Annotated in this window: 39 protein-coding genes, 2 tRNA genes and 1 other RNA gene (2 of these 42 running past the window's edge); 1 reads left to right on the top strand and 41 read right to left on the bottom strand. The window is 52.4% G+C overall.

What is annotated here, in order from left to right; genetic code table 11:
* The 39 genes from ACFWUL_RS05820 to ACFWUL_RS06010 form a co-directional block, all read right to left on the bottom strand.
* Positions 1-1,263: the 5' portion of a restriction endonuclease FokI C-terminal domain-containing protein gene (locus tag ACFWUL_RS05820; RefSeq protein WP_416178089.1), read on the bottom strand. 390 nt of this gene lie to the left of the window's left edge; 1,263 of the gene's 1,653 nt are visible here — the first part of the coding sequence; its start codon is at positions 1,261-1,263; its stop codon lies off the left edge, out of view.
* A 31-nt stretch (positions 1,264-1,294) separates the two neighbouring features.
* The gene (locus ACFWUL_RS05825; RefSeq protein ID WP_416178090.1) at positions 1,295-2,359 is read right to left on the bottom strand and encodes a DNA cytosine methyltransferase; all 1,065 of its coding nucleotides are present in this window, start codon (positions 2,357-2,359) and stop codon (positions 1,295-1,297) included.
* Between the two features lie 171 nt (positions 2,360-2,530).
* The gene (locus ACFWUL_RS05830) at positions 2,531-4,543 is read right to left on the bottom strand and encodes a DNA/RNA helicase domain-containing protein (RefSeq protein ID WP_416178091.1); all 2,013 of its coding nucleotides are present in this window, start codon (positions 4,541-4,543) and stop codon (positions 2,531-2,533) included.
* A 351-nt stretch (positions 4,544-4,894) separates the two neighbouring features.
* Positions 4,895-6,169 carry a DNA polymerase gene (locus ACFWUL_RS05835; protein WP_416178092.1) on the bottom strand — a complete coding sequence of 425 codons (1,275 nt, stop codon included), beginning with the start codon at positions 6,167-6,169 and terminating at the stop codon, positions 4,895-4,897.
* Between the two features lie 160 nt (positions 6,170-6,329).
* Positions 6,330-7,376: a hypothetical protein gene (locus tag ACFWUL_RS05840; protein ID WP_416178093.1), complete on the bottom strand. Its 1,047-nt coding sequence runs from the start codon at positions 7,374-7,376 to the stop codon at positions 6,330-6,332.
* Positions 7,377-8,441: 1,065 nt separating this feature from the next.
* On the bottom strand, positions 8,442-8,609 hold the full coding sequence (locus ACFWUL_RS05845) for a hypothetical protein (RefSeq protein WP_297041640.1): 168 nt from the start codon (positions 8,607-8,609) through the stop codon (positions 8,442-8,444).
* A gap of 463 nt (positions 8,610-9,072) precedes the next feature.
* Complete coding sequence (locus tag ACFWUL_RS05850; protein ID WP_416178094.1) at positions 9,073-9,300, bottom strand: DUF1659 domain-containing protein; 228 nt, start codon at positions 9,298-9,300, stop codon at positions 9,073-9,075.
* A gap of 14 nt (positions 9,301-9,314) precedes the next feature.
* Positions 9,315-9,521 (bottom strand): DUF2922 domain-containing protein, encoded by a 207-nt coding sequence (locus tag ACFWUL_RS05855; RefSeq protein WP_416178095.1) that lies wholly within the window; start codon positions 9,519-9,521, stop codon positions 9,315-9,317.
* A 123-nt stretch (positions 9,522-9,644) separates the two neighbouring features.
* Entirely contained in the window at positions 9,645-10,250 is a 606-nt protein-coding gene (locus ACFWUL_RS05860) for an RNA polymerase sigma factor (protein ID WP_416178096.1), read from the bottom strand.
* Between the two features lie 3,084 nt (positions 10,251-13,334).
* On the bottom strand, positions 13,335-14,912 hold the full coding sequence (locus ACFWUL_RS05865) for an IS1182 family transposase (RefSeq protein WP_297020808.1): 1,578 nt from the start codon (positions 14,910-14,912) through the stop codon (positions 13,335-13,337).
* Between the two features lie 549 nt (positions 14,913-15,461).
* The gene (locus ACFWUL_RS05870) at positions 15,462-15,740 is read right to left on the bottom strand and encodes a DUF4160 domain-containing protein (protein ID WP_297021427.1); all 279 of its coding nucleotides are present in this window, start codon (positions 15,738-15,740) and stop codon (positions 15,462-15,464) included.
* A 3-nt stretch (positions 15,741-15,743) separates the two neighbouring features.
* Entirely contained in the window at positions 15,744-15,965 is a 222-nt protein-coding gene (locus ACFWUL_RS05875; RefSeq protein ID WP_297021429.1) for a hypothetical protein, read from the bottom strand.
* On the bottom strand, positions 15,958-16,212 hold the full coding sequence (locus tag ACFWUL_RS05880) for a hypothetical protein (protein WP_416178097.1): 255 nt from the start codon (positions 16,210-16,212) through the stop codon (positions 15,958-15,960). The genes ACFWUL_RS05875 and ACFWUL_RS05880 overlap by 8 nt, the downstream gene beginning before the upstream one ends.
* Positions 16,213-17,205: 993 nt before the next feature.
* Entirely contained in the window at positions 17,206-17,484 is a 279-nt protein-coding gene (locus ACFWUL_RS05885) for a DUF4160 domain-containing protein (RefSeq protein WP_297021427.1), read from the bottom strand.
* A gap of 3 nt (positions 17,485-17,487) precedes the next feature.
* Positions 17,488-17,709, bottom strand: coding sequence for a hypothetical protein (locus ACFWUL_RS05890; protein WP_297021429.1), 222 nt, complete (start codon positions 17,707-17,709; stop codon positions 17,488-17,490).
* On the bottom strand, positions 17,702-17,956 hold the full coding sequence (locus ACFWUL_RS05895) for a hypothetical protein (RefSeq protein WP_416178097.1): 255 nt from the start codon (positions 17,954-17,956) through the stop codon (positions 17,702-17,704). The genes ACFWUL_RS05890 and ACFWUL_RS05895 overlap by 8 nt, the downstream gene beginning before the upstream one ends.
* A 1,228-nt stretch (positions 17,957-19,184) precedes the next feature.
* An RNA gene (gene rnpB, locus ACFWUL_RS05900) (RNase P RNA component class A) lies at positions 19,185-19,530 on the bottom strand.
* 332 nt (positions 19,531-19,862) lie between these two features.
* On the bottom strand, positions 19,863-20,909 hold the full coding sequence (locus tag ACFWUL_RS05905) for a Nif3-like dinuclear metal center hexameric protein (RefSeq protein ID WP_416178098.1): 1,047 nt from the start codon (positions 20,907-20,909) through the stop codon (positions 19,863-19,865).
* Positions 20,906-21,589, bottom strand: coding sequence for a tRNA (adenine(22)-N(1))-methyltransferase (locus ACFWUL_RS05910; RefSeq protein ID WP_416178099.1), 684 nt, complete (start codon positions 21,587-21,589; stop codon positions 20,906-20,908). The genes ACFWUL_RS05905 and ACFWUL_RS05910 overlap by 4 nt, the downstream gene beginning before the upstream one ends.
* A 55-nt stretch (positions 21,590-21,644) precedes the next feature.
* A tRNA-Ile gene (locus tag ACFWUL_RS05915) sits at positions 21,645-21,721 on the bottom strand.
* Between the two features lie 2,288 nt (positions 21,722-24,009).
* On the bottom strand, positions 24,010-25,140 hold the full coding sequence (rpoD, locus tag ACFWUL_RS05920; protein ID WP_416176694.1) for an RNA polymerase sigma factor RpoD: 1,131 nt from the start codon (positions 25,138-25,140) through the stop codon (positions 24,010-24,012).
* Between the two features lie 112 nt (positions 25,141-25,252).
* Entirely contained in the window at positions 25,253-27,049 is a 1,797-nt protein-coding gene (gene dnaG, locus ACFWUL_RS05925) for a DNA primase (RefSeq protein ID WP_416176695.1), read from the bottom strand.
* Positions 27,050-28,011: 962 nt separating this feature from the next.
* On the bottom strand, positions 28,012-28,740 hold the full coding sequence (locus tag ACFWUL_RS05930) for an ATP-grasp domain-containing protein (RefSeq protein ID WP_297023364.1): 729 nt from the start codon (positions 28,738-28,740) through the stop codon (positions 28,012-28,014).
* A gap of 1,358 nt (positions 28,741-30,098) precedes the next feature.
* Positions 30,099-30,896, bottom strand: a complete 798-nt coding sequence (locus ACFWUL_RS05935; protein WP_416176696.1) for an undecaprenyl-diphosphate phosphatase — start codon at positions 30,894-30,896, stop codon at positions 30,099-30,101.
* Between the two features lie 21 nt (positions 30,897-30,917).
* Complete coding sequence (locus ACFWUL_RS05940) at positions 30,918-32,042, bottom strand: hypothetical protein (protein ID WP_416176697.1); 1,125 nt, start codon at positions 32,040-32,042, stop codon at positions 30,918-30,920.
* 2,728 nt (positions 32,043-34,770) lie between these two features.
* Positions 34,771-36,231 carry a glutamate--tRNA ligase gene (gltX, locus tag ACFWUL_RS05945; RefSeq protein ID WP_416176698.1) on the bottom strand — a complete coding sequence of 487 codons (1,461 nt, stop codon included), beginning with the start codon at positions 36,229-36,231 and terminating at the stop codon, positions 34,771-34,773.
* Positions 36,231-37,397, bottom strand: coding sequence for a 2-C-methyl-D-erythritol 4-phosphate cytidylyltransferase (gene ispD, locus ACFWUL_RS05950; protein ID WP_416176699.1), 1,167 nt, complete (start codon positions 37,395-37,397; stop codon positions 36,231-36,233). Before ispD ends, gltX begins: the two co-directional genes overlap by 1 nt.
* Positions 37,387-38,451, bottom strand: a complete 1,065-nt coding sequence (locus ACFWUL_RS05955; RefSeq protein WP_307743124.1) for a PIN/TRAM domain-containing protein — start codon at positions 38,449-38,451, stop codon at positions 37,387-37,389. Before ACFWUL_RS05955 ends, ispD begins: the two co-directional genes overlap by 11 nt.
* 1,690 nt (positions 38,452-40,141) lie before the next feature.
* Positions 40,142-40,513 carry a hypothetical protein gene (locus ACFWUL_RS05960; protein ID WP_297041833.1) on the bottom strand — a complete coding sequence of 124 codons (372 nt, stop codon included), beginning with the start codon at positions 40,511-40,513 and terminating at the stop codon, positions 40,142-40,144.
* A gap of 396 nt (positions 40,514-40,909) precedes the next feature.
* Entirely contained in the window at positions 40,910-42,511 is a 1,602-nt protein-coding gene (locus tag ACFWUL_RS05965) for a DAK2 domain-containing protein (RefSeq protein ID WP_416176700.1), read from the bottom strand.
* Between the two features lie 14 nt (positions 42,512-42,525).
* Positions 42,526-42,999, bottom strand: coding sequence for a DegV family protein (locus ACFWUL_RS05970; RefSeq protein WP_416176701.1), 474 nt, complete (start codon positions 42,997-42,999; stop codon positions 42,526-42,528).
* Positions 42,962-43,360, bottom strand: coding sequence for a DegV family protein (locus ACFWUL_RS05975; RefSeq protein ID WP_416176702.1), 399 nt, complete (start codon positions 43,358-43,360; stop codon positions 42,962-42,964). Before ACFWUL_RS05975 ends, ACFWUL_RS05970 begins: the two co-directional genes overlap by 38 nt.
* Before the next feature lie 19 nt (positions 43,361-43,379).
* Complete coding sequence (locus ACFWUL_RS05980; RefSeq protein WP_297021961.1) at positions 43,380-43,772, bottom strand: hypothetical protein; 393 nt, start codon at positions 43,770-43,772, stop codon at positions 43,380-43,382.
* A 1,510-nt stretch (positions 43,773-45,282) separates the two neighbouring features.
* Positions 45,283-47,637 (bottom strand): endonuclease MutS2, encoded by a 2,355-nt coding sequence (locus ACFWUL_RS05985; RefSeq protein ID WP_416176703.1) that lies wholly within the window; start codon positions 47,635-47,637, stop codon positions 45,283-45,285.
* Positions 47,637-50,051 (bottom strand): DUF3656 domain-containing U32 family peptidase, encoded by a 2,415-nt coding sequence (locus tag ACFWUL_RS05990; protein WP_416176704.1) that lies wholly within the window; start codon positions 50,049-50,051, stop codon positions 47,637-47,639. Before ACFWUL_RS05990 ends, ACFWUL_RS05985 begins: the two co-directional genes overlap by 1 nt.
* Positions 50,052-51,789: 1,738 nt before the next feature.
* Positions 51,790-52,293 carry a cob(I)yrinic acid a,c-diamide adenosyltransferase gene (locus ACFWUL_RS05995; protein WP_297022587.1) on the bottom strand — a complete coding sequence of 168 codons (504 nt, stop codon included), beginning with the start codon at positions 52,291-52,293 and terminating at the stop codon, positions 51,790-51,792.
* A gap of 10 nt (positions 52,294-52,303) precedes the next feature.
* Entirely contained in the window at positions 52,304-52,723 is a 420-nt protein-coding gene (gene ndk / locus ACFWUL_RS06000; protein WP_296096527.1) for a nucleoside-diphosphate kinase, read from the bottom strand.
* Between the two features lie 18 nt (positions 52,724-52,741).
* A complete protein-coding gene (gene htpX / locus ACFWUL_RS06005; RefSeq protein ID WP_416176705.1) occupies positions 52,742-53,602 on the bottom strand; it encodes a zinc metalloprotease HtpX in 861 nt (286 codons plus the stop codon).
* Between the two features lie 55 nt (positions 53,603-53,657).
* Positions 53,658-53,734 (bottom strand) — tRNA-Pro (locus ACFWUL_RS06010).
* 111 nt (positions 53,735-53,845) lie between these two features.
* Between ACFWUL_RS06010 and ACFWUL_RS06015 the strand changes: the two genes are divergently transcribed.
* Entirely contained in the window at positions 53,846-55,336 is a 1,491-nt protein-coding gene (locus ACFWUL_RS06015) for an ISNCY family transposase (protein WP_416176706.1), read from the top strand.
* Positions 55,337-55,720: 384 nt separating this feature from the next.
* Here ACFWUL_RS06015 and ACFWUL_RS06020 read toward each other — a convergent pair whose 3' ends face one another.
* Both ACFWUL_RS06020 and ACFWUL_RS06025 read right to left on the bottom strand, forming a co-directional pair.
* Positions 55,721-56,593: an NAD(+)/NADH kinase gene (locus ACFWUL_RS06020; protein WP_416176707.1), complete on the bottom strand. Its 873-nt coding sequence runs from the start codon at positions 56,591-56,593 to the stop codon at positions 55,721-55,723.
* A 278-nt stretch (positions 56,594-56,871) separates the two neighbouring features.
* Positions 56,872-57,671, bottom strand: partial view of a TlyA family RNA methyltransferase gene (locus ACFWUL_RS06025; RefSeq protein ID WP_416176708.1) — the 3' portion only. 49 nt of this gene lie beyond the right edge of the window; the window shows 800 of its 849 coding nt (coding positions 50-849); the start codon falls outside the window, past its right edge; the stop codon is at positions 56,872-56,874.

Below are 57,671 nucleotides of genomic sequence, written 5' to 3' on the forward strand. Positions count from 1 at the left end.
GCTGTATGCCTTGTTATCGATAATAGACTGATACCCTTCTGAATCAGAAATAAGAAGGATATCTGGTGCCGATTTGCTACCTGTCTGCCCAAGATGAATGGCATTGTAGCCAAAGACATCCCGGAAAAGATCTGTTGTTGCTTTTTCGAAATCAACAGCCTCTTCTGTTCCCTTGAAAGCCATTTCGAAATAGGATGCCAGGAATGCGCCGATAGAACCATGGGGATAGTTCTTTTGGATAGTGTCTTCAACTAAGTTATCAACAATCCCTGTATCATCAGAGATTTCCTGAATCAAAGAAGTTGTTACCCCTATAATCGGCCTCTTCATGGCGATTCGTATATAGGCTTGCTTAATCTTCATCTCAGCAATGATTTTTTCAGTAATGGTCTTTGTCTTTTCCAGATTTCTGGTATCCTTGCGATGCTTAGGATCCAGTCCATACTTTCGCTGGAAAAATTCGTGATCTTCCGGTCGTTCAATAAACGGAAACTTTAACGATAAAATATGACGGACCTCATCCTGTTTTTCATCCAAAATGACAAGATGTTTTGCTTCATCCCTCTTGGCCAGCTGGGTATATTCAATCCAATTAATCATTGTGTTGGCAATATCGATGAGGTGACTAAAAGGATGATCCGGATTGACTTGGCCTCTAGACGGTTTGTATTGTTCAAAAAAATCGGACTGAAGGCAGCTGTCTCCATAACTCCTAAACTGGAGAATCCGGTCTACCACATGCTCATAGCAGCGGTCTGACTCATTTTCAGCCTCAACAATAACAATTTTTGCAATTTCATCTTGCGTCAAATATTGAACTCTAGAATCGTCTAATAGCCGCAGGAGAAAGAGAAAAGGATGAATCTTAAAGCGGCGGTTTACTTGAACTCCACGGCTGATGGAAAAGGCGGATGGAAACTGGTATTTTAAGACCTGCATTGTCAAAATCTGAACTGGAGAATCTCCATTCATGATTGCTTCGCCAGCCAGTGTCAATTTGATCTGCCGGGTCTTAGCCTGATGAAAAATAAGGCCCAATGATTCCAGCCAAGCTTGGTAGGTACGGCCGCCGGAGCCACTCTGGTCCCTGCGGATACCTACTCGTTTCAAGCCAGCCTTTTCAAGGGCTTCTTCATATTTCAGCTGTGTTCCCCGCTGACCTTCCCACTCTTGGTTTAAAGAAATATCAGCAAAAGCTGCCAATACCTCTGGAATACTGTCCAATCGTCTCTTCGGCCTTGTAACCCACCAATAATTCAGCATAATCAATCCCTCACATTTTCATTGATTTCCGCTATTCCTTAAGGTTTGGTGCCACCCATGGATATTCTATGCCCGCAAAACTGTTTAATACTGCTGTCAGAACAATTTTAGAAAGCCTGCAGGGAACTGCCATCCCTATCTGCTTTCTGACAGATGAATATTTTCCTACGAATTCATAATCATCCGGGAAAGTTTGTAATTTGGCTCTTTCTCGATTAGTGAGCTCTCTATTTAACCAGTGGTACATAAATGTTCCGCCGCCACCAGCTGCCGTTACAGTATAGGCCGGTTTTCCCGGATCTAACTTACGATAAATTTGGCTGATTCTTGTCTTTGTATGAATTTTTAACTCATCCGGGAGGTGACCAGCTTCCTCTGCCTGCCAGACATTTTCTCCTGGACGAATATAGGTAAGTCTCCTTTGAACTTTGGGCACCAATTTACGAATTTCGTTATTGGGGGCACCACGAGAAATTTGAGAAAATGCATATCCTGCACTATTATCCACCCATGCATACTGCGCAGGATCGGGTACATGGAATTCCACATCTAAATCATTCCGTATTCCCACAATGATGACTCTGTGCCTAGTCTGGGGGACCCCGTACTGCTCTGCCTTGTACAGGTTCACGGTAAGCTTATATCCAGACTCTCTCATATCATTCAGAATGATTTTAAAATCTCCGGACCCCGCGCTGCGGATACCACTGACATTTTCCGCAATAAACCATTTCGGTTTATACTGCCTGAGTACTTCAATGCCATACCAATAGAGCTGGCCAAATTTCTCATTGGCCAATCCCTGATGTTCCCCAACATTGGAAAATGAATTGCATGGAAAACCATAAGCGAAGGCATCAATCGGCCCCAATGATTTGATATCCAGTTTTCGAACATCCATGCAATGGACAGACTCCGGTGAATTGGGACAAATATTTTTGATATATGTATCGCATGTATCTCTGTCAAAATCGTTAGCCCAGGCATGGGTAATCTGAAATCTGCCATCATTACTCTGAGCATGAAGCGCTCCATAAGCAATCCCGCCAGGGCCACAAAAAAGTTCTCCCAGTTTGAAAGTTTGTACTTTATCCATTAAGCACTCCTGTAATATATATTTGAAGATACGATTTGTATTTTTCTATATAAATAGTACTATTTCAGCATGACAAGAATTGTCAGCGAAAAAGCGTCCAGTATCATTTCTATTATATCAGACTCATTTCTTTTATGAAAAGATGAGTTTAATTCATAAGAATGCCCACCTTCAGTCTAATGGCTGAATACCACAGGAGATAAGGTAATCATAAATAGCATCGTAGTAATCATGATTTCTTGTGGGATCTATGTCTGGATCCACCCCATGTGGGACAAATAAAACCATCCCCTGTCGGGCTCTTGTCAAAAGTACTCTATAAGAATTTAAAAGGTACCTCTGTTGTTCTGGTTTATGACGGTGTACCCATTTTGCTCCTCTGAAATTGTAATATTCCCAGGAATCACTCTTTTCGTTTCTCCGAAGGTCTGCATCCCAGCACACCAGCCCCCAGTCAATCTCCAGCCCCTGAACCTTAAATTCACTGGCTGCAATCTCAAGCATATTAGAAGATCTCATATCATTGCTGGGTGCAAGGAACCAATTCTTCACATCAATGTCTTTGGCAACATAAATGCCTTCCGGTTTCAAACGCTGGGCACTACTGCAAGCCAAAACGCCGCATCTCTGGGAACCCCTGACCTGCCCCCTCACCCATTCCTTAGCCTTTGCATAATTTCTGGTAATGAATATGGGATATTTGACATGAATTTCGTTATATATACTGCGGGCTTTTTTAGGGTTATTATCCAGTAAATTGTCCACAAACTGACACTGTTTGTCTGCCCGGAAAGACCGAATAGACGTTTTTAAGTGCAAAGCTGGAACCGGATGGCATCTGGGACAGCCCTCTATCATTTCTCTGTCAATCTGTTTATCCTCTACCTGATCAAAGATATCTGGAGAATAGTACATTTCCCAGTTCGGAAAATCATTGACTCCACAATTGAACCACTCATTAATCCCAACTTCGCCATCGTAAATGTCCTGTCCCAATCCCACGAGACAGATCATCACCGCCCAGTCCTGATGACGGTCCATAATACTGTACATTAAATGGGGTTCACTGACTGACATAGATGGTTCGTTATTATGTTTCTTCGCCATCTGTTCCTTATTCCAGACACGCTGGGCTTCGTCAAATATCAGAATATTTTCAGCCGTAGGATGTTTTGTTAGCATGTTATCTTTCTTAAATCCATAACTGCTCTGTATTAAGGCTTCTATAGCTGCTTTGGTCTCATGATTAAGTTTCCTTTTGTTCAGAGTTTTAACACTCTGCTTTAAAGCCTCCCGCAGTACTTCCACAAGTGGACCGTTGCCTGATATATAAACACTGAGATTATGCGTCGCTCCTTCCTGCTCTGCTTTTAGATTCTTAGCCACTACATCAAGGCCAACCAATGTTTTCCCTGCTCCTGGCACTCCCGTAATAAAGCAAACACATTTCTTCTTATTTACCTTAGCATAAGAAATGATTTTATTAATCTCATTTTCACAGGAATCAATATTATCCTGACCAGCCTCGGAATTTGCAATTTCACTAATATCATGAGTTGTATATGCTTCTACAGCCGCTGCGATTATCGTAGGAGTTGGATGATAGGGAGAATTGAACCACTTATTAAAATCTATAACCTCATCACTGCCATATTTACCAATAAGAAGCTGTACTTTGGGGATAAGGGTTTCAATATTCTCTCTTTGCAGATAAATCTGCTTATCCGGATAGCAGCCCAAAGACTGTTCTTTTTTATACTTATCTGCATCAGTGGCTACCAAAATAGGACAAACATAAAGATCTTCTGATTCTTTATGGAAATTCTTGATATCAATGGCATAGTCCTCGGCCTGCTGGGCATCCTGGGCAGTGTAAATGTTTTTCCCATTTTTAAACTCCAGGGAAAATACCATATGTCGAATCAATAGGACTACATCTATACGCTTGCCAAGGCGTACAATATCATATTCAAATATGATATCCCCTTCCATCTGGCAGGCTTCCAATCTCCTCTGGAGCTCACTGACCTGATTGTTCCATGCATCCCTTTGATCAATACTCACCTCAAAGGCATGATTAACCAGCTGACCAATAATTGAAGTAGAATCATCTTTAATAAATCCGGGAATAGAATTCCAGTAATAGGCTTTACCATTTTGCGTTGAGAAAGTATATTTTGCCATTGTGACTGTCCTTGTTCAATAACCTTTAACCTGCGATCTTAACTACATTCGCAGCCTTAGTACCAGTAATATAGCTATTATCATTTATTTTATCATATTTTAACCTTGCATTTTACTCCTTACAAATTATAACCGTCATCTAAAATTCGCCAGGGTCAATAAAAAAGCCGTGGCTTGAAACAGCTTGCCACGACTATTACGTCAGAACGTTACCAAAATAATATGATTTTGCGGCGGAGCCGCCATACCACCAGCGGCCCCAGTGCGCCAGCACCCACTACCATCCACCCGCTCACACGTCCCTCAGCCTCACAGTGCCGCAGGATGACTACCTAGACCTAGATCTTTGTCTCAGTCCTTCTTGTAATACCATGTCTGATAACCGTCTGCGCGAAGCACCAACCCCGACATCCAGTTTGGCATTTCTGCCATAGTATCTGTAATCTCACACAGTCTCGTATCTTCCGGGCACTCGATAATCAGCTCATCGTGGACATGGCCGCAGATGTATCGATCCTGCAGGTTCTTCATGGCGTGACAAAGGATATCCCGTGATACGGCCTGAATGATATTTTCCACGAATTTGGGACCATAGGACTCTATCCGCTCCCATTTCTTCGTAGCTCCCACGCCCATGTAGGTGATGACTTTATAGCCTTTATCTCCCATCTTCATGGCAGCCCCTACGTAAGCAAGTCTCCGGCCGGAAGGAAGTTCGATGAAAAGGATACCCTTCTGCATGAAGATGGTGAGAGTGCCTACTCTCATGATCCGGTGGTTTTCGATAGCCTCTTTCACTGCCCGGTCTACTTTCCACCAGAAATCTACGATGTGAGGGTTCGTGGTGCGCCAGGATGTGACCAATGGTTTCAGTTCTTCTTCTGTGAGGCCCATATCCAGGGCTCCCATGGCCTTCAGGGCTCCTTCTCCGCCGCCATAGCCCAGGGCGAGCTCTGCAATCTTTCCTTTCTGCCGGAGGTCGCCGTGGATGCCGTGCTTAACTACTGGCACATGGAACATGGCAGAAGCACTGGCAGCGTAGATATCACCGTCCTTGGCGAAGACTTCCATCCGCCACCGTTCTCCCGCCATGTAGGAGAGCACCCTTGCCTCGATGGCGGAGAAATCGGAGACAATGAATTTATAACCCTTCCGAGGGATGAAGGCGGTCCGGATGAGCTGGGAAAGCACGTCCGTCACTTCATCGTAGAAGAAGGAGAGCTTTTCATAGTCCCAGTCCTTTACCATCTTTCTTGCCAGGTCCAGGTCTTCCATGCTGTTTCGCGGGAGGTTCTGCAGCTGGATCCGCCGCCCCGCCCACCGGCCGCTTCGGGCGGCGCCGTAGAACTGGAACATGCCCCTCGCCCTGCCGTCGCTGCAGGTGGAGTCTGCCATGGCCCCGTACTTGGCCAGAGACGACTTCTGGGCCTGGCTGTAGAGGACGAGGGCCTCATGGATATCGCCGGACGTATGGGCGATAAAGTGGGCCCTTTCCTTTTTACAGAGGGTGTGGGTGATGTGGTCCTTCGAAAAGAGCCACTTCTTCATCTGCACAGGAGACCGGGGATTGGAGAGGCCTGTCAAAGCATACTGTAGGACTCCATTTCCGTGTTTCAGTGCAGTCAAACAAATAGGCCCGCACAAAAAAGGCCCCTATCCAATGATAGGAACCTCTTTGTTTTTGAGAAAGATGATTTCCCACTGATCAGGTGGAAATCATCGCTGTTCGTTATTTGATTTCCGAAGATGAAGAATCTTCTTCCTCTTCGTCGTCTTCTGCGGAAAACTACCATTTCTGGCTAAAAGGACTCAAGCAGCCGTTCATCATTTTTATATGGTTCAAACTCCGGTTGGCAGCTTCCACGATTTCCGTCATAGCAAGAGACGGAGCGATAGCCGCTTCAAGGACTTTTCCAATGCCCGCAAGTTTTTCATTATAAGCAATCTCCTGCATCGTAGAAATGGGTAAAGATTTGGTGAGGACTTTATTTACCCACAGAGACTGTACATTATTTACTGCTTCTGGAATTCCCGGTACTTCTAGAGAAATCTGCGGTTTCGAAAACTCTCCTTCCGCTTTTTCCTCTTCCTGTGCAGAATCCCCTAGCACTGCAGCCTTATAGACCTTTCTGGATACTTCTTTCGCCAGAATTTTCCGGTCATCCGATTCCGATACATCCCAGTCCATGGCTTCTTGCATTTTCGTCATGAACTGCTGCTGCTCTTCAGGAGTTCTTTTTATTACAGCCTGCACGAGTTCGTCAATAGAAGTCTGTCGTTCTTTGTTATCTACCAGAGGGGCTCCATAGACCTTCTGCTCCAAATGAGCCTCACAATCCTCCGCCCGCAGCCTGAAAGGTGTATCACCGTGGATATTAGGAATTATTTTAAAAGTCTCACAAGCCTTATCGAATCGGTCCAATAAAGAGTTTCGTTTGCATTCTGTATGGATGCGGACTGGCTCATTCTGACCAGCAAGTTGAAATAATTCCATGTTTGCGAACCCATCGGAACCTGTATATACCGATTTCACATCCATTAGTGATACGAAGCCATTTCCTCCCCCACAGTTATAAATCTTGACAGGTACAAGAATCAGGCCGTTAGAAAATTCATAGGCAATTCCGCGGCGGGATTTAAAAATGGAAATTTTCCGTACAGTTATATGACTGGCTTCCATATCCTGTAAATACTGATTTAAATAAGTATTTACAGAACAATAGATGGGCGTCATTTTCCCATTATTGTCAAATAATGCCAATGAACTGGCGTATTTCCCATTCAGATTGGGAATCAGGCATCGAAGTTTTCTATATGTTTTTTCATTTTCCATGAAAACCTCCAAATCGTTTACGATAATGGATATAGTTGGATCTATTTCGATTATCCGTACTTTCTTGATAACCCATCTCCTCTTTCATAAAAATCATTAAATCCTGCTCCTCCTATTGCGGGAAACCATTTCCCCTGTACCTCAGTCCTTATCAAACAAAAAGGAAATACAACGGGCTTGACTGCCATTCGGGAAAGAATACATTATCCAAAGCCGCTCATGTATACTGCAGGAAAAACAGCCTAGCTGAAGGAGGGCACCATATACATGGACTATGAAGCAATGGTCATCTTTCTGCTTCCGACCGAATAAATTTTTCTAGAATCCCCTTTTAAGATTAAATAAGAATTTATTCGCTGTATATATGATATCATATACCTCCCCCAATAAATCAATACATACTGTAACTGTGTATCCAGTCGGATATACAGCAGGATCATCTTCTCACGATTCGTGAGCTCTCTAGCCGAATAATAACTTATATTTACTGGATGTTTATGCACTTAAAATTGTCAGTAAATAGAATCGTATACAAAATATAAGTCCAAATTGAGGACAATTTTAGTTATTTTAGAAAGGTTGAAATGAAATATAGGAAAACATAGGAACGGATAGTAATGGATAACAATGGTAGAGGGAGCATTTGAATTTTTCTTCATCTGATAAAGAAATAAGAACTTATGTACTTTGAATATGCATACTTATTCACAGGGTCATTTGGTGGGATCTTATTTTATTCACAACTATAGAATTTTTCTATAATATATAATAAAAAGGGAAATTTGGGGTCAGAATAAATGTGTAAATTACGTTTTGGCGAGTTGTTGGTATCTGTGGTTGGCGGGCGGCTGAACATATGAATGGAGCTGAGGGTTGTGGGTGGTTCGCACCGGGGCCGTGGGCCTTCCCAAAACCGCAACCCTTATCCCCATTCACTCGAGTGGCCGGGTGCCAACACCAATCCCAACAACTTGACAAACTTAATTTTCCCATCGAGTAGGAGGCGGGCTTCGGCCCGCCGACCTCTCACACCACCGTACGTACCGTTCGGTATACGGCGGTTCTTTAGTTTTCGCATTCCTGCTTATGCAAGTCTGCGATGATGTTGTTGTTTTCAGCAATCCTCACATGGATGGGCACTCCGGCATATCCTTGCTGTTCTGCAGCTGCTTTCTGCCAGTAGTCTTCTTTCTGAAGTTGTCTGCCTTTAAGCCCATGGTTGGTTACTTTCATTGACTAACATCTCCTAAAGTTCGGCCCTTCCCAGATGCCTATGAGCCATCTGGTACTATGGCCTCTGCTGACTTCTCACGGCAAATCTTATTTCAACCACAGCACAGCCCAGTAAATACAGCCTTATTATGCTGTGTCCGTGAGACCTCCCCAGGTAAGAACGCACTCTTTCTCTCCATATATCCGCCACATGTACTCTGCAGGATTCCGTACAGCTATGGGACTTCAGTTTGTCATGCAACCTTATCCATCCTGCCGTAGCCTTATGTGGTTCTTGTACATCGGACCGGAGATTTGCCTGCACCTTCCTTCAGATTCCACCTCACGATGGACACCCTTGGTGTTCGGCTATGACCTTCCCGCTGTCGGGCGGTCTAGGGACTTTCACCCTTAAGAGTGCGCCCATGCTGGGCGCACAAGTAAAAGGTCCGCCCCGGTTGGAGCGGACCTTTTATTTCACCGGTCAGACGGATTCAGCAAGGTCATAGGTATTGACCAGCTTCAGCCCGGACAGGTTCGTGGACAGGAGTCCTGCCACTGCATTTCCTGCTGCCAGAAGTTCTTCATCGGTAGCGGTGAGTTTCACCTGGGAGAAGGAAATGTTTTTCGTGGATTTCTTGCCCGATGCGGTGGTCCCGTTTTCGACAACCACCAGAAGTTTCAGATCGGTCATAGATTTAACGGCTGCCATGATACTTTACCTCCTTACGCCAATTCTTCCGTAGTGGTGGTAGAAATGGTGGCTCTGGTAAGAGCCGTCACTTCGGCGCCGCTGCGGGTTACCAGGATGGGAATCAGTTTGGCTGCTGCCGTATTTACTTCTTCCCTCGTGAGCCCTTCTTTGGGGTTTGCCAGGGTAATGGTCATATCCGTTTTCCCGGCGGTTGCAAAAATGAGATTTAGAGTTTTCATAATTTTTACTCCTTTGAGGGGTAATATGTTTCCGGATTTTTCAACAGCCGCGGTTCCGTTGTTCCGGTTCTTTTTCGTCCCCTCTGAACCTAATATCGGAAAAGTTCCGCTTCAGTCACCCCCTCAGGCAAAATATTTTTGGAAATCTTCACTCCTTTTGAGCTTCTCACAGATTGCATTCTTATGTTTATAGACATTCTTTTTGGACAGGTGACAATAGTCAGCCATGGCCGCCCAGGGAATGCCTTTCATCCGGAGTCTTAGAAGGGTTTCCTGCCTTTCTGTCAGCTGGGCATTGTGAATCAGCATTTCCACCTCCCCCGCCGTCAATTTCTGATCTTCCATGACATACCAGTTCTGCAGGGCACCATCGAGCATGATTTCCCCTGAAAGGAGCCGGTCATGGGTTTCGCTGTCCTTAGCTCCCTGATGGGAAAGTTCTTTTTCATGCTGTCTTACATAATCCACTGCCCGACGGCGCAGGATTGCTGAAATCCAGGGGGTAAAGGCAAAGTTCCTCTCTTTTAGGTAAAGGGGAACCATTTCCAGAAAATGGACCCAGAGGGTCTGGGCCATATCTTCCCGATCAATGGTTTCATAGGAAGTTACGGACAGCTTGTAAATAAGACGATGGAATCGGTGACACAGGAGGGTTAGAGACTCTTTGTCTCCTGTCCGGGCCATTTTTACCAGTCTCTCGATTTCTTTATATGCAATTTTGTTTTTCATGGGGAAAATCCTCTGTTTCCCCGAAGCGCGCTCCGGAATAGTACCGGCCTGGCTGTACTATACCATCACTTTTTTCGACTCCTGTTCAATTTCCTCTCATTTTCATCTCATAAAACTCCGTTCGAGAATGGCGAACGGTTTAAATATCCTGTTCAGCATTCTCGAACGTACAATCTCTCTGCTTCGCCCCCCTCGAACGAACAAAAAATCGTCCAAAAGTCCGTATGGTGTGAAAGACTCGATAGTGTCGAAGGAAAATGGCAATTCAGAAATTTAAAAAGGGACTTGACAGGTTTTCAAAAATCCTGGCAAGTCCTTGGTAAAGATAGAATGCTGCACCTGCTTTCAGCAGACCGGTGATGCTGTTCCCACTGATGTGCATAACAAAAAACAGAAAAGCATTCGGAAGGGCACCAGGTAAGTTCAACCGGTGAATCAGGCGTCCGCGCTTTGGCAGTCTGCACCGGATTTGTGCTCTCGAAGAAACCGGTATCGGTCATCACCCATACCTATTCGGAGCTCTCCGCTCAGTGTTGCTCGGAACTGTCGTCAAGGGAGGAAAGTCCTGTGACTGCGCTTCCATTCTGCTTTTCTGTTCTGATTTTTTCTTGCTTTTTCTTTCCTTCATTCCCCGTCCGGACGGATTCTTTGGGAAAGGAGAGGCTTCGTGAAAGGGAAATTTCCCGGCTCCTCGGGTCCTCCCCGCTCCCTTCGGTACCATGGATGGAAGGAAACCTTTGGAAAACCCTTGGAACGTCTCATGAGGTCTTTCATTCACCCCTCTGATACTAATATCGTTAAAAAACTCCCCCAGTCACCCCGTGAACAGGAAATATTTTCATCAGAATTTCCACAAAATCCCCAAATTTATAAAGGCAATTTACAGTAAAATTCCCACTTCTTAATTTTCCCGGGAAGTTTCTGCTTATATACACCAATCTTCTACTGAGGCAACCTACTGAAACCTGAACTTTAAACCGACCAGCCCCTGCGGGCCACTTCCGACAGTTTACCTACAGCTAACCCCACCCTGGCGGGAGCCCCTGCCCGACTTCGCTGGGAAAGGGTTCACTGGATTTTCGCTCGCTAACGCTCACTACAGCACAGCTATCAGCGACTCACGACAATTTGTGCGTCGCTACGCTCCTTCAAATTGTGTTCGCTGCTGTAACTCCAGTTCGCTTGCTTCCCCAAGGAAGGGGCCTCGTGCTGAGGCATCTTCACGTTATAGGGTCAGATTCTTTAGGATTCCATCTGCGGCGAAGCCGCTGGCCGCCTAGACACTAGACCTGGCTACTAGCTACTTTGACTTTGGACACATTAAATACCTGCTGCCAACAAACCGTAAACACACCAAGAAGACCCGGTGTCCGTAGAGTGCAAGAATTTGTCCAATGAATCAGACGCCAGCGTGAAGGGCGTAACCGAAGTTATCCCCAAACTGAACTTGTCGTCAGAGGATCAAAAGCATGAGCTACTCTAAAGTCCTGAGCCTTCCATATAGGGTTGTTTTTAGCGAGAATAACCGGTTATCCTGCTGCTGATTCCCGGTTTTTCACCAAGGCCTTGGCTATTTCCCCAGGTTCTTTAGCAGGATCCTATTTATTTTCGCCATCCTCGATGGCCATGGAGGGGGGACTCAAGCAGACGTCCATGGAAGTGACCAGCTTCATAGAACCTTCCCGTAGCTAGCAGTTGGGAAATATGAAATTGGACTTATCCATTCCAGAGGCTTTTTATCCCTCTACTATATACATAACGCGAGATGTCATTTTGTGAACATGGAGAGGGGAATTTTTTTCAAAAAATATGTTGGAGTGATTGGCCAGGTGCGGGTAATAGACCGAGATCGAGGCCGAGGTCGAGGGAATCCGCCTGCGGCGCTATGTGGCTAGTCAGCGTGCGGACGGACGGGGCTTTGAGCCTTCAGCCTTGAGCCTTGAGCTGGACAGGCCCTTCGGGCAAATGAGATCGAGACCGAGATCGAGGTCGAGGGGATTTGGCCCTGCGGGCCGGTCCCATCCGTTCCTATCAGCTAACCCCACCCTGGCGGGAGCCCCTGCCCGACTTTGCTGGGGAAAGTGTCTCACTGATTTCTCAGTCGCCTGCGGCTCCCTACGAAATCAGTTCGCTTACTTCCCCGAGGAAGGGGCCTACTTTAGAGTCATCAGGATTCCAACAGCGGCGGAGCCGCCAATGAAAAGTCCCCCTTTCTCAAAGGGGGATGTCACGAAGTGACAGAGGGATTCTGAAGAAAAGCGCCGCAGGCTGGTTTGTCTTTAACCTCCCCCATCTATGGGGGAGGTGGCGCCGTAGGCAACGGAGGGGGTTCTCGCTAAAGTTGCTCCAACCGTTTTCCATCAACAACACCAGCCGCTTCGCGGCAAATGCACACCAACTGCACTGGATGGCGTCTCACTGGATGCTCTGTCGCCTACGGCTCCCTGCAGCACAGCTATCAGCGACTCACGACAATTTGTGCGTCGCTACGCTCCTTCGCTACGGCTGTCACCGACTCACGATGATTTGTGCGTCGCTAACGCTCCTTCAAATCATGTTCGCTGGTGCAACTTGTGTTCGCTGCTGTGACTCCAGTTCCCTTGCCACCCCAAAGGGGGAAGTGAGACATATACCTGCAGCGCTTTCCATCGGAATCCCTCACCCCCGTGGGGAGCATTCCGGCCGGGCCCTGAAAGGAAGGCGCTTTTATGTGCAGAAAAAGCGCCAACTTGGGCCCGGCTCAGAGGTCCTATGCAGGACCTCTGCCTTTGGAAAAGGGAGCCTACTGCTGAGGCATTTGCACGTTATTTGTGCAGAGTCATCAGGATCCCAACAGCGGCGAAGCCGCTATGGAAAAGTCTCCTTCCTTGGGAAGGAGGTGGCTGCGAAGCAGACGGAGGTTAGCTGAAGCGTGCGCCGCAGGCGAAATTCGCGGTGTTAACTGCTACTGGATAGGGGGCTGTGAAAAAATGAGAAATCATTTTTATTCACAGCCTCCTTTTTTGTATTCCAGTTAAATATCCATTTATTTTGCTGAAATTGAGTATACTTCCCCCTTTCCCCAGTCATCCCAATTATTTTATTTTATGCTGCTCTTCGCATTCTCATGCGTTTATGGTAATGTTTATTCAGATTTTGGCCTATCGCCATGAGGTAAATCTCTACTTTTACAGGATTCGTACCTCTTCTGACGATTCTCTTGTATCCGTGGTCGTTTTTTATGATTCCAAAAGTACCTTCCGACTGGATGGAACGGTTCATTCTGAGCAGGGCTCCCTGAATACTTTCCAGGTTGGCGATGACTTCTTTATGCATGGAAGTCAGTTCCTGATTAATCTGAACTGTCCGGTTTCTTGGTGTCCTTTTACATTTCTCGGCATAGGGGCATCCGCTACAGTCTTCACACTGGTAAATCTCTTCCTGGCGCCCGTAGTGGTTACCTGGAATCGACTTTCTGTATTGGAGCCTGAATGCCCTGCCGAAGGGGCAGCGCATGATTCCGTTGGCATCAATTGTAAAATTCTCCGCCCGGAATGGGTTATCCCTGTACTTGGCATCGCTTGTCTGTTTCTTAAACATGGGGAATTTCATGAATTTTTTCATGCCATGCTGTTCGCAGTAGATATAGTTGTTAAATGAGCCATATCCCGCATCTGCTACCGGGTATTTCGGATAAAAATGATAGGTCTTATGGAACTTTTCTATCAGGGGAATGAAGCAGTCCATATCTGACCGGCACTGGCTGACATCCAAAACGGCAATATATTCGTCGGCGATGCCAAACTGCACGTTGTATGCAGGAAGAAGCTGGTCATTACCTACATAATCCTTCTTTACCCGCATAAATGTAGCTGAAGGATCAGTTTTCGAGTAGCTGTTTCGATTAGGGCCGCAGATCCTTATCTTTTCTCCATATTCCCTGAGTTTATCCGTATATTGCTTTAGCTTTTCACACATACGCTGGTGTGGAGTCTTGCGATGTCCCGGACCATGGACAAATTCCTTTTCATCCAGATTCCAGAAGCGTTCAAGAGCTTCCAGCTTTTCCTCCAGATAATCCGGAACGTATTCGGTGCTCGTTTCTATTGTTGCTCCTTCTGTTGCCAGCTCGCAGTTAATTTCATTCAGCAGTGACGTAATCTTCTCATACAGGTGATACCGGGATTTTATAGTTGTTTTTTTCCACACCCAGCTGTATTTATTGGCGTTGGCCTCCATTTTGGTGCCATCAATATAAAGATGGTTGAGATCGACGTGGTCTTCCTTGAAGATTTCTGCATTAACCGCATTGAAAATGTCCTCAATACAATTGGCTAGAACTTTGTTGATAAAGTTTGCAAAAGTGCGGTAACTGGGAGCCTGACCGTCTGAGAGGTAAATAAATCGCAGATCTGTACGGCAGGCCTTCTCCAGGCTGCGTAAAGAACAATACCCCAGCATAAATCCGAAAAGCACGAGTTTAAGTAAAATGACCGGATTGTATCCGATGCGGCCTGCAGAGCAGTGGGACTGTACCGGAAGATATTTTCTTAATCCTATAGCCTCCATTAAATGGTCAAATTCAAAAACAGGGTCATCAATTGGCAGATAAGATGCAATAGACAGTGGCAAAAAGCCCTGCCGTGGGGTACAATGATAACTGGTATTTTTGCATTTCATCATAACACTATAATACCACTGAAAAAGGTGTCCGGCTCGCTTGAGTCAGACACCTTTTTTGGCGACTGTTTTAATTCAATTATTTCACAGCCCCATGTCTGCGAAGCAGACAGAGGGATTCTGACGGGATTGCGGCGAAGCCGCTGGACCGGGGCTCTCAACTCTCAAATCTCAACTCTATCTTTGAACCCCCCGTCACAGTCATTTACCAGGGAGATCTCTCGACTCATCGTAGCTGTAGCTATTCTTATCAGTAGAATCACTTAGTATTCTTCCTCCGCTCGAGATGACGAGTTATGGTTAATGGGATATATCTTGTAATCAGTTTATGTCAATCCCAACTGCGGCGTCAGCCGCTCGCCCACCTCATGCCCCCGGTGCGAAGCACCCACAACCTGGTTGGCGAGCGCAGCGATGTCAACCCACCACCTTTATGAACCATCCACCTGTCTGGGGCATAAGTCATCCCGCATATCCCGCGGCGAAGCCGCTACCGGATGTTTAAAGTTTTTCCTGCACTAAAAAAGTGGCAGTTTTTACTGCCACTTCGGGTTATTTTTCATAGAAGCCATTTTCACTGTACTCAGCCCATTTCAGGTACATTTCTTTATAGTTTTCTTTTATAAAGGACTGGATTTTTTTGATCTCTCTATCATTAAGCAATCCTTTATTCTGCAATATGGAGTCCCCATTGGATTTAACAAAGAATTTTGCAGAACCCGCTTCCGTCAGCTTTCGATCACTTGCATGGACGTGCATGCATTCGATAATACAGAAAGAAGTGAAGTAAAGGTAATAACCAGCTATTTTAAATTCATAGTATTTTGGCATTGGTTATTCCTCCAGATTGTCCCGATTTCTTCTGAAATATTCCTTCACAATATCTATTTCTATATCGTCCATGGATGTCTCCAATACATCTCCGGTATTAGAAATCACCGCTGCTTTATCAGGGCGATTGAGATTCAGTATCCTATATCCGTGGTTGCATTTTGTAAACGCATAGCCATTGACAATCATATCCGCAAGGTCAGCAATCTTTTCAATATCAGGCATTCTCCAGTTTGACCTCCTTTATATTCTGCAAGAATTTTTCCGGTGAAATATAGAGGTCCTTCAGGATGGGAACCAGGTCGATGTATTCTTCTTCCGGCTGTGGGTTGTGTTTGTATTTCGCCATGACCACCAGGTAGCCGTGGTCCCATTCTTTGATGGCTGTATATCTTTCCAAAGAATAAGGCGCTTTAAAGCGAATCGTATAAGGACCATATCTGAAAATGGTGTAATGCTTCTCATTACCCAAACGAGCACATCCCATGGTTGTCACCGTCCTTCCTGCATACTTCTGCCTGCTCTCTTGTATTCATTATACAGAATCCCTCCTCTTTCGTCTAATACCTCCACTTCCACCTGTAAAAAGCGGGTCCGGCCCTGTGGGCAAATGAGATTGAGACCGAGGTCGAGGTCGAGGGGATTTGGCCCTGCGGGCCGGTCCCATCAGTTCCCATCAGCTAACTCCAGCCCCGTGGGGAAATTAGATCTAGTACCTAGGTCTAGATCTAGACGGATAGGCCCTGCGGGCCAGTTCCATCAAGTTTCCATCGGCTAACCCCAGCCCGGTGGGCAGCCCCTTCCCAAGGAAGGGGGCCTCGGGATGAGTCAAAAGCACGTTATTGTGTAGAGTCTTTAGGATCCCAACTGCGGCTTCGCCGCGAACCGTTAGCCTCCTTCCTTGGGAAGGAGGTGGCGCCGCCAGGCGACGGAGGTTAGCTGTTGGAAGCGCCGCAGGCCGATTCTTTGCGGCGTCAGCCGCTATTGAGTAGTCCCCCTTTCTCAAAGGGGGATGTCACGAAGTGACAGAGGGATTCTGGTGGGTTTGCGGCGAAGCCGCGGGGACTCAATTCTCTTCACTCAAATCTCAATTCTTCTTTGACCCCCGTCACAGTCATTTACCAGAGAGATCTCTCGACTCCTCAAAGCTGTAGCTATTCTTATCAGTAGAATCACTTAGTATTCTTCCTCCGCTCGAGATGACGAGTTATGGTTAATGGGATATATCGTGTAATCAGTTTATGTCAATCCCAACTGCGGCGTCAGCCGCTCGCCCACCTCATGCCCCCGGTGCGAAGCACCCACAACCTGGTTGGCGAGCGCAGCGATGTCAACCCACCACCTTTATGAACCATCCACCTGTCTGGGGCATAAGTCATCCCGCATATCCCGCGGCGAAGCCGCTACCGGATGTTTAAAGTTTTTCCTGCACTAAAAAAGTGGCAGTTTTTACTGCCACTTCGGGTTATTTTTCATAGAAGCCATTTTCACTGTACTCAGCCCATTTCAGGTACATTTCTTTATAGTTTTCTTTTATAAAGGACTGGATTTTTTTGATCTCTCTATCATTAAGCAATCCTTTATTCTGCAATATGGAGTCCCCATTGGATTTAACAAAGAATTTTGCAGAACCCGCTTCCGTCAGCTTTCGATCACTTGCATGGACGTGCATGCATTCGATAATACAGAAAGAAGTGAAGTAAAGGTAATAACCAGCTATTTTAAATTCATAGTATTTTGGCATTGGTTATTCCTCCAGATTGTCCCGATTTCTTCTGAAATATTCCTTCACAATATCTATTTCTATATCGTCCATGGATGTCTCCAATACATCTCCGGTATTAGAAATCACCGCTGCTTTATCAGGGCGATTGAGATTCAGTATCCTATATCCGTGGTTGCATTTTGTAAACGCATAGCCATTGACAATCATATCCGCAAGGTCAGCAATCTTTTCAATATCAGGCATTCTCCAGTTTGACCTCCTTTATATTCTGCAAGAATTTTTCCGGTGAAATATAGAGGTCCTTCAGGATGGGAACCAGGTCGATGTATTCTTCTTCCGGCTGTGGGTTGTGTTTGTATTTCGCCATGACCACCAGGTAGCCGTGGTCCCATTCTTTGATGGCTGTATATCTTTCCAAAGAATAAGGCGCTTTAAAGCGAATCGTATAAGGACCATATCTGAAAATGGTGTAATGCTTCTCATTACCCAAACGAGCACATCCCATGGTTGTCACCGTCCTTCCTGCATACTTCTGCCTGCTCTCTTGTATTCATTATACAGAATCCCTCCTCTTTCGTCTAATACCTCCACTTCCACCTGTAAAAAGCGGGTCCGGCCCTGTGGGCAAATGAGATTGAGACCGAGGTCGAGGTCGAGGGGATTTGGCCCTGCGGGCCGGTCCCATCAGTTCCCATCAGCTAACTCCAGCCCCGTGGGGAAATTAGATCTAGTACCTAGGTCTAGATCTAGACGGATAGGCCCTGCGGGCCAGTTCCATCAAGTTTCCATCGGCTAACCCCAGCCCGGTGGGCAGCCCCTTCCCAAGGAAGGGGCCTCGGGATGAGTCAAAAGCACGTTATTGTGTAGAGTCTTTAGGATCCCAACTGCGGCTTCGCCGCGAACCGTTAGCCTCCTTCCTTGGGAAGGAGGTGGCGCCGCCAGGCGACGGAGGTTAGCTGTTGGAAGCGCCGCAGGCCGATTCTTTGCGGCGTCAGCCGCTATTGAGTAGTCCCCCTTTCTCAAAGGGGGATGTCACGAAGTGACAGAGGGATTCTGGTGGGTTTGCGGCGAAGCCGCGGGGACTCAATTCTCTTCACTCAAATCTCAATTCTTCTTTGACCCCCGTCACAGTCATTTACCAGAGAGATCTCTCGACTCCTCAAAGCTGTAGCTATTCTTATCAGTAGAATCACTTAGTATTCTTCCTCCGCTCGAGATGACGAGTTATGGTTAATGGGATATATCGTGTAATCAGTTTATGTCAATCCCAACTGCGGCGGAGCCGCTCGCCCACCTCATGCACCCGGTGCGTCAGCACCCACAACCCCACGGGGAAAGCGACTCACTGCATTCTCAGTCGCCTGCGGCTCCCTACAGCACGGCTATCAGCGACTCACGATGATTTGCGCGTCGCTACGCTCCTTCAAATCATGTTCGCTGCTGTGACTGCAGTTCGCTGCGCACCGGTTGGCGAGCGCAGCGATGCCAATCCACCACCTTTATGAACCATCCAACGGTACGGGACATCAGTTATCCGACATATTCTGCGGCGAAGCCGCTGACGTGTATCAGTAATGCGGCGCTATATGAATTGTGCGCCGCCACCACCACTCCTCACTCCTCACTCCTAACTCCTAACTATCCCAAAGCCCCCATACGTTCACACGCAAGCTCATGCGCATTAAAAAAGCAGACCCCCAAAGGTCTGCTTTCATTTCAAGGCGAGCATTCAATAAGCCGAGTTCTGTACCGTTTGCACGGTGATGATTATCTGTCTAGTCAGCCAATTGCTTGGCTGCTCAAGCGACGCAACCCGGAAGGTCAGCGGGCAGCCTCAACCCTTCCCTATTCGGTCTTGCTTCAGATGGGGTTTACCAAGCCAGCCGGTCTCCCGACTGCTGGTGCGCTCTTACCGCACCTTTCCACCCTTACCACTTGCGTGGCGGTCTCCTTTTCTATGGCACTTTCCCTGGGGTCACCCCCGCCGGACGTTATCCGGCATCCTGCCCTGCGAAGCTCGGACTTTCCTCACGCCTTACGGCCCGCAATCATCTTTCCTGCTCGCCAAGTACAGTATAGCATGGAGGGAGGGATATTTCAAGCGGCAATCGTGCGGCTGGCGGTCGTGCGTATGGGTGGGAGGTGACTGAAGGGGAACGCCTTCGGCGAGGTGGCTGAGGGGGAACGGGCTTCGCCCGAGGGGGTGGTGCGGCGCACAAATTAAATAGCGCCGCAGAGTATTGATTCAGCGGCTTTGCCGCGAAATACAAACTCCGTGCCGCTATATGAATTGACGCGGCACACCACCCCCCTTGGCCGCAGGCCATTCCCCTTCAGCCACTTTGCCCGCAGGGCATTCCCCCTCAGCCACTTTTCACCAAAATAGTCATAAACTCTCACACATGATCGAATACATCTCTAGCCTCACTGTCTTCCACCACTTCCAGGTCCCAGCCTTTTTCGGCGGCGGCCTGGCGGATGCGGCCTGCGAGGGCCGGGACGACGACCCGTTCTGTGTAGAAGTGGCCGGCGTCGGCGACGAGGAGGCCCATGCCGGCGGCGTCCTGGGCTTCGTGGTACTTCAGGTCCCCCGTCACGTAGAGGTCCGCCCCCTTCGCTTTGGCAAGGGACGCAAATTCGCTGCCTGCGCCGCCAAGGACGGCTACGGTATCCACGGTTCTCTCCGGATTTCCTGCATACCGGAGGACCGGGAGGCCAAGGCACTTTTTCACGTGCTCCAGGGCTTCCCTGCCGGTCATGGGATGGGGCAGGTGGCCCATGCGGCCCATGGTTTCGTGGCGCCCTCCGTTTTTCAGTTCGTAGAGGTCGTAGTGGATGGGGCCACAGATGGATTTCATTTCATCCAGGAGCTGTGGCAGCTTTTCCGAGGGCACGTTGAATTCCATTTTCCCTACCCTTGCGGCGTCGTCGAAGTCGCCCAGGAGGTAGAAGGTCTTCCCGATATCCGGGTATGCTTCCTTCACCCGGTAGTGGAATTCCTTGGCCTTCACGAAGGGGGCGTAGGCCGCAACTTTCATCATGGGACGGGTCTTTTCCGGCACGAAGCCTTTACAGTCCTGAAGGCCCAGGGCTCCGGCCAGGGCATCGTTCACGCCGCCTCTGGCGGTGTCGAGATTCGTGTGGGCAGCGAAGGACACGATGCGGCTTGTAATGAGTTTCCCGATAATGGCGCCCCGCCAGGAGGTGAGGTCCAGGGTGTGGATGGACTTAAAAAGGAAGGGATGGTGGGAAATAATCATGTTCACCCCGTGGGCGGCGGCGTATTCCACGTTTTCCGCCGTCACGTCCAGGGCAATGAGCACTTTCTTCACCGGTTCATTGGGATCCCCCACCTGGAGCCCCGGATGGTCCCAGCTTTCCGCCAGGTCCTGGGGTGCCCAGGTGTCCATGAGGTCCATCAGATCTTTTGCTGTGATGTTCATAAGAGTGCCTCCAGTCTTTTCTTCTCTTCCACCGCCTGGGCTCTTCTCAGTCGGTTTCTTTCATTGCTGCTGTCTTCTGCTACCCCGTTGATCAGGAAATCCCTCTTCCTGATGAGCTTTCGGATATGGAGGGGAAACAGGGGATGCTGCCGGTAGGCGGCGGTGACGCCGATTTCCCCCTCCAAAAGGGTGACGGGCTCCATTTCCCCCGGCGCTGCCAGGAACATTTCATAGAGCTGCCGGTCCTCCAGGGCCATTTCTTCTCGAAGAACCCGGAAATGGTGGGTAGAGAGGTACCGCTTCAGGTCCGCCACGTGGTTCTGGGGCTGCAGCACCAGCCACCGGAGGGCCTGGGCTTTGTCGATGTCAGCTTCCAGGATATCCCTCATCATGAGGCCTCCCATGCCGGCTATCACCACGCCGTCCACTTCCCCCTTTTCCAGGACCGAAAGGCCGCCGCCCAGACGGAGGGCGATGTCCTTCTCCCGGCCAACGCTTATGATATGCTCCCGGGCCCGCTCCAGGGGACCCCGGTTGATGTCGCAGGCAATGGCCCTTTCCACCTTCCCCTCCTCCAGGAGAGCCAGGGGCAGGTACCCGTGGTCCGTGCCGATGTCCGCCATGGATGTGGACTTCGGCACCAGGGATGCCACCTTTTCCAGCCGTTCTGTAAGCTTCACCGTTTTTCCTCCTATCAAAAAAGCCGGGCTGAAAAGCCCGGCTTCTATCCTTCATTGGTGGGCCCACCAGGACTCGAACCTGGGACCAGACGGTTATGAGCCGTCGGCTCTAACCAACTGAGCTATAGGCCCGGGATAGCACCAACTTATGATATTTTAACAGTAAATGATGTGTGAGTCAAGCGGCTTCACCGCTGGTGGCTGGGCGGCGTGCGGACAGATAGGGCTTTGAGCCTTGAGCGGGTCAGGCCCTTTGGGCCGGATGGTCACTACCACATGCAGTGGCTGGCGGTGTGGCTGTTAGACGATAGAAGATAGATGGAAGAAGATAGAGGATCCGCCTGCGGCACTTCCATCAGTTTCCATCAGCTAACCCCAGCCCGGTGGGCAGCCCCTTCCCGAGGAAGGGGCCTACTGCTGAGTCACTTTCGCGTTATTTGTGTAGAGTCGTCAGGAACCCATCTGCGGCTTCGCCGCGAATCGTTAGCCTCCTTCCCCGGGAAGGAGGTGGCGCCGAAGGCGACGGAGGTTAGCTGATGGTGCGCCGCAGGCTGATTCTTTGCGGCGGAGACGCGAATGAATAGTCCCCCTTTCTCAAAGGGGGATGTCACGAAGTGACAGAGGGATTCCGGTGGGTTTGCGGCGAAGCCGCGGGGCCTCAATTCTCTTCACTCAAATCTCAATTCTTCTTGAAATCCCGTCATAGTCATTTACCAGGGAGATCTCTCGACTCCTCGAAGCTGTAGCGGTTCTTATCAGTAGAGACACTCAGCATTCTACCACCGCTCGAGATGACGTTAGAGGGGTAGTGTCAGATCGTGTGGTGAAACCACTGAGGGGCAGCCTCCTTCCTTGGGAAGGCGAGGGTCCTGCAGAGGACCCTCGAGCCGGGCCCAAGTTGGCGCTTTTACTGCACATAAAAGCGCCTTCCTTTCAGGGCCCGGCAGGAATGATGTCTGCGCAGCAGACAGAGGGATTCTGATAGGTTTTGGCAATAAAGTTGGCCACAACAGCTGGCTGGCGAACCGGCTGTCAGACGATAGAAGATAGATGGAAGAAGATAGATGCCATCAGGCCCTTTGGGCCGAACCCATTAGAACCCATCACCATCTCTCAGCCCCGTGGGCAGCTCTCTTCTGGGAAGAGAGCCTTGTGCAGAGTCAGTTACACGTTTTGGGTGTAGAGTCATCAGAAACCAATCTGCGGCTCCGCCGCGGGACCTCAATTCTCTTCACTCAAATCTCAATTCTTCTTTGACCCCCGTCATAGTCAATTACCAGGGAGATCTCTCGACTCATCGTAGCTGTAGCGATTCTTGACTGCAGCGTCACTACTCCACTTACCACCGCTCGAGATGACGGGGTGTGGGTAGTGTCATAGTGCAGTGAAACCGCTGAGGAGTAGCCTCCTTCCCTGGGAAGGCGAGGATCCTGCAGAGGACCCTCGAGCCGGGCCCAGGTTAGTGCCTTTACTGCACACTAAGGCACCTTCCTTTCAGGGCCCGGCGGTGGCTGCGAAGCAGACGGAGGTTAGCTATTGGGTGCGCCACAGGCAGATAAGTTAGTCCCCCTTTCTCAAAGGGGGATGTCTGCGAAGCAGACAGAGGGATTCCAATGGGTTTTCTCATCATTGATTTAAATGACTTGTGCGCAGAACCCATCACCATCTCTCAGCCCCGTGGGCAGCTCTCTTCTGGGAAGAGAGCCTACTGCAGTGTCAATATCTCGTTTTTGGGACAGAGTCATCAGGAACCCTTCCGCGGCGAAGCCGCTATCGTGTATCATAAGGCGGCGCTATATATTCTGTGCGCCGCCACCTTCCCCTCAGTCACTTCAGTCACCTCAGCCACCTTAGACACCCCTTGCCGCAGGTTGATAGGTTAGTCCCCCTTTTCCAAAGGGGGATGTCTGCGCAGCAGGCAGAGGGATTCTGATAGGTTTTGGCGATAAAGTTGGCCACAACAGCTGGCTGGCGATCCGGCTGTCAGACGATAGAAGATAGATGGAAGAAGATAGATGCCATCAGGCCCTTTGGGCCGAACCCATTAGAACCCATCACCATCTCTCAGCCCCGTGGGCAGCTCTCTTCTGGGAAGAGAGCCTTGTGCAGAGTCAGTTACACGTTTTGGGTGTAGAGTCATCAGAAACCAATCTGCGGCTCCGCCGCGGGACCTCAATTCTCTTCACTCAAATCTCAATTCTTCTTTGACCCCCGTCATAGTCAATTACCAGGGAGATCTCTCGACTCTTCGTAGCTGTAGCTATTCTTAACAGTAGAGTCACTCACCCGTTTACCACCGCTCGAGATGACGGGGTGTGGGTAATGTCAATAGAAATGTCAACGCAGTTGCGAATCTACTCGATCTCGATCTCACCAGCGCCGCCACCTTCCCCCTCAGTCACTTCAGCCACCTTAGCCACTCACTGATTCATCAGGTTTCTCGCCGATTTCTTGAGTTTCTGCAGGGCCTTGCCTTCGATCTGGCGGATCCTTTCCCTGGTGACGTCGAAGTAACGGCCCACTTCTTCCAGGGTCCTGGTCCTTCCGTCTTTCAGGCCGAAACGGAGTTCCAGGACCTGCCGTTCCCGTTCGGTGAGGCCGTTCAGGAGTTCGTCGATCTGTTCCCTGAGGAGTATGGAGCCTGCCGCGTCGTCGGTGGCGATGGCTTCGTGGTCTTCGATGAAGTCTCCCAGGTGGGAGTCTTCTTTTTCACCGATCGGCGTTTCCAGGGAGATGGGGTCCTGGGCGATTTTCTTGACTTCCCGGATCTTGCCTACGGACACGCCCATGGCTTTGGCCAGTTCTTCATTCGTGGCTTCTCTCCCCTTTTCCTGGAGGAGCTGCCGGGAGATGCGGTTCATTTTATTGATGGTTTCCACCATGTGCACCGGCACCCGGATGGTCCTGGCCTGGTCGGCGATGGCTCTCGTGATGGCCTGGCGGATCCACCAGGTGGCGTAGGTGGAGAATTTGTATCCCTTGGTGTAGTCGAATTTGTCCACGGCCTTCAGGAGGCCCAGGTTCCCTTCCTGGATGAGGTCCAGGAACTGGAGTCCCCGACCCAGGTATTTCTTCGCGATGGATACCACGAGGCGAAGGTTCCGGTCCGCCAGTTCCTGTTTTGCGTCTTTGGCGGCTTTCTTATCTTCTTCCGTGGCGTCTTCGGCGCTGCCCCGGGCTACGGTCTTGGCCAGTTTCACTTCTTCTTCGCTGTCCAGGAGTTTCAGTGCCCCGATTTCCTTCAGGTACATTTTCACCGGGTCGTCGATGGCCACGGAGTTATCGAAGTCCGGTACCGGCTCTGCCGCCCGTTCCGGCTCTTCTTCTTCCTCTTCTTCCGAAAAATCCATGTCCTCGTCGGATACGTCCATGTCGAAGTCCACTTCGTAGTGGTCATCATGGAGCGCGGCGTAGAGGTTCGAAAGTTCTTCTTCCCCCAGATTCTTCTCGGAAATGAGGTCCATAATGTCCTTGTTCGCAATGACACCGTTCCTGGATTTCTTTTTCAGTTCTTCTATCCAACCGGTTAACTCATTTTTCTGCTCTGCCATAGCGTTTTCCCCCCTCCTGGAAAGGCTGGTAATCTGAATTCTCTGAAAGGCCGCTCCCAGGCTTCATGCCCCTGCCTGGGATGGCTGCATGCTGTACGGAACCGGGAAAACGTCATCGTTTCCCGAGGTTCAGGATTTCTTTTGTCAGTCTGATGCAAAGCAACTGTTCTTCTTTTGCTTTTTCCGGATCACTGTTCATGAGCTCCTGGGCTTTCTGGGTGTGAATCCGATATTCCTCCTGCAGATAAATTTTCTTCATGGGCCAGATGTATTCTTCCTTCGGTATGGAGCCCGGCTGGTCTCCGTCCATGAGGAGACGGGCCAGTTTCTCGATGTCCTCCCGCTCCAGTTTCCCTTCCACCGCTTCCCTTGTAATGGGAATCCCCGCGGAGGAGAGATCCTGGAAGACAGCGTAGAGGCGCTTGTGGAACTCATCGGCGAACTTATAGTTCACAAGCTCCTCCACTCCCTCCGGCAGCCGGTGGGAGTGGAGGCAGAATTTCAGGAGTCCCGCCTCCAGGAGCCGCTGCTTTTTCGTGAGGGGGCTCAGGGTGACCTCTTCCTTTTCCAGGGGCACCTTCTGGGAAATATAGACGTTGGACTTGTTTTTCCTCGCGTACACCAGGGCTTCGCTCCGGATCATGCCTTCGTCCATGTGCATGGCTCTCGCCATTTTACGGATGAAGGAATTCAGCTGGAACGCGTCCCCCGCGTCCAGAAGGATGGAGAACATTTCATCCAGTATGTGGTGCTGGCCGTCCAGGGTGGTGCTGTCGTAGGTCTTCAGCAGGGAATGGAAGAGGAAATCCATAGCCGGCTCCGCCTGGTTCACCGCTTCCAGGTACGCGTCGCCGCCGTGAAGGTTCACGAATTCATCGGGGTCCTTCCCCTCTCCCAGATGCACCACCCGGAGTTTCAGTCCCACGGACCCGGCAATCTGGAGGGCCCGTTTCGTGGCGTTCTGGCCGGCGGCATCCATGTCGTAGCTGAAGACCACTTCGTCCGCGTATTTCTTCAGGAGCCGGGCCTGCTCGATGGTAAAGGCGGTGCCCAGGGAGGCCACGGCGTTCGTTACCCCATGGGCGTGAAGGGAAATGGCATCCATGTACCCCTCCACCATGATGGCCTGCCGTTTCGCCCGGATCGTGGGCAGGGCCTGGTAAATGGCGAAGAGGAGCCGCCGTTTGTTGAAAATCGGGGTTTCCGGGGAGTTCAGGTATTTCGGCTTGCTGTCATCCATGACCCGGCCGCCGAAGGCCACGATCTTCCCCCGGAGATTCCAGATAGGAAACATGCAGCGGTTCCGGAAAACGTCATAGATGCGTCCGTTCTTCTCGGCACAGAGACCGCTGGTAAGGAGAACCTTCGGAGATATATTTTTCTTCGTGGTGAAGTCCCGGAACAGTTTCTGCCAGTCCGGCGGTGCAAAGCCGAGCTTGAACTTCTCAATGGTCTCCGCCGTCAGGTGGCGCTTGGCGAAGTAGGCCTGCCCCGCCTTGCCCATCTGGGTCTTCGTGAGGCAGTTGTGGAAATAGTTGCCCGCCAGCTCCGTCACTTCGTAAAGGGACTGGTCCATGGCAGCCCGGGCTCTCTGCTCCGCCGTTTCCTCTTCCTTCGGGATTTCCATGTGGGCGTAGTCCGCCAGCTTCTCCACGGCCTCCATGAAGGTGAGGTTTTCCATTTTCTCCAGAAACGTAATGGCGTCGCCGCTGGCGTGGCAGCCGAAACAGTAGTAGAACCCCTTGTCCGGGGACACCGCAAAGGAAGGCGTCCTCTCGGGACCATGGAATGGACAGGAGGCCATGTAGTAACGGCCATGTTTCTTCAGCTCCACGTAGGAGCCGATGAGGTCCACCAGGTTGATACTGTCTTTCAGCCGCTGAAGAAATTCATTATCAAATGAAGCCAAGAGTCCTCCTTGTGGGGTATGAAAACAAATGGTTGAATGATTGAAACTGTATGTCGGTGAAGTTAGGAGTGAGGAGTGAGGAGTGGCGCATCAGATTATGTGGCGCCGCAGAGTTTATATTTGGGTGGCTGGCGGGCGTGGGAACGTATGAGGGCATTGAGCCTTCAGCCTTGAGCCTTGAGCTGGACAGGCCCTGCGGGCCGGATTCGCCTGCGGCGAATCAGTAGCTAGTGGCTAGGTCTAGTGGCTAGTCGATCAGGCCCTGTGGGCCGGGTGACGGATGGGTAAGTGTGCGGCCATACCGGCGGGGGCTTCTAGCTGCTAGCTGTTAGCTTCCAGGAAAGCTGGTCAGCCTGCGGCGCATCCATCCTGCGGCTTTGCCGCGCCCCTTCTCTAAGGGGCTGCATGTTTGGGGATGTCTCACAAGGAGCGTCAACCCTTCGATCGAGGTTTTCGGTAAGCAAGTGCCCCCTTAGAGATGGAGGTCCTGCATAGGACCTCCAAGTTTGGCCTGAATACAAAAGGCGCTTAGCCTGCCCATCAAAGCGCCTTCCTTTTAGGCCAAACGGGGGCAGGCCAAAGGCCAGGGGATGGATGCGCCGCAGGCTGACAATCTCGATCTCGGCCTCGACCTCGATCTCGTTTGACGGATGTCAGCTGTTGAGAGCGCCGCAGGCGAATCAGCTTTCCTGGCAGCTAGAAGCTAAAAGCCAGAAGCCCTGGCACGATCACACGGCGTCCAGCCACATGACATCCGCGGCGGAGCCGCTATGGTGTATCATAAGGCGGCGCTTTATGAATTGTGCGCCGCCACCACCACTCCTCACTCCTAACTCCTCACTCCTCACTTTTCGCTTACTTTCCCTCCACCCGTGTGGCCTGCCATTCTCTCACTGAGAAAGAAAGCACCGACTGACTGAAAATACGAATTGTTCTTCCATCATCGGTGCTGTCAATTGGAGTCAGGTGGCGGGAACGGCGGATTTCGTCAGTTCCTGCCAGCGGGCTGCCAGAATATTCATATAAAGTTTCGGCGAAAGTCCGAAGCTGGCCAGGGAATAGCCATCGCTCACTTCCACCAGGAGGGTCCTGCCGTCGTCGGTGATGCCGAAGTCGATGGCGTATCCTGCGGGGGCTGATGTATAGGCCTTTACCGCTTTCTCCAGGACCTTCGGGTCCGGGAATACATCCCACCGTCCTTTGTAGGGGGTGAGGCCCAGAATGGTTCCATGGAGCACCCAGAGACGCCATTCGGAGACGAAGCGCACTTTTTCACTGCACCATACGTCGATGTCCTCCAGGCCGCCGCCCAGTTTGATGAGGTCCTCCGACTTGTCCAGCACCGTGCCCCGGAACCGTTTGATGTCTTCCACGGGCTTCACGAATACGTGCCAGTCTTCGGGATGGCTGGTGATGGTAAAGAGAGTGGATTTCCAGATCTTCCGGCCCGTAAAGGGAAGAAGTTCATCGGGATAGTCCAGGGGCTCCAGTTTCACGCCGAACCGTTCCAGCGCCACCCTCACATCATCCACAGTACCCACTACCGGGTCGGACGGTGTATTTTCGGTGAGGGAATAGACGGCTTTATATTTCACCACAGGAATGCCGAGGTCCTTGCATCCGGTGTAGGCATAATAACAGCTGGGGTCAAAGAACTCTCCTGTATGTCTGATGCGGATATACGCCTTCATCCAATTTCTCCATTCAACTAAAGAAAAATACACTGCTACAAATGTAATGATACCATGTTCCTCCTTTTTTTGCCAGTCCCGTACTGTGAGATGAGATCAAGACCGAGGTCGAGGAAATTCGCCTGCGGCGCCATGTGGCTGGGCGACGTGTGAACAGTTGAGGCCTTGAGCCTTCAGCCTTCAGCCTTCAGCCTTCAGCCTTGAGCTTGTCCGGCCCTGCGGGCCGGATGGCGAGTGGTTGGGTGCCATGCGAACGGATGGGGGCTTCTAGCTGCTAGCTTTTAGCTTCCAGGAAAGCCGGTTTGCCTGCGGCGGATCCATCCCCTGCCCTTTGGGCTGCCCCCTTCTCTAAGGGGGCACTTGCTTACCGAAAACCTCGATCGAAGGGTTGACGCTCCTTGTGAGACATCCCCAAACATGCAGCCCCTTAGAGAAGGGGCGCGGCAAAGCCGCAGGATGGATGCGCCGCAGGCTGACAATCTCGATCTCGGTCTCGGCCTCGATCTCGTTTGACAGAGGTTAGCTGATGGGTGCGCCGCAGGCTGTTCGGTTGCGGCGCCAGCCGATAATGAAAAAGTCCCCCTTTTCCAAAGGGGGATGTCTGCGCAGCAGACAGAGGGATTCTGATGGGTTCTCTCACTTTCGATTTAAATGGCCTGTACGGCAGAACCGATAACCATCTCTCAGCCGTTGGCAGCTCTCTTCTGGGAAGAGAGCCTACTGCAGTGTCAGTAGCCCGTTTTTGGGACAGAGTCTTTAGGATTCCATCTGCGGCGAAGCCGCTATCGTGTATCATAAGGCGGCGCTATATATTCTGTGCGCCGCCACCACCCCCTCAGTCACTTCAGTCACCTCAGCCACCTCAGTCACCCCTTGCCGCAGGCGGATAGTTTAGTCCCCCTTTCTCAAAGGGGGATGTCTGCGAAGCAGACAGAGGGATTCTGGTGGGTCTGCGGCAAAGCCGCGGGGCCTCAATTCTCTTCACTCAAATCTCAATTCTTCCTGAAACCCCCGTCGCAGTCATTTACCAGGGAGATCTCTCGACTCTTCGTAGCTGTAGCTATTCTTAACAGTAGAGTCACTCACCCGTTTACCACCGCTCGAGATGACGGGGTGTGGGTAATGTCAATAGAAATGTCAACGCAGTTGCGAATCTACTCGATCTCGGTCTCTATCTCGATCTCACCAGCGCCGCCACCTTCCCCTCAGCCACCTCAGCCACTTCAGCCACCTTAGCCACCCATTGCCGCAGGCCGGTCCGCTCAAGGCTGAAGGCTCCACATGGCCGCATGACGCTCACTCCAATCAAAAAAGCCGTGAAAATGATTTCTCATTTTCACGGCTATCCTATCAGACGATTACCAGAAATACACCAGGGCGAAGGCGGCCACGAAGAAGCGGTAGATGGCGAAGCCTGTCAGTGTGGAGGTATTCAGGAATTTCAGGAACCAGAGGATGGAGGCGTAGGCCACCACAAAGGCGGTGACGAAGCCCACGGCCAGGACGCCCAGGTCTCCGAAGGACAGGTTTTCAATGACCTTCAGGAGGTCGTAGAAGCAGGCCAGGAACATGAGGGGCACCGCCATGATGAAGGTGAAGTCGGCGCCGGCCTTCCGGGAGATACCGAGGAGCAGGCTGCCTGCGATGGTGCTGCCGCTCCGAGAGAAGCCGGGCCACAGGGACAGGCACTGGAAGAGGCCGATGATGAAGGACTGTCTCGTATTGATCTTGTCCACATCGGTAATGGCGAAGGGTTTCCCCTTTCTCGTCTTTTCCGCCACGATCATGAAGATCCCCCCAAGCACGAGGCCGATGATGACGGTGGTGGGGCTGAACAGTTTATGTTTGATGAAGCCGTGGAACAGAAGGCCCATGAGGCAGGCCGGGAACATGGCTACGCACAGGTTGAATACGGAAGGTCCCTTCCTGCGGAACCAGTGATGGGTATTCAGGATATAGGTAAATTTATCGTGGTACACCACCAGCACCGACAGGATGGCGCCGAGCTGGATAAACACGTCGAACAGGTCCGCCAGGGGTCCTTCGAAGCCCAGCATGTGGCCTACGATGATCATATGGCCCGTGGAGGATACAGGGATGTATTCCGTAAGCCCTTCTACAATACCGACAATTAACGCACAGAAATATTCGTACATCTAACACCTCTGACTCAGGAGTCACCGGTTGGGATTCACGGCGCTCACGAAGCCTTCTAATTTATTCTTTACAAAATTAATTATGAGCACATGGCTTTTCCCTTTGGAAAAGTAAATATAGGACGTTTTCGGTTCGCTGCCGGACACATCCATTTCGATGCGGTGGGGTTTCCCATAGACCAGGTCCACCGTGGACACGTCGTCCCCCAGGGCAATGCCCCGTGGCGTCACCATCCGGGTGTCCGTGAGGAAAAGGGCGGAAATGAGGCGGCTCTTCGCGGTAAGACGCACCGCATAGCCCGAGTAATACCAGATTTCCTCCCGGGGATTGGCCATTTTCTTTTCCCATTCTTCGAAATTGTGGGAGGTGAACTGTTTTCCCAGTTCGTAGCCGGCGATATGGAAATCCCGCTCCGGCAGGAAGGATTTGCCCTTCACGTCTTCATAGGACGTCGGCGGCTGTTTTTCTTTATTTTCCAGGACCTTCATGGAAATCCGGGAGACCCTGTCCTTTTCCAGGGCAAAAGAAATTTCTTTCTTCCCCATGGTATAGACCAGGAAGAACTCCTTATTTTCCCCATCCCAGAAAACCTGGGACGGCCGGCCATAGCGGCGGAGCACGTTTTCCCGGCTGCTGCCCACATGGATGTCCCGATGGGTCATGTATTTTTCCCCGGCCACCCTGATTTCTGTGATGCCTTTCCCCGGTAGGTCAAAGTCCGAAGGCAGGTCCTTCCGGTGGGAGTAGTCCTGGAGCAGGGAAATATAGCCCCTGGCTTCGATTCCCTCCCAGCCGTAGATGTCCATGGTATTGCTGTGGGAAATGGTCTCCGCCTTCCCCCAGCCCTTCTCCGCCTGGCCAAAGGAATCCCCCAGCTTCACAGATTTCACGGTGAAATCGGCGTCCTTCAAAGCGGAACCATCGAGGGAAAGGAGGGGCTCCTTCTCGGCATCCTTCTTTTCCGTCTCCTTCTTCTCCCCTGCCTTATCCTTAGAAGCGGCGGGAGAACCGGTGCCGGAAGAAGCGATCCCTGTCCCCTGCCCCGCAGAAACGGCAGGAGCCGCCTCCACTCCCATAGAGCCACACGAAAAGATGAAGCCAGAAAGCAAAGCAGCAATGACAGCTATTTTCACCGTATTTTTCATAGACAGCCTCCTCCGGTAACCAAATCCATACCTGTTTATTATGCTAGTATTGCTTACTCCTGTCAAGGATAGAATGGAAAATGGAAACAATACGTAAGAAAGTGTTTATATAAAGTTTAGGGGGGAGTGGCTGGCATGCGTGCGACCGGGCGTGGGCATTGAGCCTTCAGCCTTGAGCCTTGAGCGGGTCAGGCCCTCTGGGCCGGATGACGGGTGAATGGGTTTTCGGCCACAATGGCCGGGGCTTCCAGCTGCCAGCGGCTGGCTTTCAGGAAAGCTGGTCAGCCAGCGGCGCATCCATCCCATCTGTACCCATGAATCCATCCTGCGGCTTTGCCGCGCCCCTTCTCTAAAGGGCTGCATGTTTGGGGATGTCTCACAAGGAGCGTCAACCCTTCGATCGAGGCTTTCGGTAATCAAGTGCCCCCTTAGAGATGGAGGTCCTGCATAGGACCTCCAAGTTTGGCCTGAATACAAAAGGCGCTTAGCCTGCCCATCAAAGCGCCTTCCTTTTAGGCCAAACGGGGGCAGGCCAAAGGCCAGGGGATGGATGCGCCGCAGGCTGATAATCTCGATCTCGGTCTCGACCTCGATCTCGTTTGACGGAGGTTAGCTGATGAAGCGCCGCAGGCTGATTTTATGCGGCGCTAGCCGCGAATGAGTAGTCCCCCTTTCTCAAAGGGGGATGTCACGAAGTGACAGAGGGATTCTGGTGGGTTTGCGGCGAAGCCGCGGGACCTCAAATCTCAACTCTCTTTCCTCAACTCTTTCTTTGAACCCCCGTCACAGTCATTTACCAGGGAGATCTCTCGACTCCTCGTAGCTGTAGCGATTCTTATCAGTAGAGACACTTAGCATGCTGCCACCGCTCGAGATGACGTTAGAGGGGAAGTGTCAGATCGTGAAGTAAGACCGCTGATGGGTAGCCCGCTGATGGGTAGCCTCCTTCCCCGGGAAGGCGAGGGTCCTGCAGCGGACCCTCGAGCCGGGCCCAAGTTGGTGCCTTTACTGCACAATAAGACGCCTTCCTTTTAGGGCCCGGCGGTGGCTGCGAAGCAGACGGAGGTTAGCTGTTGGATGCGCCGCAGGCGGATTTTATGCGGCGCTAGCCGCGAATGGGTAGTCCCCCTTTCCCAAAGGGGGATGTCACGAAGTGACAGAGGGATTCTGATGGGTCTGCGGCGAAGCCGCTGGACCTCAATTCTCTTTACTCAAGCCTCAATTCTTCTGAAAACCTCATCATAGTCATCTACCAGAGAGATCTCTCGACTCATCGAAGCTGTAGCGATTCTTATCAGTAGAGTCACTCAGCATTCTTCCTCCGCTCGAGATGACGGTTTGGGTGTAGTGTCAGGTAGTGCAGTGAATGAGCTAACCGTTAGCCTCCTTCCCTGGGAAGGCGAGGTGTCCTGCATAGGACCCTCGAGCCGGGCCCAAGTTGGCGCTTTTTCTGCACATTAAAGCGCCTTCCTTTCAGGGCCCGGCGGTGGCGCCGAAGGCTACGGAGGTTAGCTGATGGAACTCCGCAGGCTGATTTTATGCGGCGCTAGCCGCCAATGAAAAGTTCCCCTTTTTCAAAGGGGGATGTCACGAAGTGACAGAGGGATTCTGGTGGGTTTGCGGCGAAGCCGCGGGACCTCAAATCTCAACTCTCTTTCCTCAACTCTTTCTTTGAACCCCCGTCACAGTCATTTACCAGGGAGATCTCTCGACTCCTCGTAGCTGTAGCGATTCTTATCAGTAGAGACACTTAGCATGCTGCCACCGCTCGAGATGACGTTAGAGGGGAAGTGTCAGATCGTGAAGTAAGACCGCTGATGGGTAGCCTCCTTCCCCGGGAAGGCGAGGGTCCTGCAGCGGACCCTCGAGCCGGGCCCAAGTTGGTGCCTTTACTGCACAATAAGACGCCTTCCTTTTAGGGCCCGGCGGTGGCTGCGAAGCAGACGGAGGTTAGCTGTTGGATGCGCCGCAGGCGGATTTTATGCGGCGCTAGCCGCGAATGGGTAGTCCCCCTTTCCCAAAGGGGGATGTCACGAAGTGACAGAGGGATTCTGATGGGTCTGCGGCGAAGCCGCTGGACCTCAATTCTCTTTACTCAAGCCTCAATTCTTCTGAAAACCTCATCATAGTCATCTACCAGAGAGATCTCTCGACTCATCGAAGCTGTAGCGATTCTTATCAGTAGAGTCACTCAGCATTCTTCCTCCGCTCGAGATGACGGTTTGGGTGTAGTGTCAGGTAGTGCAGTGAATGAGCTAACCGTTAGCCTCCTTCCCTGGGAAGGCGAGGTGTCCTGCATAGGACCCTCGAGCCGGGCCCAAGTTGGCGCTTTTTCTGCACATTAAAGCGCCTTCCTTTCAGGGCCCGGCGGTGGCGCCGAAGGCTACGGAGGTTAGCTGATGGGTGCGCCGCAGGCTGACAATCTCGATCTCGGTCTCAGCCTCGATCTCATCCAGGGGCACTCGCTGACGAATAGTCTCACAAAGGTAATATCTATATGTCAAGTAATCCGTACCCATGCAGCCTCTTAGCAACGCCACAGGATGGATGCGGCGGAGCCGCTATCGTATTTCATAAGGCGGCGCTTCCAAATTTGTGCGCCGCCACCACCACTCCTCACTCCTCACTCCTCACTCCTCATTCCTAACTATTCCAAAGCCACGGTCCGTACGCACGACGCCTACTCACCCCAACAAAAAAGCCCCTTTCGGGGCTTTTTTGTCAATTATCAGCAGTATTTCAGGCTGTCCTGGAGGCGGGAGAGGGATTTTTCTCTTCCAAAGAGGGCCATCATTTCATAGAGGCCCGGGCCTTTGGTGACGCCGGTCAATGCAATGCGGACCGGTTCGAAGGCGGCTTTGCCTTTGATGCCTGTTTCTTTCATGAGGGCGGAGAAGCATTTCTTGATGGACTGTTCGTCGAATGTTTCCAGTCCCTTCAGAGCTTCCGCGAATTTACGGATGATTTCGCCGCTTGTTTCCTGTTTCATGATTTCCAGGGCTTCGGGGTCTGTCACTTCCGGCAGGTCTTCGAAGAAGAGTTTCACGTTCTCCGGAGCCTGGGCGCCGTAGTAGAGGTGGTCACGGACGTACCAGACCACCTTTGTGAGCCAGTCTTTCTGTTCCGCGGAGAGGGGGCTCTTCACATAGCCCGCTTTTTCGATGAACGGGAGTGTCAGGTCCAGCAGGGCTTCGGGGGACAGTTTCTTCATGTACTGGAAGTTGATCCAGTTCAGTTTTTCGATGTCAAAGACCGCGTCGTTGGAGGAAACCCGTTTCATGGAGAACTGTTTGATCAGTTCTTCCCGGGTGAAGATTTCCTGCTCTCCCTTGGGAGCCCAGCCGAGGAGGGCCAGGTAGTTCACCATGGCGTCGGGGAGGTAGCCCATGTTCTTGTATTCGAAGACGGAGGTAGCGCCGTGGCGTTTGCTCATCTTCTTGTGGTCAGCACCGAGGATCAGGGAAATGTGGCCGAACCGGGGGATCGGATAGCCCAGGGCTTCGTAGATGGCCAGCTGGCGGGGGGTGTTGGACAGGTGTTCTTCGGCCCGGATGACGTCGGTAACGCCCATGAGAGAGTCATCGATGACTACGGCAAAGTTGTACACCGGAATGCCGTCGGATTTCACGATGATGAAGTCCCCTACGTTGGCTGCCTGGAATTCCACGTGGCCGCGGACCATGTCATCGAAGGCAAAGACCCCGTCCTTACGGACTTTGAGGCGGATAACCGGCTTCCTGCCTTCTGCCTTGTATTGGGCGATCTGTTCTTCTGTCAGGTGGCGGCAGTGGTCGTCGTATACCGGGGTCTGGCCGGCAGCGACCTGTTTCTTCCGGCTTTCTTCCAGTTCTTCTTCGCTGCAGTAGCAGTAGTAAGCCTTTCCTTCGTCCAGGAGGCGCTGTACTTCTTTCTTGTAGATGTCAAGCCGTTCTGTCTGGCGGTAGGGACCGTTCGGGCCGCCCACATCGATGCCTTCGTCCCAGTTGAGACCCAGCCATTTCAGGGAAGCTTTGATATTTTCTTCCGATTCCCGGGAGGAACGCTTCAGGTCCGTATCTTCGATGCGGACGAGGAACGTGCCGCCGGCATGGCGGGCTACGAGCCAGTTAAATAAAGCGGAGCGGGCGCCGCCGATATGGAACGGGCCTGTGGGGCTTGGTGCAAAACGGACTTTCAGTTTCTTTTCCATTAGTTACTCCTCCTGAATACGATGGCGGAAGCCATGGCCGCGATTCCTTCCCTGCGGCCTACAGCTCCCAGTTTTTCATTGGTTGTTGCTTTGATACCCACGTCCATGGGCAATATATCCAATATGCCGGCGATTCTTTCTTTCATGGCCGGAATATACTGGGCAAGTTTTGGCTTTTCGGCTATCACCGTGGAATCGATATTTCCTACGGCATACCCCTCTTTTTCGATGATTTCCTTCACTTCTGCCAGGAGGCGGCTGCTGTCGGCGCCTTCGAAGCGGTCATCGGTATCGGGGAAATAGTGGCCGATATCCGGAAGCCCGCAGGCTCCCAGGAGGGCATCCATGATGGCATGAAGCAGCACGTCGGCGTCGGAGTGGCCCAGAAGCCCTCCGGTATCGGAAATCTTAAGGCCACCGAGATACAGGGGCCGGCTGTCATCGAACCGGTGGATATCGTAGCCCTGGCCCACCCGGAAGGGGCAGCGGTCTTTCCGGAGCATCTGCCCCAGCCGCTCCATGTCTTCGGGGGTGGTGACTTTGAAGAACCGTTCCTTCCCCGGAATGAGCTGCACCGGCACCCCCAGTTTTTCAAGCACCGACGCATCGTCGGTGAAGGTGCCGCCTTTAGCGAGGAAATCTACGGCCCGCTGGAACAGGTCCGTCAGGGCGCCCTGGGGGGTCTGGGCCCGGAAAAGGGTGCTCCGTTCCGGCGTTTCCACGATATGTCCCTCCTCCACCTTCTTGATGGTGTCGATGCAGGGCACCCCCACCGCCACGGCAGGGTTTTCATCGGAAATGGCCCGGAAGGCCTCATCGATGGTTTCCCCATCCACCAACGGCCTGGCGCCGTCGTGGACCAGGACCTTGTCGGAATCCCTGGACACCAGGGAGAATCCGTTCTTCACGGACCCCGCCCGGTCTTCTCCGCCATTGGCGAAGAGTACTTTCACCCTGTGGGGAATGGAAGAAACGATGGACTCAAAAACGGGCCGTTCCTCGGGCTTCGTCACGATGACCAGTTCCGAAAGGAGATGGCTCTTGAATACGTTTCTCAGGGTGTAGTAAATCAAAGGGTGGCCTTCGCAGGTAAGGAGGAGCTTGTTCAGGGATGCCTGCATGCGGCTCCCGCTCCCTGCGGCCACCAGTATAAGACTATTGATCATTGTCATCCAGCTTTGCAAAAATCATTTTTCCTGCGGAGGTCTGCAGGACAGACGTAATAATGACGGGCACTTCCTTGCCGATGGCATGGCTGCCGTTTTCCACCACGATCATGGTGCCGTCTTCCAGGTACGCCACGCCCTGGTCTTCTTCCTTCCCCTGCTTCACGAGCTGCACGAAGAGCTGCTCCCCAGGGATTACCGCCGGCTTCAGGGCAATGGCCAGGTCATTGATATTGAGGACGCTCACCCCCTGGAGCTCTGCCACCTTGTTCAGGTTGTAATCGTTGGTGACGATTTTGTACCCCTTCTGCCGGGCCAGCTTCACCAGCTTCGAATCCACTTCCGTCATGTCTTCGAAATCATCGGTGATGATGTGGAAATCTTTGCTGTTCTTCTTGATGTGGTTCAGGATATCGAGACCCCGGCGGCCCCGGTTCCGCTTCAGCACGTCGGAGCTGTCGGCAATCTTCTGGAGTTCCTCCAGCACGAATACCGGCACATAGAGAGGCCCTTCCAGGAAGCCGGTCTTATAGATATCTGCGATACGGCCATCGATGATGATGTTCGTATCCAGCAGCTTTCCTTCCTTCTTTGCCTTCCCCTTCTTCCGGTCCGTTTCCGCATGGAGATGGAGCCAGCTGGCCATTTCCGATTTCTTGGAAACCGCCAGGTGCATGCCCAGGTAGCCCAGGATAATGCTCAGGGCCACGGATACGTAGGGTCCGATGTAGGGCACACTGATGAAGGCCAGGCCCACCAGGTTCGCAATGATGAGGCCCAGGAACAGGCCCAGGGTGCCGGCGATGAGGTCCTGCACCGACATGGAAGCCAGGGACTTTTCCACCTTCGACGTGAAGGCGAACAGGCACCGGTTCAGGTACGGCGAAACGAAGCAGCCGAAAATAGCGCCCAATATGCCGCCAAGAAGCATGGCGCCCAGGGACATAAAGGTGACGCCAAGAATGGTCTCCGTCAGAATCGAATTCGGCAGGAGCGCAGCCAGTACAGTCTCTCCCTGTCTGGATAAAACGATACCAAGAACAGTAAAGAGCAATATGAATATTCCTCTTAATATTTTTTCCGGCATCTTACAATTCCTCTGTTATAAATCCCATTTAAAGAAAATCATCCAATCTCAATGATAGTAACTATAAAAATCCACGCCTCCACGAGGGCAGGATAATGTAAACGCTTTTTCATCATTTAATTATACCAAATCGGATAACTATTTTATACAGGAATTATGAAATTTTTATGAAAATTGTGGACATCGGGAGAACGGCGTGTGAACGGGCGGGGGCTTTGAGCCTTCAGCCTTCAGCCTTGAGCTGGACAGGCCCCTTGGGCCGGATGACAGGTGGCTGGGTTTTCGGCCACAATGGCGGGGGCTTCCAGCTTCTAGCGGCTAGCTTTCAGGAAAGCCGGTCAGCCAGCGGCGCATCCATCCCATCTGTACCCATGAATCCATCCTGCGGCTTTGCCGCGCCCCTTCTCTAAGGGGCTGCATGTTTGGGGATGTCTCACAAGGAGCGTCAACCCTTCGATCGAGGCTTTCGGTAAGCAAGTGCCCCCTTAGAGATGGAGGTCCTGCATAGGACCTCCAAGTTTGGCCTGAATACAAAAGGCGCTTAGCCTGCCCATCAAAGCGCCTTCCTTTTAGGCCAAACGGGGGCAGGCCAAAGGCCAGGGGATGGATGCGCCGCAGGCTGATTCTATGCGGCGCCAGCCGCGAATGAGTAGTCCCCCTTTTTCAAAGGGGGATGTCACGAAGTGACAGAGGGATTCTGGTGGGTCTGCAGCGAAGCCGCGGGGCCTCAATTCTTCAAAAAACGTCACAGTCATTTACCAGAGAGATCTCTCGACTCATCGAACCTGTAGCTATTCTTATCAGTAGAATCACTTAGCATTCTTCCTCCGCTCGAGATGACGGTTTGGTGGTAGTGTCACATCGTGCGGTGAAACCACTGAGGGGCAGCCTCCTTCCCTGGGAAGGCGAGGTGTCCTGCATAGGACCCTCGAGCCGGGCCCAAGTTGATCGGCCAGCCGCCAAAAGGAAAGCGCTTTGATGTGCAGCAAAAGCGCCAACTTGCGGCTGGCTTGCAGGTCCTATGCAGGACCTGCACACCTTTACTGCACATTAAAGCGCCTTCCTTTCAGGGCCCGGCGGTGGCGCCGAAGGCGACGGAGGTTAGCTGATGGATGCGCCGCAGGCTGATTCTTTGCGGCGGAGCCGCTGATTCCCCTTATGCCCCCGGTGCGAAGCACCCACAACCTGGTTGGCGAGCGCAGCGATGCCAACCCACCACCCTTATGAACCATCCACCGGTCTGGGGCATCAGTCATCCCGCATATCCCGCGGCGAAAGCCGCTGGCGTGTATCATAAGGCGGCGCTATATGAATTGTGCGCCGCCACCACCCCCTCAGCCACCTCAGCCACTTTTCACCGTCCCATGGCGTTGTAACCCCGTCACAGTCATTTACCAGGGAGATCTCTCGACTCATCGTAGCTGTAGCTATTCTTGACTGCAGCATCACTACTCCGCTTACCACCGCTCGAGATGACGGGGTATGGGTAGTGTCGATTGGAATGGCGACGAAGTTGCGAATGTACTCGATGTCGATCTCGGCCTCGATCTCACAAGTGCCTCCCCCTCAGCCACCTCAGCCACCTTAGCCACCTGGTGTTAGCACGACGTCCAGCCATATAACTTAAAAAGCAGCGCCCAAGGGCGCCGCTTTTCCATCAGTTCGTCTTGATATCTCCCTGGTCCCTTGTTTCCGCTCCTTCGGCGGGGCTGGGGTAGAAGTACATGATCCGGTCCGGGCGGAACATGTTGGTTGCCAGCCGTTTGGCGAGGATCGGGGTCATGGCCTGTTCGAAGTCCACCACGTCTCTTGGGGAAAGGATAGTGTCTTCCACCAGTACGATGATCACCGGGTTCACTTCCGGTGCGTTTTCCGGTACTTCGCTCCGGTCCAGGGGAATGCTGAATATGAGCCGTACGGTGGCCACATACTGTTCTTTGTAATCAAAAATCGTACCGCGGTACGTATTTTCCCAGAGTGTCCGCATCAGGTCGATGCGGTAGGGATCCTGTTTCAGTTCATCTGCCATACAAATAACCTCCCATGGGAGCTTACAGCTCCTTAATGTATCAGTATTATTGTACCCCAAGGGCCGGGTAAGGGGAAGAGGGAGGATAGGAAACGATTGGAGTCACCTGGAGCGGGGCTGCTAGCTCCTAGCTTCTAGCTTCTAGGAAAACTAATCTGCCTACGGCATGAAAAAGCAGCCGAAGGGGCATAGCTGAAGCGCCGCAGGCTTATGAGCTTTCCTAGCTGCTAGCAGCTAACAGCTAGAAGCCCCCGCCCGTTCGTACGCACCCCCATCCACACAAGCGCCGCAGGCTGACCAGCTCAAGGCTGAAGGCTCAAGACCCCGCCCCCCCAGTGCCTCCAACCGTTCCCATAGAAAAAAGCCCGGGATTTCTTCCCGAGCTCTCTTATCCGCTTATTCCGCAGAAATGAACATGGGGTACAGGGGCTGTCCGCCGTCGTACATTTCGAAGGTCAGATCGGGGTATTTCTTTTCTGCCTTGTCCAGTTCTTTCCGGCAGTCCTCTTCGGAGAGGTCTTTGCCGTAGTACACGGTGACGATTTCCGTATCTTCCGTGGTAATGATGTCCAGCACCTTTTCAAAGCAGGTGGTGAAGTCTTTTTCCGCCACCACTTCGTGGTTCCTGGTGAGGCCCATGAAGTCGTCTTTGTGAATCACCGACTTGCCTACCACGCTGTCCCTGACAGCGGTGGTAATCATGGCGGAGGTGATGTCTCCCATCCGTTCTGTCATGGCAGTGAGGTTATCTTCGATGGTATTCTCTTCGGAGAATGCCATGGCTGCTGCCAGGCCTTCCATGGGGTTCGTGGAGGGAACGATGTGGACTTTTTCACCCAGCATTTTCTTCAGCTGTTGGGCAGCAAGGAGGATGTTCTTGTTGTTCGGGAGGATGATGTATTTTTCATACTGCCCGTTGTCCATGCCCTGGTTCAGTTCCTGCACCGAGGGGTTCATGGACTGGCCACCGGAAACCACGTCGGCTCCCAGTTTTTTGAAGAGTTCTGTCCAGCCGTCACCGGAAACGACGGTGAGGATGCCCAGGGGTTTCTTGGCCATTTTCTGCTGTTTTTCTTTGTTCCTATGGAACTGGTCCACCATGTTGTCGCACTTGATATCGTGGAGAGTGCCCCAGTCGGCAGCCATGTCGAGGACGTGGCCCGGGCGCTGGGCGTGGATGTGGACCTTTACGAGGTTATCCCCTTCGGCAACGATCATGGATTCGCCCCAGGGGGACAGTTTCTTTCTGACTTCCTTCGCCCTGATCTTGCAGGGGCTGATGATGAATTCCGTGCAGTAAGGATATTCGATGGAGAATGTTTCGCCCTTCGCTTCCAGACGGCTGATGACGGGTTTCACGTCCACCTTTACGTCTTCCACTTTGCCGGTAAGGCCGTTCAGGCAGCCCATGAGGAAGAAAATGAGTCCCTGGCCGCCGGCATCGACTACGTTGGCGTCCTTCAGGATCTGGAGCTGTTCCGGAGTCTTTGCCAGGGCTTCATTGCCGCAGCGGATGGAGGCTTCTAAAATTTTGGAGAAATCGGTCTCTGTACGGATGATTTCTCTTGTACCCTTGGCAATGCCCCGGGCTACGGAAAGGATGGTGCCTTCCACCGGTTTGGTGACTGCCCGGTAGGCATAGAGGATGCCGTACTGGAAGGCTTTGCTCATCTGTCCGCAGGAAGCGGTCTTCTTGCCGTGGAGTCCCCGGCTGATGCCGTGGATGATCTGGGACAGGATGACGCCGGAATTGCCCCGAGCCCCCATGATGGCACCGGCAGCCGCCTTTTCCGCCAGGATGCCTACGGGCTGGTCCGGCTTTTCATCGGCCACCATGCTGTACATGGATTTCAGGGTATTCAGCATGTTGTTTCCCGTATCCCCATCGGGCACAGGGAATACGTTCAGCTGGTTGATGATTTCGTATTTTTTCTGGAACAGCTGGTACGCGCCGATCAGCATGTTCTTGAAGCGAACCCCATCAATAATATTATACATGTTCTACTCCCCCATTATTTGGCACTTTCAAATATAATTCCCGTCAGGCCAGGCCCCAGATAAGATGCCAGAACAGGGGTCCCGGTGGAAAGGGTGACTTCGATGTCCGGATATTCTTCCTGCACCCGGGCCTGGAGGGCTTTCCCGCCCTCTTCGTTTTCTATATGGACGATGCCGATCCGCTTGCACGGGGAATTGGCGTGGAGGTAGTCAATCATGGCGGCGGTGGCTTTCTTGCCCGTCCGCACTTTGGCCAGTACGTCCACTTCATTCTTGTCGTTCAGGAAAATGACCGGCTTGATTTTCAGGATGCTGCCGATGAGGCCGGCGGCTTTACCGATGCGGCCGCCCCGGCGCAGATAGTCCAGCGTGTCCACGGTGAAGGTGGTTCTCAGGTTCTCTGCCGATTTCTCGAGGGCTTTGCTGATTTCTTCAAAAGAAAGGCCCTGGTCAATGAAATCCAGTGCATCTTCCAGGATTTCCATCATACCGATGGCGGTGGTCCTGGGAATTGATGACGGTAATGTTCTTCCGTCCGCTCTGCCGCGCGGCAAGAACGGCGCCGTTGTAGGTGCCGCTGACGCCGGAAGTAATGCAGATCACGATAATGGGGTCTTCCTTCGGAATGGTTTCAAACATCTTCAGGAAATCCCCGGTACTGGGCTGGCTGGTAGGAACCGCCTTCTTCGTGCTTTCGGAATAGTCGATGACCTGTTCAATGGTGGCTTCGTATTCCGGCACGTACTCCCCTTTCACGGAAATGAAGAGGGGAATCACATGTACATTGGCATGGTCTTCCAGAAATTTCTTCGGAACCGCTGCCGTACTGTCTACTACTATCTGAATCATGGGTGAGCGTCCTTCCTTGTTATTTTTGTTCTTTCGCTTTTCTTTCTGCCTTCCGGGCAGCTTTCCTTTCGGCGAATTCCTTCAGGAGCTGCTGGTAGTCATCTTCGTCGTAGCCGTTGGTAGCAAGGATGTATTCTTTAATTTTCTTCCGCTGCAGGGCCACGTTCATGGCAGAAAGTTCGAAGGGATCCAGGGAAATCCGGGCAAGCATTTCGCCGGTGGAAGAGTACCCCACAATACCCTCCCCCAAGAGGTCCACCAGCTTTTCTCTCTTCACAGATTCGCAGAAGGTGCGGAAAAACTTCTCCGCCTCTTTGATCATACGGTCACGAATCCGCTTGTATTCTTCCGCTTTATCCGCAGGAATCCGGAATCCATCGACTTCTACATATTTATTGGGTAAGTTAAACATAGTATCACCTGTTGATTTTATATTTATCCACTATATCTAAGTGTATCGCCCAAGAGAGTTTTGGTCAAGTTTAATCGGTCAATTATGTAGAAAAGATAGGAGATCGAGGGAAATAGGGCCGGAGTCCCTGACAGTGAGGAGTGAGGAGTTAGGAGTGCGGAGTGGTGGTGCGCCGCATCAGAATACTATGGCGGCGCAGAGTTTGTATTCAGCGGCTTTACCGCGGATGTCCTGCGGCTGGATGCCGTGTGAACGGATGGGGCCTTGGGCCTTCAGCCTTGAGCCTTGAGCCTTGAGCTGGACAGGCCCTGCGGGAGAATTAGATTTAGTGGCCAGGCCTAGGTCTAGGTGGACAGGCCCTGTGGACCGGTCCCATCAGTTTTCATCAGCTATCCTCAGCCCCGTGGGCAGCTCCTTCCCCAGGAAGGAGCCTCGTGCTGAGGCAATTGCACGATTTGGGGGATAGAGCCATCAAGAACCCATCTGCGGCTTCGCCGCGAATCGTTAGCCTCCTTCCTTGGGAAGGAGGTGGCTGCGAAGCAGACGGAGGTTAGCTATTGGGTGCGCCGCAAGCTGAATTCGCGGCGCCAGCCGCTATCAGGCAGTCCCCCTTTCTCAAAGGCAGCAGTCCTGCAGAGGACTGCTGAGCCAGGCCTATATTGGCGCCTTTACTGCACACTAAGGCGCCTTCCTTTTGTGGCCTGGCCGGAGGATGTCACGAAGTGACAGAGGGATTCTGGTGGGTTTGCGGCGAAGCCGCGAGACCGGGGCTCTCAACTCTCTTTCCTCAACTTTTTCTTTGAACCCCCGTCGTAGCCATTTACAAGGGAGATCTCTCGACTCCTCGTAGCTGTAGCTCAAGAATAGATTTGAGAGTTGAGTGAAGAGAGTTGAGATCCAGCAGCTTCGCTGCAATCAAGTATCATAAGGCGGCGCTATATGAATTGTGCGCCGCCACCTTCCCTTCAGTCACCTCAGACACCTTAGTCCCCTCAGCCACTTTCCCCTGCCCCATAGCGTTGTAACACCGTCATAGTCATTTACGAGAGAGATCTCTCGACTCATCGTAGCTGTAGCTATTCTTATCAGTAGAGACACTTAGCATGCTGCCACCGCTCGAGATGACGTTAAAGAGGAAGAGTCAGATTGTGCGGTGAAACCGCGAATCGTTAGTCTCCTTCCTCGGAAGGCGGGGGTGCTTCGGCCGGGCTCTAAGGTGCTCGCTTAGTGTGCAGGAACGGCTCGCAAAAGAGCCCGGCTTGGGCATCCTCTGCAGGATGCCCACAGAGGACCCTCGAGCCGGGCCCAAGTTGGTGCCTTTACTGCACACTAAGGCACCTTCCTTTCGGGGCCCGGCGGTGGCACCGTAGGCGACAGAGGTTAGCTGATGGGTGCGCCGCAGGCTAATCACCTCGATCTCGGCCTCGACCTCGATCTCATTTAGACAGAGGGATTCTGACGGGATTGCGGCAAAGCCGCGGGGCCGGGGCTCTCAATTCTCAACTCTTTTTCAGAAATACACTTCCGTCACGCCGGCTCCTCCGTTGGCGGGGTCTGCTTCGTGGAATTCGGTGACGAAGTTCAGGGTGCGCAGGTAGTCCTGTACTCCCCGCCGGAGGCTGCCGGTGCCTTTGCCGTGGATGATGCGGACCGGGGAGACGCCGGCCATGAAGCATTCGTTCAGGAACCGGTCCACTTCCGGGATGGCCTCGTCCACCGTTTTCCCGATGATATTGAGTTCCGTATGGACGGCGGTCACAGAGCGGGTCATGGGCGCCTTTTTATGGGCATAGGGGTTCTTGAATGTTTCTTTCTTCGGTTTCACCGCTTTGAAGAGGTGGTCCGGCGTCACTTTCACCTGGATGAGTCCGCAGCGGACGGTGACCTGATTCCGGCTCACGCTGACGATGGATCCTTCGCTTTCGATGGTGTCGATGTAGACCCAGGTGCCTTTCTTGATATCTTCCTTCGGCAGCGGGTCCCGCCGGTTTTCTTTGCCTGGCACGGCAATGCCGTTCACCCGGCCCCGGACTTCGGAGATCTTGTCTCCCAGTTTTTCCCTGGACAGGGCGCTGGCACTCTTTTTCAGGTCTTTGATGATGGATTCCGACTGCACCCGGAGGTCCCGTTTCATGGATTCCGCTTCTTCCCGGGCTTTTTCGAGGATACGGTCTTTCCGCTGATAGAATTCATCCCGGGCGGACTCGAGCTGGTTCTTCAGCTGTTCCGCCTGGGTGAGGGTCTTCATGGTTTCCTCTTTTTCTTTGGCGATTTCCCGGCTCTGCCGGTTCAGCCGTTCCATGACTTCGTCCATGTTATGGAGGGGCGATTCGTTCTTCAGCTGGATGGCCCGGCCCAGGATGACGTCGGGCATGCCGAAGCGGCGGCAGATGTTGAAGGCGTTGCTGTTTCCCGCTACGCCGATGATGAGGCGGTACGTGGGGGCCAGTGTCTTTTCATCAAATTCCACGAAGGCATTCTGGATGCCCCGGGTTTCATAGGCCAGTTTCTTCATTTCGCTGAAATGGGAGGTAATGATGGCAGGAGCCCCCTTCATTTGGAGGTATTCCGTCACCGACTGGGCCAGGGCCGCCCCTTCTACGGGGTCCGTACCGGATCCCAGTTCGTCCAGCAGCACCAGGTCCTTCTCTCCCACCGTGGGCAGGAAGGAAACGAGCTGGGTAATGTAGCTGGAGAAGGTGGACAGGTTGTCCTGGATGCTCTGCTCATCGCCGATGATGGCATAAATATGGTCGTACACCGGAAGGGAGGAGCCCTCGGCCGCCGGAATGAAGAGGCCCGACTGGTTCATGAGGGAAAGGAGGCCCGCCGTCTTGATGGCAATGGTTTTGCCGCCGGCGTTGGAGCCGGTGATGATGAGGATGTTAAATGTCTTTCCCAGGGTCATGGATACCGGAACCACCTTGTCTTCCGGAATCAGGGGGTGCCTGGCTTTCCGGAGGTCCAGCACCTGCCCCTTAGAGCGGACGGCTTTCACGGCCTTCATGGAAAGGGCAAGCCGGGCCCGGGCGAAGATGAATTCCAGTTCCGTAGCCAGGTGGCAGTTGTTCCTCGTCACTTCCACGGTCTTCTTCACTTCTTCCGTGAGGTCCCGGAGGATTTCCTGGATTTCCTGCTTTTCCGCCGCCGTCATTTCGGCCAGGTCATTGTTCAGTTCCACTGATACCATGGGTTCCATGAACAGGGTCTGCCCCGTGGAGGACCGGTCATGGACGATGCCGGAAAATTTATACCGGTACTCTTCCTTCACCGGCACCACGTAGCGGCCGTTCCGCTGGGTGATGATGGCATCCTGCAGGTAAGGGGCCATGTCCTTGTCCTGGAGGATGTGCTGGAAGGACCGGCGGATGCGGGACTTCACAGTCTCCTTCTGGGTCCGGATGCGGGAGAGCTTCAAAGAGGCACTGTCCTTCACTTCCCCGTGGTCGTCAAAGACCCGGTGAATCCGGTCGATGAGGCTGTCCTGGGGCACAATGAGGGCGGAGAGCTCTTCCAGTGCCGGGTACATGAGGTGCTTTTCCCCTTCGAAGTAGTGGTGCATCTTCTTGTAGGTGTCCAGGGAGTTCGCCAGGTCCAGGAATTCCCTGGCCGAAAGGGTGCTGTCCTTTTCCGCCTTCTTCAGAAGGGGCCGGATGTCGTAGGTCTCCCCCAGGGGCGTGGTGATTTCCTTTTCCAGGAGCACCGAAGCTTCATCGGTTTCTTCAAGGCTCTTTTCCACCACCTCCGGCACATAGGAGGGCGTCAGGTGGAGGGCCCGTTCCTTCGAGAGCGTGGAGGGCGAAAGGTCCGCCAGTTTTTCCCGAATCTTATCAAATTCCAGTATTTCCAGTATATCTTTTTCCATTACATGACTCCTTTGAAGAAGTGGCCCCTCGTCACGTCCCGTTCTTCGTCCGGTGAGGGCGCCGGCGTTCTGCCTTCCAGTATGTCTATCGTTTCACGAACCAGGGGTTCTATATTTCTATCTTCGCTGCGCAGGTCCATGACGAGCCCCGTGAGGCCACTCTTCACAAGGCGGTCCATATAGGGCAGCATGGAAAGGACGCTGCTGTTTAAAATGTGCATGTGGCACCATTCATCGGTCCTTACAGGGAAACGGCGTCCCTTTTCGTCTTCCAGGAAATAGCGGCGCTCCATGCAGTAACCGGGACAGTGGTTCTTGTCCACCTCTCCCATGGCGGCGTTGATGGCGCAGTATTCGGACACCATCATTTCCGTGCGGCCGTATACGAGGGCCCACAGGGGAATGGAGGATGCCCTCGCCATGTCCCGGATCTGGGGCAGCGTGGCCTCTTCGGACACCATGGCACCGCTGATACCCCAGCTCTCCACTTCATGGATGGCGGGGCTGTTGAACAGGTTGAAGGAGGTGCCGGCGATAAGGGGGATGGAAATCCCCTTTTCTTTGAGCACTTCCAGCACACCCGGATATTCCGCCATAAGGCCGTCAGGGCCAAGGGCTGCCAGTTCTTCGATGATCCGGTCTTCCTTCTCCCGGTTCTTTTCCCGTACCACCCGGGGCAGGGCGAAATAAAGGGCGCATCCCTTTTCTCCGGCAAAGAACAGGGCTTTTTCGTAGTCCCCCTTCCGAAGAGGCCGGTGGTCGTAGGATTCGCCGCCGAAAATAAAGGACCGGGCGCCGCCATTGTATCCCTCTTCCAGCTGGGAGAGGGTATTGGTACGGACGATGATATGGGCCTTTCCCCCATCCGGGAGCCGGGCCTTCGTGAAGGGATGGAATGTGACCTTACCCTGGGCCGGGATGGCTGCTTCCTCCCCCTCCGCCCGAAGGGCCGTCATCTTTTCTACCGCTTCCTGGCGCATATGGTTCAGGAGGCTCTTCGGCACCATGCAGCCCTCATTTCGGATGTCCGCTGAAGCCAGGGTGTACCAGGTATTTCCCAGGCGGGCGAGCTGCTTTCTGATATCCTCCTCCGAGGTCACCCGGGATTCTGCCTTCTCCGCCACATACTCCGAGGAAAGGGAGACTTCATGGTCTTCATCGTCCCCTGCGGTAAGGGCGAGGGGCTTTCCGGGTACCGCGCGGAACCGGATATGGAGGGGAATCTTGTGGCCCAGGTCCTTCATGGAAAGGGGACGCTCCTCCTTTTCCATGACCCAGTACACATGGCCCCTCTCTTCGGGCCGCTCTTTCCAGAAAACTTTATAGGACCCATCCCTTTGTTTCTTCACATCGGAAGCAGGAACAAAGGCCATGGTCTTTTTCTTCGTGTCATAGGAAAGGCCGGCCACTTTTCCTTCCGGAAGGGGGAAGGACGGACGGAACAGGAAAAAGGTCCCCCGTACGCTGTCCACTTCCCCTGCGTCCACGCCGTGATTTCCCGGAGCCAGGGCGGTAATCATATGGCCGCCGATGTGGTCATCCAGATAATAGGACGCGTAGCCCCGGTTGAATTCCTTTTCCAGGGAAAGAACCAGAGGTTCCGTATCCATGGACACGCCCGCCTCAGCGGCGTCGATGGCCTTCCGATAGAGGGATACCGTATTGTACACGTATTCCGGGCTCTTCATGCGGCCTTCCACCTTCAGGGACGCAACGCCGGCCTTGAGGAAATCGGAAATACGGCGGATGCCAATCATATCCTTCAGGGAAAGAATGTAATCCCCCCTGTGGTTCCAAACTTTATGATTCTCATCCACCAGGTGGTAAGGCATGCGGCAGGGCTGGGCACAGGCGCCCCGATTGCCGCTGCGGCCGCCGATAAAGCTGGACATGAGGCACTGGCCGGAGTAGCACACACAGAGGGCCCCATGGACGAAGACTTCGATTTCTACCCCCGCCTTATCCACAATATTTTTGATTTCCGGGAGCGACAGTTCCCTGGACAGCACCACCCGCTGGAATCCCTGGGACTTCATGAACAGGGCGCCGTCCAGGTTGGAAATGGTCATCTGGGTGCTGGCATGGAGCGGAATGGACGGCGCCAGCTGCCGTACGAGCGACACGACACCGAAATCCTGCAGGAGGAGACCATCGATGGGAAGGGACTCCAGGAAAGAAAGGTATTCCCGGAGGGCCCCCATTTCCACGTCGCCGATGAGGGTATTCAGGGTCACGTACACCGCCGCCCCGTGGAGATGGGCTTCCCGGACGGCATCTTTCAGTTCGTCATTGGAGAAATTCCCCGCAAACTTTCGGGCACTGAAGAGTTTGCCTCCAAGGTAAACCGCATCAGCCCCGGCGTCCAGGGCCGCTCTCAAATGAATCGGTGATCCGGCGGGTGCCAGTAATTCCATGATGTACCTCCTGTGGTAAAAAAGAGCGAGATTGAGATTGAGATCGAGGGGAATAGCGCCTTTGGCGCTGAGACCGAGACTGAGATCGAGATCGAGGGGATAGGGCCGAAAGCCCTGAAAAATGAGGAGTGAGGAGTGGTGGTGCGCCGCGTCAGAAATAATGGCGGCGCAAGTTTATATTTTGCTTACCGCTATCCGCTGACAGCTTACCGGGAAGCAGCTGCTTTGCGTCAGAAAATCAGCGAAACAGAAATCGGCTCCAGGTAAGGCATTTCCCATCATGCAACCCCTTAGAGAAGGGACGCCAAAGCCGTATACAGCGAAATGTGATAAACCAACAGCCACATCCTCTGCTTCGCAGATTCCGCCTCTCCGAGGCGGATCCATCCCAGCCCTTTGGGCTGCCCCCTTCTCTAAGGGGGCACGGGTTGGCGGGCAGAGTCACCGAAGCGAAATAATCACTCCATGTAAGAAAATCCGTACCCATGCAGGCCCTTAGAGAAGGGCCGCGGCAAAGCCGCAGAATGGATTGCCGTAGCCGTTAACGACTATAAAGACGCATCCTCTGCTTCGCAGAACCCGCCTCTCCGAGGCGGATCCATCCCCGCCCTTTGGGCTGCCCCCCTTCTCCAAGGGGGCACGCTTTTAACGGTTGCCTCGACAGAAGGGTCAACGTTCCATGTGAGACATTCCCTGCCCATGCAGGCCCTTGGAGAAGGGCCGCGGCAAAGCCGCAGGATGGATTGATGGAAATAGGATGAGACCCCCCTGCTCCCCAGGTCCCGCCTCTACGAGGCGGATCCATCCCCCGCCTTTTGGGCTGCCCCCTTCTCTAAGGGGGCACGCTTTTAACGGTTGCCTCGATAGAAGGGTTAACGTTCCATGTGAGCTATCCCACACCCATGCAGGCCCTTAGAGAAGGGCCGCGGCAAAGCCGCAGGATGGATTGCCGTAGCCGTTAACGACTATAAAGACGCATCCTCTGCTTCGCAGAACCCGCTTCTCCGAGGCGGATCCATCCCCCGCCCTTTGGGATGCCCCCTTCTCTAAGGGGGCACGGGTTAACGAATAGGGTCTCTGGAATGTAATTACCAATCCATGTGAGACAACCCATACCCATGCAGGCCCTTGGAGAAGGGCCGCGGCAAAGCCGCAGGATGGATTGCCGTAACCGTTAACGACTATAAAGACGCATCCTCTGCTTCGCAGAACCCGCCTCTCCGAGGCGGATCCATCCCCCGGCCTTTGGCCTGCCGCCGTTTGGCCTATAAGGAAGGCGCTTTTATGGGCAGGCTAAGCGCCTTTTGTATTCAGGCCAAACTTGGAAGTCCTCTGTGGGCATCCTGCAGAGGATGCCCAAGCCGGGCTCATCAGCAAGCATAACCTGCACATTAAGCGAGCACCTTAGAGCCCGGCCGAAGCACTTCCATCTCCAAGGGGGCACGCTTTTAACGGTTGCCTCGATAGAAGGGTTAACGTTCCATGTGAGCTATCCCACACCCATGCAGGCCCTTAGAGAAGGGCCGCGGCAAAGCCGCAGGATGGATGCGGCGCAGCCGCGGAGACTCAATTCTCTTTCCTCAAATCTCAATTCTCTTTCCTCAAATCTCAAATCTCAATTCTCTTTCCTCAAATCTCAATTCAAATCTCAATTCTATTTTTTAGCAATCCCAATCATTATAGAATAAAAAAGGGAGACATTCAATGTCTTGAATATCTCCCAAAAGATCGAAATGAATTATTTCACTTCAGCCTCGTAGCGGGCCAGGGTGAAGCAGAGGTCCGAGAGCCGGTTCAGGTAGCGGATGTCCACTTCGTGAACGTCTTCAGTCTCGGCGAGACGCCACATGTCTCTTTCAGCCCGGCGCACCACGGTGCGGGCTACGTCGAGGAAGGAAGAGCTCTGGGTGTCTCCGGGAACCAGGAAATGGTCCAGGGGCGTCAGGGACTCGGTGTACTTGTCGATGATGTGTTCCAGGTTTGTTACATGGTCTGCCGTAATGTTCGGTTCCTTGCCCTGGCTTGCCACATCAGCCATGAGAAGCCACAGTTCCTTCTGAAGTTTATAAATCGTTTCTTTCACATTGTCATGAACTGCAAAAGCACGGGCTTCGCCCAGAACGGAATCAGCTTCATCCACGGTGCCGTATGTTTCGACACGGAGACTTCCCTTGGATACCCTTTCACCGGTGTAGAGGCTTGTTTTGCCCTTATCGCCGGTACGTGTATATACCTTTGCCATGACAGTCACCTTATTTCTTCAATTCAGGGAACCAGAGAGCAATTTCTCTTGCTGCTGTTTCCGGAGCATCAGAAGCGTGTACTACGTTTTCATCGATGGAGGTAGCGAAGTCGCCGCGGATGGATCCCGGTACGGCTTCCAGGGGGTTCGTAGCGCCGTTGATCTGACGAACTGCTGCTACTGCATTTTCGCCTTCGATAACCATAGCCAGTACAGGACCGGAGGTGATGAAGTCGATGAGAGCCTTGAAGAAGCCTTTGCCCTTATGTTCAGCGTAGTGTTCTTCAGCCAGTTCAACAGGAACCTGGATCATTTTGATTGCATGGATGGACAGGCCTTTTCTTTCGAAACGGGAAATCACTTCGCCGCAGATGTGTTTCTTCACGCCGTCCGGTTTTACGAGTACAAGAGTTTTCTGAATGTCAGCCATAAATATGACCCTCCTTAATTAAGAATGCATTTTTGCTGCAATTTCACGCAGCTTTTCCACACGCTCCTCCGTGGAAGGATGCGTTGAGAACAGGTTCGCCATACCGCCGGCTCCCGCCAGTGGATTGATAATGAAAAGGCCTTCCGTAGCCGGTGTGGCATTGGCCATGACCCGATGATGGGCATAAGCGTCCAGTTTCAAAAGGGCATTGGCCAGGGCCAGGGGCTTTCCGGAAATCTCAGCACCCGTAGCGTCGGCCATGAATTCCCGGGACCGGGACAGGGCCAGCTGGATCAGGGTAGCCGCCAGGGGGGCCACTACGATGGTCACGAGAAGGGCAATGGGATTGGACCGGTTGCCATCTTCATCACGGGCGCCGCCGAAAAAGGCGGCCCACTGGGCAATATTGGCGATATAGCTGATAGCTGTTGCAATGGAAGCAGCCAGCGTCATAATCAGTGTATCACGATGGCGGATATGTGACAACTCATGACTTAAAACTCCTGCCAGTTCATCCCGGTTAAGCATGGAAAGGATACCCTCCGTCACTGCCACGGCAGCGTGGTTTTCATTTCTCCCGGTGGCAAAGGCATTCGGTACTTCCGTAGGAATCACGTAGAGCCTTGGCATGGGCATGTGGGCTTTCGTGGTCAGTTCCCGGACCAGTTCGAAGAGTTCCGGCACATCCTTTTCAGAAAGAGGCTGGGCATTGTAGGCATTGAGCGCCATCTTGTCACAGTTCCAGTAGGTGTAGAAGTTAATGCCAAAGGAAATAAGAAGCATGGTGAGCGCCCCGCTGCGGCCGCCGACCACGCCGCCGATGGCCATGAGAATGACACTGAGCAGTGTCAGCAGGATCACCGATTTGACTCTGTTCAATTGAAAGACCTCACTTTATCAATAGAAAAAAATGAATGTGTGAAAATAAAAAAAGTGGTCGGAACGACATGATTCGAACATGCGACCTCTACCACCCCAAGGTAGCGCTCTACCAAACTGAGCTACGTCCCGACATCGGTTACAAGTAATAGGATACACAATTCAGCCTGAATTGTCAAGTGATATGATAAAAAATATGTAAATTGTATAAACCACAAGTGATATTGTCTCAAGTAACCACAAATGAAAATGTCCCAGTCATGGTATAATCTCATCACAATCTTAACGCAAGTGATGGGAGGAATTTTTATCAGAAAGGTTGAATTAACGATGGACGAGCAGTTCAAATATGAAACAATCAAATCTCTTGTTAATCATCCAGATGGCAACAAGCTCGCAGCAGCTGTCCGGCTGGGGTGCACTGTCCGCACCGTGAACCGGTTAATCCTGCGCTATCGTCAGGAAGGTAAAGCAGCATTTGTCCACGAGAACAGGGGTAGACAGCCCGTAACAACACTTCCAGCCTCACTCAGAGAAAAAATTGTGGCCCTTTACCAGAATGAGTACTATGGCGCCAATTTTACCCACTTTACCGAACTTCTGGACAGACATGAGAATATCCATGTCTCCGTTTCCTCTGTAGCCTCCATTCTTGAGGCAGCCTTTATTCTCTCTCCTAAGGCTACACGGGCCAAAAGAAAACGGATCAGGAGAAAATTGGAAGCAATGAAAAGCAACACGAAATCCAAGAAAAAGCAGATGGAAATACAAGTCAATCTTGTGGCTGCTGAAGATGCCCACAGCCGGCGTCCACGGCATGCTTACTTTGGGGAACAGCTGCAGGGTGATGCCACTCCATATGAATGGGTCCCCGGGAAGATCTGGCATCTCCACCTCTTCATTGATGATGCTACTGGCATCGTGACTGGCGGCTATTTTGACACCCAGGAGACCCTGAACGGCTATTACCATGTCCTCTGGCAGACTCTCAAAGATTACGGAATCCCTGTGGAAATCTTCACGGATAAACGCACTGTGTTCATTTACAAACAAAAAGGATCCCCGTCCATCGACGAGGATACCTATACGCAGTTCGGTTACGCTTGCAGGCAACTGGGGATACACCTTGAGTCAAGCAGCGTACCACAGGCCAAAGGCCGGGTTGAGCGGCTCAATGAGACGCTGCAGTCGCGCCTGCCGATTGAGCTGAGACAGGCAGGCATCACGACTATTGCAGACGCCAATGAATTCCTCAAGTCCTACCTAAAAGAATTCAATGCGAAGTTTGCACTTCCCCCCAATAGTACCAAATCAGCTTTTGTGACGCAACCGTCAGATGAGAGGATCAACCTGATACTGGCTGTACTTACAGGCCGTACGGTAGACAGAGGCCACTGCATCCGTTTCCAGCGTCAGTACTATCGTATGCTTGATTCAGAAGGCCATCAGGTGCATTATGCCAGCGGAACCAAAGTACTAGTCATACGGGCTTTCAACGGCGAACTCTACTGCAGTGTTAACGATACCAGTATCTACGCGCTGGAAGCCATCCCTTTGCGCCAGAAGAAATCTCCTGAGCTTGATGCTGACTATACCAAACCAAAGCCTCAGAAACACTGGATTCCACCGATGAGTCACCCATGGAAGCAGGCATCTTTCCGTCATTACGTCCTTACAAGACCGCATCATTCCAGACAAGATCCAGAAGAACTTGCATCGCGTAACATATTTTAGTAACATACTGGCCTAACCACTCAAAATAGCCCCACTATTGCGGGGCTATTAAATGACAATTCTCGGGACATTTTCAAAAATGCTTGACAGTGATATGATAAAAAATATGTAAATTGACAGTTGTTCCTGCACAAAAGTGAATAGAGAAGGTGGCTGAAGGGTAACGCCTGACGGCGAAGTGGCTGAGGGGTAATGGCCTGCGGCCAAGGGGGTGGTGTGCCGCGTCAATTCATATAGCGGCACGAGTTTGTATTTCGCGGCAAAGCCGCTGAATCAATATTCTGCGGCGCTATTTAATTTGTGCGCCGCACCTCCCCCTCGGGCGCAGCCCGTTACCCTTGAGCCACCTCGCCGAAGGCGTCCCCCATCAGCCACTTTTTCCCATCAATTTTCCACAATTTTCCTCACCAGTTTCCTTGTGACGGTACCGAAGAAATCCTGGTCCCTGAAACGGATGAACCGGAGAGGCTTGTGAATAGCCCGGATACGGAGCCGGTCTTTGTTACTGAAAGCATAGCTGCAGGCACCATCTAAAGAAATCATGAGAGACTTCTCCCGCTCCGGCGCCGTGATTTCCACGAGGTCACTGTCCTTCAATACCATGGAAAACCGCTGCAGCGTATGGGTGCAGACCGGAACCACGATGATTTCCTTTGCCGAAGGCCCCAGCACAGGACCACCGCAGGAAAGGGAATAGCCGGTGGAACCGGTGGGCGTGGAAATGATGAGTCCGTCGGCGGCGTATTCCTGGATGAAATGGTGGTTAATGGAAAGGCGGATCCTCGCCAGCTGGCCAATGGCACTGTGCCCCACCACCACATCATTCAGCACGTCCGGCAGGTTTTCTTCTTTCCCATCCTCCCTCACCAGAGTGGCCGACAGGAACAGCCTCGATTCTACCTCAAATTCCCCACGGAAAATGAGGGCCAGCCGTTCATCCAGTTCGCCGCAGGTGATGGAATTCAGGAATCCCAGTTCCCCCAGGTGTACGCCGGCCATGAGAACCGGATAATTGCGGAACGTCCTTGCCGCCCCAAGAAAAGAGCCGTCACCGCCTACGGAGAAAATGATATTCCTGTTTCCCAGCTCCCCTATGGTCTCAAACTTCCCGTTCCCAAAGCCCAGGGACGTGAGCCCCTCCTTCATGGACAGGGGAAAAGCATAGTCCATGCCCTTTGCCTCCAGGGCGCCGCAGAGCTTCTGCAGGCATTCCTTTAAATTCTCTTTTCCCAGATTCGGATAAATCCCAAAATTCATGCTATGTACCTTTCAATGTAATGTGATAAGTGGCCTCTACATACGGATGTATGGGGCTAAGGGTGGCAGGTGAATCTCGCTTCGTTCATTCACCGGGTTGCAGGCGCTTCGCACCGAGGCATAAGGCCGGTTCACCGCCGAAGGCGGCTAATGTACCTTATGCCCCCGCTTCCACGAGCGCAGCGATGTGGAAGCCACAACCCGGTCAAGCAAGCGCAGCACGGCTTGACCCACAACCCTTATGCCCCCTTCACAGGCATGGATGATCAGCTGGCGGACTATTCAATCGGCCGAAGGCCGCTGCCCTTTAATCCCTCATGGGCTTCTTCCACCACCCGGCGGATATCCTCTTCCCTCAGGGCCGTTTCCGGCTCATCATACCGCATCCAGCCGAGGAATTCAATATTTCCCGAGCCTCCCTTGATTGGTGAGTACGTGAGGCCCCAGCAGTGGAGCCCTTCCTCCTCAAAAGCCGCCAAGGTATCGGCGATCACTTCCTCGTGGACCTTGGGGTCCTTCACGATGCCCCCTTTGCCCACTTTTTCCCGTCCTGCTTCGAACTGGGGCTTAATGAGAATCACCAGGTCCCCTTCCTTCTTCAGGATGGAATGGACGGCGGGAATGATTTTTGTTACGGAAATAAAGGACACATCGGTGGAAATGAAATCCACCGGCTCCCCCAGCATGTTCTCGGTGACCACCTTGATATTGGTCTTTTCCATATTCACCACCTGGGGATTGGAACGGAGCTTCCAGTCCAGCTGGTTCGTACCCACATCGATGGCAAAGACCTTCGCCGCCCCGTGCTGGAGAGCGCAGTCCGTGAATCCACCGGTGGACGCGCCGATGTCCGCCATCACCTTCCCTTTGAGGTCGATGCCGAAGGTGGAAATAGCCTTTTCCAGCTTGTAGCCGCCCCGGCCTACATAGGGCATGACGTGGCCCTTGATGCGGAGCCTGGCATCCACAGGCACCTTCGTCCCCGCTTTATCGACGGGCACATCATTCACAAGAATGATGCCCTCCATAATGTGGCGCTTCGCATTCTCCCGGCTCTCAAAAAATCCCTGCTCCACCA

Origin of the sequence: Dialister sp. (genome assembly GCF_047832375.1) — a bacterium.
GTDB lineage: Bacteria > Bacillota > Negativicutes > Veillonellales > Dialisteraceae > Dialister.

What these genes read in the sequence shown, in the direction of transcription:
- ACFWUL_RS05825 (WP_416178090.1), bottom strand. Translation starts at nt 2,359, where the DNA reads ATGGATAAAGTACAAACTTTCAAACTGGGAGAACTTTTTTGTGGCCCT.
- ACFWUL_RS05830 (WP_416178091.1), bottom strand. Translation starts at nt 4,543, where the DNA reads ATGGCAAAATATACTTTCTCAACGCAAAATGGTAAAGCCTATTACTGG.
- ACFWUL_RS05840 (WP_416178093.1), bottom strand. Translation starts at nt 7,376, where the DNA reads ATGGAAAATGAAAAAACATATAGAAAACTTCGATGCCTGATTCCCAAT.
- ACFWUL_RS05845 (WP_297041640.1), bottom strand. Translation starts at nt 8,609, where the DNA reads ATGAAAGTAACCAACCATGGGCTTAAAGGCAGACAACTTCAGAAAGAA.
- ACFWUL_RS05850 (WP_416178094.1), bottom strand. Translation starts at nt 9,300, where the DNA reads ATGGCAGCCGTTAAATCTATGACCGATCTGAAACTTCTGGTGGTTGTC.
- ACFWUL_RS05855 (WP_416178095.1), bottom strand. Translation starts at nt 9,521, where the DNA reads ATGAAAACTCTAAATCTCATTTTTGCAACCGCCGGGAAAACGGATATG.
- ACFWUL_RS05860 (WP_416178096.1), bottom strand. Translation starts at nt 10,250, where the DNA reads ATGAAAAACAAAATTGCATATAAAGAAATCGAGAGACTGGTAAAAATG.
- ACFWUL_RS05865 (WP_297020808.1), bottom strand. Translation starts at nt 14,912, where the DNA reads ATGATGAAATGCAAAAATACCAGTTATCATTGTACCCCACGGCAGGGC.
- ACFWUL_RS05870 (WP_297021427.1), bottom strand. Translation starts at nt 15,740, where the DNA reads ATGCCAAAATACTATGAATTTAAAATAGCTGGTTATTACCTTTACTTC.
- ACFWUL_RS05875 (WP_297021429.1), bottom strand. Translation starts at nt 15,965, where the DNA reads ATGCCTGATATTGAAAAGATTGCTGACCTTGCGGATATGATTGTCAAT.
- ACFWUL_RS05885 (WP_297021427.1), bottom strand. Translation starts at nt 17,484, where the DNA reads ATGCCAAAATACTATGAATTTAAAATAGCTGGTTATTACCTTTACTTC.
- ACFWUL_RS05890 (WP_297021429.1), bottom strand. Translation starts at nt 17,709, where the DNA reads ATGCCTGATATTGAAAAGATTGCTGACCTTGCGGATATGATTGTCAAT.
- ACFWUL_RS05905 (WP_416178098.1), bottom strand. Translation starts at nt 20,909, where the DNA reads ATGAACATCACAGCAAAAGATCTGATGGACCTCATGGACACCTGGGCA.
- rpoD (WP_416176694.1), bottom strand. Translation starts at nt 25,140, where the DNA reads ATGGCAGAGCAGAAAAATGAGTTAACCGGTTGGATAGAAGAACTGAAA.
- ACFWUL_RS05930 (WP_297023364.1), bottom strand. Translation starts at nt 28,740, where the DNA reads ATGAAGGCGTATATCCGCATCAGACATACAGGAGAGTTCTTTGACCCC.
- ACFWUL_RS05935 (WP_416176696.1), bottom strand. Translation starts at nt 30,896, where the DNA reads ATGTACGAATATTTCTGTGCGTTAATTGTCGGTATTGTAGAAGGGCTT.
- ACFWUL_RS05940 (WP_416176697.1), bottom strand. Translation starts at nt 32,042, where the DNA reads ATGAAAAATACGGTGAAAATAGCTGTCATTGCTGCTTTGCTTTCTGGC.
- gltX (WP_416176698.1), bottom strand. Translation starts at nt 36,231, where the DNA reads ATGGAAAAGAAACTGAAAGTCCGTTTTGCACCAAGCCCCACAGGCCCG.
- ispD (WP_416176699.1), bottom strand. Translation starts at nt 37,397, where the DNA reads ATGATCAATAGTCTTATACTGGTGGCCGCAGGGAGCGGGAGCCGCATG.
- ACFWUL_RS05960 (WP_297041833.1), bottom strand. Translation starts at nt 40,513, where the DNA reads ATGGCAGATGAACTGAAACAGGATCCCTACCGCATCGACCTGATGCGG.
- ACFWUL_RS05965 (WP_416176700.1), bottom strand. Translation starts at nt 42,511, where the DNA reads ATGTATAATATTATTGATGGGGTTCGCTTCAAGAACATGCTGATCGGC.
- ACFWUL_RS05970 (WP_416176701.1), bottom strand. Translation starts at nt 42,999, where the DNA reads ATGATGGAAATCCTGGAAGATGCACTGGATTTCATTGACCAGGGCCTT.
- ACFWUL_RS05975 (WP_416176702.1), bottom strand. Translation starts at nt 43,360, where the DNA reads ATGATTCAGATAGTAGTAGACAGTACGGCAGCGGTTCCGAAGAAATTT.
- ACFWUL_RS05980 (WP_297021961.1), bottom strand. Translation starts at nt 43,772, where the DNA reads ATGTTTAACTTACCCAATAAATATGTAGAAGTCGATGGATTCCGGATT.
- ACFWUL_RS05985 (WP_416176703.1), bottom strand. Translation starts at nt 47,637, where the DNA reads ATGGAAAAAGATATACTGGAAATACTGGAATTTGATAAGATTCGGGAA.
- ACFWUL_RS05990 (WP_416176704.1), bottom strand. Translation starts at nt 50,051, where the DNA reads ATGGAATTACTGGCACCCGCCGGATCACCGATTCATTTGAGAGCGGCC.
- ACFWUL_RS05995 (WP_297022587.1), bottom strand. Translation starts at nt 52,293, where the DNA reads ATGGCAAAGGTATATACACGTACCGGCGATAAGGGCAAAACAAGCCTC.
- ndk (WP_296096527.1), bottom strand. Translation starts at nt 52,723, where the DNA reads ATGGCTGACATTCAGAAAACTCTTGTACTCGTAAAACCGGACGGCGTG.
- ACFWUL_RS06015 (WP_416176706.1), top strand. Translation starts at nt 53,846, where the DNA reads ATGAAAATGTCCCAGTCATGGTATAATCTCATCACAATCTTAACGCAA.
- ACFWUL_RS06020 (WP_416176707.1), bottom strand. Translation starts at nt 56,593, where the DNA reads ATGAATTTTGGGATTTATCCGAATCTGGGAAAAGAGAATTTAAAGGAA.